Source organism: Pseudomonas sp. MS19 (assembly GCF_013277615.1).
In the GTDB taxonomy this organism is placed as follows: Bacteria; Pseudomonadota; Gammaproteobacteria; order Pseudomonadales; family Pseudomonadaceae; genus Aquipseudomonas; species Aquipseudomonas marincola.
Map to the genome: position 1 here is coordinate 1 of NZ_VBTO01000012.1, position 56,544 is coordinate 56,544.

The 56,544-nt window shown below is 57.7% G+C and carries 52 protein-coding genes and 1 pseudogene (1 of these 53 only partly in view); 27 read left to right on the plus strand and 26 right to left on the minus strand.

Annotated features, from left to right (window positions below):
• Positions 1 to 57 precede the first annotated feature (57 nt).
• The gene (locus FEZ62_RS12505; RefSeq protein ID WP_069899818.1) at positions 58 to 426 is read right to left on the minus strand and encodes a glutaredoxin domain-containing protein; all 369 of its coding nucleotides are present in this window, start codon (positions 424 to 426) and stop codon (positions 58 to 60) included.
• Positions 427 to 614: 188 nt separating this feature from the next.
• Between FEZ62_RS12505 and FEZ62_RS12510 the strand changes: the two genes are divergently transcribed.
• Positions 615 to 851 (plus strand): DUF3820 family protein, encoded by a 237-nt coding sequence (locus tag FEZ62_RS12510; protein WP_069899817.1) that lies wholly within the window; start codon positions 615 to 617, stop codon positions 849 to 851.
• A 22-nt stretch (positions 852 to 873) separates the two neighbouring features.
• On the opposite strand, the gene FEZ62_RS12515 is transcribed toward FEZ62_RS12510, so the two are convergent.
• Positions 874 to 1,173, minus strand: coding sequence for a PilZ domain-containing protein (locus FEZ62_RS12515; RefSeq protein ID WP_069899816.1), 300 nt, complete (start codon positions 1,171 to 1,173; stop codon positions 874 to 876).
• A 228-nt stretch (positions 1,174 to 1,401) separates the two neighbouring features.
• Between FEZ62_RS12515 and rssB the strand changes: the two genes are divergently transcribed.
• Both rssB and rssC read left to right on the plus strand, forming a co-directional pair.
• Positions 1,402 to 2,586 carry a two-component system response regulator RssB gene (gene rssB, locus FEZ62_RS12520; RefSeq protein WP_172927885.1) on the plus strand — a complete coding sequence of 395 codons (1,185 nt, stop codon included), beginning with the start codon at positions 1,402 to 1,404 and terminating at the stop codon, positions 2,584 to 2,586.
• An 8-nt stretch (positions 2,587 to 2,594) separates the two neighbouring features.
• On the plus strand, positions 2,595 to 3,077 hold the full coding sequence (gene rssC, locus FEZ62_RS12525; RefSeq protein WP_090511776.1) for an anti-sigma factor antagonist RssC: 483 nt from the start codon (positions 2,595 to 2,597) through the stop codon (positions 3,075 to 3,077).
• A gap of 47 nt (positions 3,078 to 3,124) precedes the next feature.
• Here the strand turns inward: rssC and tal are convergent, their stop codons facing one another.
• Positions 3,125 to 4,045 carry a transaldolase gene (gene tal / locus FEZ62_RS12530; RefSeq protein ID WP_172927886.1) on the minus strand — a complete coding sequence of 307 codons (921 nt, stop codon included), beginning with the start codon at positions 4,043 to 4,045 and terminating at the stop codon, positions 3,125 to 3,127.
• Between the two features lie 54 nt (positions 4,046 to 4,099).
• Positions 4,100 to 5,113: a tRNA dihydrouridine(20/20a) synthase DusA gene (gene dusA, locus FEZ62_RS12535; protein ID WP_172927888.1), complete on the minus strand. Its 1,014-nt coding sequence runs from the start codon at positions 5,111 to 5,113 to the stop codon at positions 4,100 to 4,102.
• Positions 5,114 to 5,770: 657 nt separating this feature from the next.
• Here dusA and FEZ62_RS12540 point away from each other — a divergent pair.
• From FEZ62_RS12540 to FEZ62_RS12565, 6 genes are all read left to right on the plus strand, one after another.
• Positions 5,771 to 6,583, plus strand: a complete 813-nt coding sequence (locus FEZ62_RS12540) for a formate/nitrite transporter family protein (protein ID WP_172927890.1) — start codon at positions 5,771 to 5,773, stop codon at positions 6,581 to 6,583.
• Positions 6,584 to 6,632: 49 nt separating this feature from the next.
• Positions 6,633 to 8,360 (plus strand): bifunctional protein-serine/threonine kinase/phosphatase, encoded by a 1,728-nt coding sequence (locus tag FEZ62_RS12545; RefSeq protein WP_172927892.1) that lies wholly within the window; start codon positions 6,633 to 6,635, stop codon positions 8,358 to 8,360.
• Positions 8,361 to 8,742: 382 nt separating this feature from the next.
• Positions 8,743 to 11,304, plus strand: a complete 2,562-nt coding sequence (gene nirB, locus FEZ62_RS12550) for a nitrite reductase large subunit NirB (RefSeq protein ID WP_172927894.1) — start codon at positions 8,743 to 8,745, stop codon at positions 11,302 to 11,304.
• Positions 11,304 to 11,696, plus strand: coding sequence for a nitrite reductase small subunit NirD (gene nirD / locus FEZ62_RS12555; RefSeq protein ID WP_172927896.1), 393 nt, complete (start codon positions 11,304 to 11,306; stop codon positions 11,694 to 11,696). Before nirB ends, nirD begins: the two co-directional genes overlap by 1 nt.
• A gap of 275 nt (positions 11,697 to 11,971) precedes the next feature.
• A complete protein-coding gene (gene zigA, locus FEZ62_RS12560; RefSeq protein WP_172927898.1) occupies positions 11,972 to 13,180 on the plus strand; it encodes a zinc metallochaperone GTPase ZigA in 1,209 nt (402 codons plus the stop codon).
• The gene (locus FEZ62_RS12565; RefSeq protein WP_172927900.1) at positions 13,180 to 13,824 is read left to right on the plus strand and encodes a DUF1826 domain-containing protein; all 645 of its coding nucleotides are present in this window, start codon (positions 13,180 to 13,182) and stop codon (positions 13,822 to 13,824) included. Before zigA ends, FEZ62_RS12565 begins: the two co-directional genes overlap by 1 nt.
• A 113-nt stretch (positions 13,825 to 13,937) precedes the next feature.
• On the opposite strand, the gene FEZ62_RS12570 is transcribed toward FEZ62_RS12565, so the two are convergent.
• Positions 13,938 to 14,486 carry a cysteine hydrolase family protein gene (locus FEZ62_RS12570; protein ID WP_172927902.1) on the minus strand — a complete coding sequence of 183 codons (549 nt, stop codon included), beginning with the start codon at positions 14,484 to 14,486 and terminating at the stop codon, positions 13,938 to 13,940.
• A 111-nt stretch (positions 14,487 to 14,597) separates the two neighbouring features.
• Here FEZ62_RS12570 and FEZ62_RS12575 point away from each other — a divergent pair, with 111 nt between their 5' ends.
• On the plus strand, positions 14,598 to 15,569 hold the full coding sequence (locus FEZ62_RS12575) for a helix-turn-helix domain-containing protein (RefSeq protein ID WP_345940445.1): 972 nt from the start codon (positions 14,598 to 14,600) through the stop codon (positions 15,567 to 15,569).
• 17 nt (positions 15,570 to 15,586) lie between these two features.
• On the opposite strand, the gene FEZ62_RS12580 is transcribed toward FEZ62_RS12575, so the two are convergent.
• Entirely contained in the window at positions 15,587 to 16,273 is a 687-nt protein-coding gene (locus FEZ62_RS12580) for a GntR family transcriptional regulator (RefSeq protein WP_090511494.1), read from the minus strand.
• A gap of 588 nt (positions 16,274 to 16,861) precedes the next feature.
• Here FEZ62_RS12580 and FEZ62_RS12585 point away from each other — a divergent pair.
• Together FEZ62_RS12585 and FEZ62_RS12590 are read left to right on the plus strand one after the other, a co-directional pair.
• On the plus strand, positions 16,862 to 18,244 hold the full coding sequence (locus FEZ62_RS12585) for an aspartate aminotransferase family protein (protein WP_172927905.1): 1,383 nt from the start codon (positions 16,862 to 16,864) through the stop codon (positions 18,242 to 18,244).
• A gap of 56 nt (positions 18,245 to 18,300) precedes the next feature.
• On the plus strand, positions 18,301 to 19,647 hold the full coding sequence (locus tag FEZ62_RS12590) for a glutamine synthetase family protein (protein WP_201970345.1): 1,347 nt from the start codon (positions 18,301 to 18,303) through the stop codon (positions 19,645 to 19,647).
• A 134-nt stretch (positions 19,648 to 19,781) separates the two neighbouring features.
• Here the strand turns inward: FEZ62_RS12590 and FEZ62_RS12595 are convergent, their stop codons facing one another.
• The gene (locus FEZ62_RS12595) at positions 19,782 to 20,483 is read right to left on the minus strand and encodes a GntR family transcriptional regulator (protein ID WP_172927909.1); all 702 of its coding nucleotides are present in this window, start codon (positions 20,481 to 20,483) and stop codon (positions 19,782 to 19,784) included.
• 210 nt (positions 20,484 to 20,693) lie between these two features.
• Between FEZ62_RS12595 and FEZ62_RS12600 the strand changes: the two genes are divergently transcribed.
• Positions 20,694 to 21,767, plus strand: coding sequence for an aromatic ring-hydroxylating dioxygenase subunit alpha (locus FEZ62_RS12600; RefSeq protein ID WP_172927912.1), 1,074 nt, complete (start codon positions 20,694 to 20,696; stop codon positions 21,765 to 21,767).
• Positions 21,755 to 22,705 (plus strand): PDR/VanB family oxidoreductase, encoded by a 951-nt coding sequence (locus tag FEZ62_RS12605; protein WP_172927914.1) that lies wholly within the window; start codon positions 21,755 to 21,757, stop codon positions 22,703 to 22,705. Before FEZ62_RS12600 ends, FEZ62_RS12605 begins: the two co-directional genes overlap by 13 nt.
• Positions 22,706 to 22,818: 113 nt before the next feature.
• On the opposite strand, the gene FEZ62_RS12610 is transcribed toward FEZ62_RS12605, so the two are convergent.
• From FEZ62_RS12610 to FEZ62_RS12645, 8 genes are all read right to left on the minus strand, one after another.
• Complete coding sequence (locus FEZ62_RS12610; RefSeq protein WP_172927916.1) at positions 22,819 to 23,628, minus strand: IclR family transcriptional regulator; 810 nt, start codon at positions 23,626 to 23,628, stop codon at positions 22,819 to 22,821.
• Positions 23,629 to 23,694: 66 nt separating this feature from the next.
• Positions 23,695 to 24,375: a sarcosine oxidase gene (locus FEZ62_RS12615; protein ID WP_172927919.1), complete on the minus strand. Its 681-nt coding sequence runs from the start codon at positions 24,373 to 24,375 to the stop codon at positions 23,695 to 23,697.
• Positions 24,376 to 24,377: 2 nt separating this feature from the next.
• Positions 24,378 to 27,284: a 2Fe-2S iron-sulfur cluster-binding protein gene (locus FEZ62_RS12620; protein WP_172927921.1), complete on the minus strand. Its 2,907-nt coding sequence runs from the start codon at positions 27,282 to 27,284 to the stop codon at positions 24,378 to 24,380.
• Positions 27,281 to 27,589: a sarcosine oxidase subunit delta gene (locus tag FEZ62_RS12625; protein WP_172927923.1), complete on the minus strand. Its 309-nt coding sequence runs from the start codon at positions 27,587 to 27,589 to the stop codon at positions 27,281 to 27,283. The genes FEZ62_RS12620 and FEZ62_RS12625 overlap by 4 nt, the downstream gene beginning before the upstream one ends.
• Positions 27,590 to 27,599: 10 nt before the next feature.
• Entirely contained in the window at positions 27,600 to 28,841 is a 1,242-nt protein-coding gene (locus FEZ62_RS12630; RefSeq protein WP_172927925.1) for an FAD-dependent oxidoreductase, read from the minus strand.
• Positions 28,823 to 29,746, minus strand: a complete 924-nt coding sequence (gene folD, locus FEZ62_RS12635; RefSeq protein ID WP_172927927.1) for a bifunctional methylenetetrahydrofolate dehydrogenase/methenyltetrahydrofolate cyclohydrolase FolD — start codon at positions 29,744 to 29,746, stop codon at positions 28,823 to 28,825. Before folD ends, FEZ62_RS12630 begins: the two co-directional genes overlap by 19 nt.
• Positions 29,743 to 30,609: a formyltetrahydrofolate deformylase gene (gene purU / locus FEZ62_RS12640; protein ID WP_090511783.1), complete on the minus strand. Its 867-nt coding sequence runs from the start codon at positions 30,607 to 30,609 to the stop codon at positions 29,743 to 29,745. The genes folD and purU overlap by 4 nt, the downstream gene beginning before the upstream one ends.
• Before the next feature lie 607 nt (positions 30,610 to 31,216).
• Positions 31,217 to 31,816 carry a cupin domain-containing protein gene (locus FEZ62_RS12645; protein WP_090511543.1) on the minus strand — a complete coding sequence of 200 codons (600 nt, stop codon included), beginning with the start codon at positions 31,814 to 31,816 and terminating at the stop codon, positions 31,217 to 31,219.
• Between the two features lie 240 nt (positions 31,817 to 32,056).
• On the opposite strand from FEZ62_RS12645, the gene glnT reads away from it, so the two are divergent.
• The 9 genes from glnT (at position 32,057) to FEZ62_RS12690 (ending at position 40,975) form a co-directional block, all read left to right on the plus strand.
• On the plus strand, positions 32,057 to 33,391 hold the full coding sequence (gene glnT, locus FEZ62_RS12650) for a type III glutamate--ammonia ligase (RefSeq protein ID WP_172927929.1): 1,335 nt from the start codon (positions 32,057 to 32,059) through the stop codon (positions 33,389 to 33,391).
• Between the two features lie 60 nt (positions 33,392 to 33,451).
• Positions 33,452 to 34,357, plus strand: a complete 906-nt coding sequence (locus FEZ62_RS12655) for a glutamine amidotransferase family protein (RefSeq protein ID WP_172927931.1) — start codon at positions 33,452 to 33,454, stop codon at positions 34,355 to 34,357.
• A gap of 14 nt (positions 34,358 to 34,371) precedes the next feature.
• Positions 34,372 to 35,055, plus strand: a complete 684-nt coding sequence (locus FEZ62_RS12660; RefSeq protein ID WP_172927933.1) for a protein glxC — start codon at positions 34,372 to 34,374, stop codon at positions 35,053 to 35,055.
• A gap of 10 nt (positions 35,056 to 35,065) precedes the next feature.
• Positions 35,066 to 36,388: an FMN-binding glutamate synthase family protein gene (locus FEZ62_RS12665; protein ID WP_172927935.1), complete on the plus strand. Its 1,323-nt coding sequence runs from the start codon at positions 35,066 to 35,068 to the stop codon at positions 36,386 to 36,388.
• A gap of 358 nt (positions 36,389 to 36,746) precedes the next feature.
• Positions 36,747 to 37,307 carry a dimethylamine monooxygenase subunit DmmA family protein gene (locus FEZ62_RS12670; protein ID WP_172927937.1) on the plus strand — a complete coding sequence of 187 codons (561 nt, stop codon included), beginning with the start codon at positions 36,747 to 36,749 and terminating at the stop codon, positions 37,305 to 37,307.
• Positions 37,304 to 38,248 carry a PDR/VanB family oxidoreductase gene (locus FEZ62_RS12675; protein WP_172927939.1) on the plus strand — a complete coding sequence of 315 codons (945 nt, stop codon included), beginning with the start codon at positions 37,304 to 37,306 and terminating at the stop codon, positions 38,246 to 38,248. Before FEZ62_RS12670 ends, FEZ62_RS12675 begins: the two co-directional genes overlap by 4 nt.
• Before the next feature lie 9 nt (positions 38,249 to 38,257).
• Positions 38,258 to 39,283: a DUF3445 domain-containing protein gene (locus tag FEZ62_RS12680; RefSeq protein ID WP_172927941.1), complete on the plus strand. Its 1,026-nt coding sequence runs from the start codon at positions 38,258 to 38,260 to the stop codon at positions 39,281 to 39,283.
• 57 nt (positions 39,284 to 39,340) lie between these two features.
• Positions 39,341 to 40,474 carry an aminomethyltransferase family protein gene (locus FEZ62_RS12685; RefSeq protein ID WP_172927944.1) on the plus strand — a complete coding sequence of 378 codons (1,134 nt, stop codon included), beginning with the start codon at positions 39,341 to 39,343 and terminating at the stop codon, positions 40,472 to 40,474.
• A 153-nt stretch (positions 40,475 to 40,627) separates the two neighbouring features.
• A complete protein-coding gene (locus FEZ62_RS12690; protein WP_090511565.1) occupies positions 40,628 to 40,975 on the plus strand; it encodes a multidrug efflux SMR transporter in 348 nt (115 codons plus the stop codon).
• 85 nt (positions 40,976 to 41,060) lie between these two features.
• Here the strand turns inward: FEZ62_RS12690 and FEZ62_RS12695 are convergent, their stop codons facing one another.
• From FEZ62_RS12695 to FEZ62_RS12720, 7 genes and pseudogenes are all read right to left on the minus strand, one after another.
• Positions 41,061 to 41,714, minus strand: a complete 654-nt coding sequence (locus FEZ62_RS12695; RefSeq protein WP_172927946.1) for a phenylalanine--tRNA ligase beta subunit-related protein — start codon at positions 41,712 to 41,714, stop codon at positions 41,061 to 41,063.
• 48 nt (positions 41,715 to 41,762) lie between these two features.
• Positions 41,763 to 41,936, minus strand: coding sequence for a hypothetical protein (locus tag FEZ62_RS12700; RefSeq protein ID WP_170860584.1), 174 nt, complete (start codon positions 41,934 to 41,936; stop codon positions 41,763 to 41,765).
• Between the two features lie 51 nt (positions 41,937 to 41,987).
• The gene (locus tag FEZ62_RS12705) at positions 41,988 to 43,361 is read right to left on the minus strand and encodes an ammonium transporter (protein ID WP_172927948.1); all 1,374 of its coding nucleotides are present in this window, start codon (positions 43,359 to 43,361) and stop codon (positions 41,988 to 41,990) included.
• Positions 43,362 to 43,607: 246 nt separating this feature from the next.
• Positions 43,608 to 43,886: a methyl-accepting chemotaxis protein gene (locus tag FEZ62_RS20870; RefSeq protein ID WP_345940446.1), complete on the minus strand. Its 279-nt coding sequence runs from the start codon at positions 43,884 to 43,886 to the stop codon at positions 43,608 to 43,610.
• Positions 43,869 to 44,597: pseudogene (locus FEZ62_RS12710) on the minus strand (PAS domain-containing protein); the annotation flags it as partial. The pseudogene FEZ62_RS12710 and the gene FEZ62_RS20870, both read right to left, overlap by 18 nt.
• Positions 44,598 to 44,642: 45 nt before the next feature.
• On the minus strand, positions 44,643 to 46,988 hold the full coding sequence (locus FEZ62_RS12715; protein WP_172927952.1) for an aminomethyltransferase family protein: 2,346 nt from the start codon (positions 46,986 to 46,988) through the stop codon (positions 44,643 to 44,645).
• A gap of 48 nt (positions 46,989 to 47,036) precedes the next feature.
• Positions 47,037 to 48,401 carry an NAD(P)/FAD-dependent oxidoreductase gene (locus FEZ62_RS12720; RefSeq protein WP_172927954.1) on the minus strand — a complete coding sequence of 455 codons (1,365 nt, stop codon included), beginning with the start codon at positions 48,399 to 48,401 and terminating at the stop codon, positions 47,037 to 47,039.
• A 334-nt stretch (positions 48,402 to 48,735) separates the two neighbouring features.
• Here FEZ62_RS12720 and FEZ62_RS12725 point away from each other — a divergent pair, with 334 nt between their 5' ends.
• From FEZ62_RS12725 to FEZ62_RS12735, 3 genes are read left to right on the plus strand one after another with little or no spacing between them, the layout of a single operon-like run.
• Positions 48,736 to 49,848, plus strand: a complete 1,113-nt coding sequence (locus FEZ62_RS12725; protein WP_172927956.1) for an ATP-binding protein — start codon at positions 48,736 to 48,738, stop codon at positions 49,846 to 49,848.
• A complete protein-coding gene (locus FEZ62_RS12730) occupies positions 49,845 to 50,513 on the plus strand; it encodes a response regulator (protein ID WP_090511581.1) in 669 nt (222 codons plus the stop codon). Before FEZ62_RS12725 ends, FEZ62_RS12730 begins: the two co-directional genes overlap by 4 nt.
• A complete protein-coding gene (locus tag FEZ62_RS12735) occupies positions 50,510 to 51,295 on the plus strand; it encodes a PAS domain-containing protein (RefSeq protein WP_172927963.1) in 786 nt (261 codons plus the stop codon). The genes FEZ62_RS12730 and FEZ62_RS12735 overlap by 4 nt, the downstream gene beginning before the upstream one ends.
• A gap of 153 nt (positions 51,296 to 51,448) precedes the next feature.
• Here the strand turns inward: FEZ62_RS12735 and FEZ62_RS12740 are convergent, their stop codons facing one another.
• The gene (locus FEZ62_RS12740; RefSeq protein WP_172927965.1) at positions 51,449 to 52,507 is read right to left on the minus strand and encodes a DUF2955 domain-containing protein; all 1,059 of its coding nucleotides are present in this window, start codon (positions 52,505 to 52,507) and stop codon (positions 51,449 to 51,451) included.
• A complete protein-coding gene (locus tag FEZ62_RS12745; RefSeq protein WP_172927967.1) occupies positions 52,497 to 53,558 on the minus strand; it encodes an HlyD family secretion protein in 1,062 nt (353 codons plus the stop codon). The genes FEZ62_RS12740 and FEZ62_RS12745 overlap by 11 nt, the downstream gene beginning before the upstream one ends.
• Positions 53,559 to 54,040: 482 nt before the next feature.
• Here FEZ62_RS12745 and FEZ62_RS12750 point away from each other — a divergent pair, with 482 nt between their 5' ends.
• On the plus strand, positions 54,041 to 54,970 hold the full coding sequence (locus FEZ62_RS12750) for a LysR family transcriptional regulator (RefSeq protein ID WP_172927969.1): 930 nt from the start codon (positions 54,041 to 54,043) through the stop codon (positions 54,968 to 54,970).
• Here the strand turns inward: FEZ62_RS12750 and FEZ62_RS12755 are convergent.
• Both FEZ62_RS12755 and FEZ62_RS12760 read right to left on the minus strand, forming a co-directional pair.
• Complete coding sequence (locus tag FEZ62_RS12755) at positions 54,961 to 55,404, minus strand: heme-binding protein (RefSeq protein WP_172928141.1); 444 nt, start codon at positions 55,402 to 55,404, stop codon at positions 54,961 to 54,963. The genes FEZ62_RS12750 and FEZ62_RS12755 overlap by 10 nt on opposite strands.
• 8 nt (positions 55,405 to 55,412) lie before the next feature.
• Positions 55,413 to 56,544 carry the 3' portion of an amidohydrolase family protein gene (locus FEZ62_RS12760; protein WP_172927971.1) on the minus strand. It continues 218 nt past the right edge of the window, so 1,132 of the gene's 1,350 nt are visible here — the last part of the coding sequence; its start codon lies off the right edge, out of view — the gene reads right to left on this strand; it ends in the stop codon at positions 55,413 to 55,415.

Here is a 56,544-nt window from a genome sequence, read left to right on the forward strand (position 1 = left end):
ACCTATTTCAGGACTAGACAGCGATCTGGCGACCTGAGTCGCCGTGAGGGTTATTGCTCAGGCAGCAAAGCGCTCTTCAAGGTAGGCATTGATGGCTTTGGATTCGTACAGCCATTTGCTCTCGCCATTCTCTTCAATGCGCAGGCACGGCACCTGAATCTTGCCGCCTTGTTCGAGCAGCGCCTGACGGTCTTGCTCGTTGTTTTTGGCATCGCGCAGCACAACAGGCACGTTGAGTTTGTGCAGGGTGCGGCGGGTTTTAACGCAGAAAGGGCAAGCCTTGAACTGATAAAGGGCAAGATTGGCGGCGCTTTGCTCGACTGCAGCCTGAGCTTGCGGGGTGCGTTTCATCTTGCGCGGACGGGTAATAAAGTCGAGAAAGATGATGATTTGGCCGAGGCCATTTCTGAGGGCTTTGATAAGCATTGCCGTTTAAAACCTGCGTTGAGTCTAACAAGGTGCGCAGCTTACCGGAGTTTTAATGGCTTGGCCTGCGCAACTTCACGAGCGGCAATCTCTGTATGCATCAGGTCAGCCATGCCAGCCTTTGGCTTGCGAGCGTGGCTGCGCGGGCTTAACCTTCGCCGCCAAGCCCAAATCTTCAAAGTGTGCCCATGAAACCTGAAGACCTGTTGTTACTGGTGACCCGCGAAATGCCTTATGGCAAGTACAAGGGCCGGTTATTCGCCGACTTGCCTGGCCATTACCTGAACTGGTTTGCCCGCGAAGGGTTTCCGAAGAACGAGACGGGGCGATTGCTTGAGCTGATGCAGGAGATTGATCACAACGGTTTGTCTGGCTTGCTCGATCCCTTGCGTAGCGGCCCGCGCAAGAACTATCGCCAAAGCTGATTTGTTACGCGTTGTATCGGACTCAGATCATCCGGATGACCGAGACACCGACCAGTCTGGTGCCGGCAGGCAGTTCGTTGACACGCACAACCTCGGCCTCTGCCTGTAGATCTTCGAAGCTGTCCAGCCCGGAGGCAATGTGCACCAACACGCGGTCGCCCAAGGCTAATGCGCATTCGGTTTCGAGTTGCATGCCGGAGCTTGAGAGGTCGCGGCAAACGGCCGGGAACTCGTTATCGTTGAACACAAGGGTGGCGTTCGAGTTGAGGCGCATACGCAGGAAATCGCGCTTTTCGGTAAAATTACGTTCATCCTGAGACATAGGGCTATCCTCAAAGATAAGCTCGACTTGTTTGCAGTTGTTATAGCCTCCAGCTATTTGAGGTGTAAAGTCATATTCAGTGGATCTTTTGCGGATCGTCACACCCTTGAATCAGGAATCGGATGGGAGTACCGTCTGCGCCTTAATACGAACTGATAGCTCGCCTGAAAGGGTTGGTGATCAGTGTTTACGCCAACCCATCTCCGGCGTAGTTTGCCTGGATATCCCATGCACAAAACCAGTGCCACGCTGCTGATTATTGATGACGACGAAGTAGTGCGCGCAAGCCTTGCGGCCTACTTGGAAGACAGCGGCTTTAACGTTTTGCAAGCCAGCAACGGTCTACAAGGTCTGGAAGTATTCCAGCGTGAGAACCCCGATCTGGTGATATGCGATCTACGTATGCCCCAAGTCGATGGACTTGAGCTGATCCGGCGCATCAATGCGCTTGAGGTCGAGGCTCCGGTCATCGTGGTTTCGGGTGCCGGTGTGATGGGCGATGTGGTCGAAGCGCTGCGCCTCGGTGCGGTGGATTACCTGATCAAGCCGTTGGAAGATCTGGCTGTTCTTGAACACTCGATTCGCCGTGCGCTGGATCGAGTTTATCTGCGCCTGGAAAACAAACGCTACGGCGAGCAACTCGAGGTTGCCAACCGTGAGCTGCAGGCCAGCTTGCACCTGTTGCAGGAAGACCAGAATGCCGGGCGCCAGGTGCAGATGAACATGCTGCCGGAAACACCCTGGCAGGTTGCAGATTTGCAGTTCTCACACAGAATCATCCCGTCGCTGTATCTGTCGGGTGATTTCGTCGACTACTTTCGTGTTGATGAGCACCGTGTGGCATTCTATCTGGCTGACGTGTCTGGCCATGGCGCATCTTCGGCGTTCATCACCGTATTGCTCAAGTTCATGACCACGCGCCTGCTCTTCGAGTCGAAGCGCAATGGCACGTTGCCGAAGTTCAAACCGTCTGAAGTGCTTGGGCACATCAATCGCGGGCTCATCAATTGCAGGCTGGGCAAGCATGTGACCATGCTTGGCGGCGTGATTGATGAACAAACCAATCGCCTGACGTACAGCATTGGCGGGCATTTGCCGCTGCCGGTGATGTACAGCAATGGTGATGCACAATATCTGCAGGGGCGTGGCTTGCCGGTCGGTCTGTTTGATGAGGCCGAATATTCGGATCACGAGATCGAGTTGCCGCAATCGTTCAGCCTGACGCTGTTGTCCGACGGCATTCTCGATTTGTTGCCGGGCGACACTCTGCAGGAAAAAGAAACCCAACTGCCTCAGCTAGTTAGCTCGGCAGGCGGCTCTTTAGAGGGGTTGAGCACAGCTTTGGGGCTGGCCAACCTCGCTGATATGCCGGATGATATCGCATTGATGGTGTTATGCAGGAACCTTGCATGAATCCTGGGATCGGTCCCGGAAGAATCCAATTCGCTGAACTTGACGGCACATTTGTTCTTAAGTTCGTGGGAGAAGTGCGCCTGACGCTCTGTTCCGCGCTGGACTCGACCATTGAAAAAATCTTCACGGCGCTCAATTTTTCCGCGATCGTCATTGATCTGACGGAAACGCGCAGCATCGACAGCACCACCTTGGGCTTGCTGGCGAAGCTGTCGATCTTGTCGCGGCAGAAGATCGGCCTGTTGCCCACGGTCGTCACCACGCACGCGGACATCACACGATTGCTGCAATCGATGGGTTTCGATCAGGTGTTCAACATCGTCGACCAGCCGGTGCCGTGTCCGCAGGCATTAGACGATTTGCCGTCACAGGATCAGTCGGAAGAAGTGGTGCGGGCTAAAGTGCTGGAAGCGCACCGGATTCTGATGGGCCTTAACGAGTCCAATCGTGAAGCCTTCCATGACCTGGTCAATGCGCTTGAGCATTCCTGAGTCTTGAAATTACAGCATGACGGGGCGCTTAAGCGCCCCGTTTGCGTTTAGCTGATCAGCAGTTTCTCGAGCTTTTCCTGATCGCGGGCGAACTGGCGAATGCCTTCGGCAAGCTTTTCAGTTGCCATCGGGTCTTCATTCATTGCCCAGCGGAATTGGCTCTGGTTGAGGCTCTGACGGGCTTCACCTTGTGCATTGACGTCGAGCTTGCGCTCAAGCTTGCCGTTGTCGTCAGCCAGCGATTGCAGCAGTTCAGGGCTGATGGTCAGGCGATCGCAACCGGCCAGTTGCTCGATCTGGCTGAGATTGCGGAAGCTCGCACCCATCACAACAGTCTTGTAGCCGTTGGCCTTGTAGTACTTGTAAATCCGGCTTACCGACTGCACGCCAGGATCTGCCGCGCCCACGTAATCGCAGCCTTCGGCTTTCTTGTACCAGTCGTAAATCCGCCCCACAAAAGGCGAGATCAAAAAGACCCCGGCATCCGCGCACGCTTGCGCCTGAGCAAAGGAGAACAGCAGCGTCAGGTTGGTCTGAATACCGTCTTTTTCAAGCTGCTCGGCAGCGCGAATCCCTTCCCACGTCGAAGCGATCTTGATCAGTACGCGCTCGCGACCAATACCGGCCTGCTGATACAGATCAATCAGGCGATGAGCTCGCTCAAGCGTGGCCTCGGTGTCGAAAGACAGGCGCGCATCGACTTCGGTCGAAATACGGCCCGGAATAACCTTGAGAATTTCTTGGCCAACCGCCACACCAAAGCGGTCGCAAGCCATGCCCAGATCACCGTTGCTGGCGGTTACGGCATGCTTGAGCAATTCGCTATAGCGCGGCATGGCGGCTGCTTTAAGCAGCAGGGAAGGGTTGGTGGTCGCGTCTACCGGCTTTAACCGGATAATCGCGTCGAGATCGCCGGTGTCGGCGACCACGGTAGTGAACTGCTTGAGTTGATCCAGCTTGGAAGTCATGACAGTGCCTTGTCGTTGCAGATGCCATGACATTACCCGAGGGCGATTGCCGGCTCAATGTCCTTCGAGCAAAAGAGCCGCCTGATCAAACAGTTCCATGGGATTAGGGGCCTTGTGAATGTCCACCGAAAGCAATTGGCGGAAGCGCCGCGCACCCTTGAAACCTTGCGCCAAACCGAGCATATGACGAGTCACGTGGTGCATGGCCGCGCGCTCTTCCTGCAAATGCTGCTCGATATAGCTGCGCATGCTCAGCATCGCTTCATAGCGGCTGAGCACCGGCTTGTCGCAACCAAACAACTGTTGATCGACCTGCGCCAGTAAATAAGGGTTGTGGTAAGCCTCGCGGCCGAGCATCACGCCATCGAAGGTTTCGAGGTGGGTCTTGCAGTCCTCAAGGGTCTTGATGCCGCCATTGAGAATGATCTCAAGGTCCGGGAAGTCCTGCTTGATTTGCGCCGCCACTTCATAACGCAGCGGCGGGACTTCGCGGTTCTCTTTCGGCGACAAACCCGAAAGAATCGCGATACGCGCATGCACAGTGAAACTCTCGCAACCCGCATCGCGTACCGTGCCAACAAAGTCGCTCAGCTCTGCATAGCTGTCACGCCCATCAATGCCGATGCGATGCTTGACCGTGACCGGAATGCTCACCGCATCGCGCATCGCCTTCACGCAATCAGCCACCAGTGCCGGATGCGCCATCAGGCAGGCGCCGATCATATTATTCTGCACCCGATCGCTCGGGCAGCCGACATTCAGATTCACCTCGTCATAACCCGCCGCCTCGGCCAGCTTGGCGCAAGCTGCCAAATCGGCAGGCGTGCTGCCGCCCAACTGCAACGCCAACGGATACTCCGCCTCGTCATGGCGCAAAAACCGCGCCGTATCGCCATGCAGCAACGCCCCGGTGGTGACCATTTCGGTATACAGCAGCGCATTGCGCGAAAGCTGGCGCAAGAAGAACCGGCAATGACGGTCTGTCCAGTCCATCATGGGTGCAACGCTAAAGCGACGGGACAGGGCAGGCGGCGTGGTTACTAGGGTTGAGGCTGGTTCTGCGGGCATTTGAGTCGTCTGATTCTGTGGGGTTTTGGTCTGTGTGTGATCGTTTTCTCGTTCCTTGTACGACTTTTTAGCACCGCAACAAGGGCGTGTAGCACGGGGCGGTTTAAGTAACGATCACATCAAGGCTGCGAAAAGGCGGCGATGTTAGGTGTACCGCGCAAGTCTGGATAAACAGCACCAGCCAGTATTCTATCAAGAAAGCCAAATCCATGACCGTAAAATCCCGGCACAACAATGGCTCAAGCAACATACGTCAGCGCTAGCCTCATCAGTCGCGGCTCAGGGTGGGGCGTCTCTCCGGTTGTGTGCGCTGTTTTGGTTCCGAATGTCGCGTAAGCCGCTGTGAACATTACTTAGCCGCTCTCTGCCAACAGCCCGCGAAGTCCCCGCTAGCGCGATGTCAGCGCAGATTCAGGGTGTTTGGCGCGCTACTTGCTAATCATCGGTGACACCATCGTAATCACGCGAGTGGCAGCCAATGATCAACGGCGATCAGGCAGCACAAAAAAACCACTGCTGATTGCGATAAGTTGGGGCCATTGCGCCTGGTGTAACGCACAACCAACTAGGCAAAGAATTAACAGGCAAAGGCGCCTGGAGCTGAAAGGCTTCAGGCGTTTTTTTTTGCGTTGCGATACTGACACTTGGGGAAAATACATGTCCTATCTAGCTCCTGCTGAGTTCGTCACCAAGATGGTGGATTCCGGCGAATCGAAAATTTTCATGTCCACTCGCGACACCTTGATCCGCGCCTTTATGGCGGGTGCGATCCTGGCGCTGGCTGCCGTGTTTGCGATTAGTATCACCGTGCAAACAGGTATGCCGCTGGTGGGCGCTATGTTGTTCCCGGTGGGTTTTGTGATGCTCTACCTGATGGGCTTTGATCTGCTCACCGGGGTGTTTGTACTGACGCCATTGGCACTGCTGGACCGGCGCCCAGGTGTGACGGTGAACGGTGTGTTGCGTAACTGGGGATTGGTATTTCTCGGTAATTTTGGCGGCGCATTGACGGTGGCGGTGATGATGGCTTTCGTCTTTACCTATGGCTTCGATGCGAGTCCGGGTGTTATCGGTGAGAAGATCTCGCACATCGGTGAAGCGCGTACGTTGGGCTATGCCGAGTACGGTCTGGCGGGCTGGATGACTATTTTCTTGCGCGGCATGCTGTGCAACTGGATGGTTTCGATGGGCGTGGTTGGCGCGATGATTTCGACCACCGTCAGCGGTAAGACCATCGCCATGTGGATGCCGATCATGCTGTTTTTCTACATGGGGTTTGAGCACTCCGTGGTGAACATGTTCCTGTTCCCTTCGGCGATGATCATGGGCGGTAATTTCTCGGTCATGGACTACATGCTCTGGAACGAGATCCCGACTGCATTGGGTAATCTGGTGGGCGGTTTAGCCTTCACCGGCCTGACGCTCTACACCACCCATGTGAAGACGGCGCCGAAGCGTACGTTCAGCTAAATGCAATCACGGTCCGGCAGCTAATCTGTCGGGCCGTGTCAGGAGCGACATGGCCAGCCAGCTCAAGGTGACCGTAGGGCAGCACTCCGACAAGGGGCGCAAGGCTGCCAATCAGGACTTTCATGGGGTTTATATCCCGCAGGAACCGCAGCTTACGGCCAAAGGTATCGCCATTGCCTTGGCTGATGGCATAAGCAGTAGCGCGGTGAGCCACATTGCCAGTGAATCGGCGGTGGGCAGTTTTCTTGGCGATTATTTCTGCACCTCTGATGCGTGGTCAGTGAAGAAGTCCGCGCAGCGGGTGTTGATGGCGACCAACTCGTGGTTGTACGCACAAACCCGTCAGAGCCAGTTCCGTTATGACCTCGACCGTGGCTACGTCTGCACGCTCAGCGCGATGGTTATCAAGTCGACGACCGCGCACATTTTCCATGCGGGCGACACGCGAATCTACCGATTACGCGATGGCCATTTGGAGCAATTGACCGAAGACCATCGGCTTTGGGTATCGCAAGAAAAAAGCTATCTGAGCCGTGCGATGGGTATCAATACTCACCTTGAGCTCGATTACCGTACGTTTCAGGTGGAGCAGGGCGACTGCTTTTTGTTTGCCACCGACGGCGTTTACGAGTTCGCCAGCGATTCGCGCATGGTTGAGTTGATTACGACGCAGAATACTGACCTTGATGGCGCCGCCCGGGCGATTGTCGAACATGCCTATGCACAAGGCAGTGATGACAATCTCACCGTGCAGATTGTTCGAGTCGACAGCTTGCCGCTGAACGAGGCGAGTGAGTTGCAGCAGCAAGTTGCTGAACTGGCATTCGCCCCGTTACTGCATCCCCGGATGGAGTTTGAAGGCTTTCGCATAATTCGCGAATTGCACGCCAGCAGCCGCAGTCATCTTTACCTGGCTGAGGATATCGACAGCGGCGCGCAGGTGGCGTTGAAAATTCCATCGGTAGACCTGCAGCATGATTTACAGCATCTGGAGCGTTTGCTGAGCGAGGAGTGGGTCGCGAGGCGTATCGACAGCCCGCATGTGCTCAAAGCGCCCGTGCCAACCCGTAAACGCAACTTTCTCTACAGCGTTAGTGAATACATTGAGGGGCAGACGTTGCGTCAGTGGATTATCGACCATCCGCAAGCGCCGCTGGAGAAAGTACGCAGTATGGCCGAGCAGATTGGCAAAGGCTTGCAAGCATTCCATCGCCTGGAAATGCTCCATCAGGACTTGCGCCCCGACAACATCATGATTGATGCCAGCGGTACGTTGAAACTGATCGATTTTGGTTCTGCGCAAGTCGCCGGCTTGGTTGAAATCACCGCGCCATTTGCGCGCAACCAACTGCTGGGCACCGCGCAATACACCGCACCTGAATATTTTCTGGGTGAGCCGGGCTCGCCACGCTCCGATCAATTCTCGCTGGCGGTCATCATTTACCAAATGCTCAGCGGGCGCTTGCCGTATGGCGCTGAAGTGGCCAAGTGCAAAAGCCGTACAGCGCAGAATCGTCTGGTCTATCAGCCGTTGCGTGACAACGACCGCGAGCTCCCCGTGTGGATTGATGATGTGCTGCGAAAGGCGCTGCAACCCGATCCGTTAAAGCGTTATGCCGCGCTCTCGGAGTTTATTTTCGAGCTGCGTCAGCCCAATCAGTCGCTGCTCAATAAGTACCGCCCACCGCTGCTTGAACGAAATCCCCTGATGTTCTGGAAGGGGCTTTCCGCGATTCTGGGCGCCGTGATTATCTGGCTGTTAAGCACTGGCTCTTAACACCCTGAACATTCGAGTGCAAAGCGCTGGGGTTTGGCATCAGCGCGGTGCAGTTTTCATTAAAGGCGCACCAATTGAGTTCCAAACCCGTTCTGCGGATGACTGCTGTGTTGGCCATATGCGCAGCGCAGACGCTCAAACCAGCCATTTGAACTATCTGGCATAGGCCTTGCTAATACTCAATAAGTGCTCTCTCTTTTGAGGGCAGCCCAATCGGTCAATGGCGATCGAGCGTTCTGTAAAGAACAAGGGCGCAGACGGTGAACTCGGCATGGCGGCCGCAGTAACACCGCAAACGAACAGGCAATGGCGCCTGGGACCGTGAGGTTCCAGGCGCCTTTTTTTTGCTTTTGAAAATGTGATCAGCTCGAACGGGTGCTCTATGAACTCCACTGTCGCAACCTCAAATAATCTGCCAGCGCTGATCGTTATCGGCAATGGCATGGTCGGTCACCACTGCGTAGAGCAGCTGATTGAGCGCGGCGCGTTGGCTCAGTACCAGATTCAGGTATTCAGCGAAGAGCCGCTGCGCGCATACGACCGGGTGCACCTCTCCGAGTACTTTGGCGGGCGTGACGCCGAGTCATTGGCACTCAGCGGCGCTGAACTGTATCAACAGCCGGGCGTTACGTTGCATCTGGGGATTCCCGTGCTGGAGATTGATCGCGAGCGCTGTGAGGTGATCACTGCCCAAGGCTGTTTTAGCTTCGACAAGTTGGTGCTTGCGACAGGCTCTTACCCGTTCGTGCCGCCTATTGAAGGTGCTGAAGGACATTCGCGCTTGGTGTATCGCACACTGGCGGATCTCGACACTATTCGCTTGGCGGCCAAGCAGGCGACTCGTGGGGTAGTGGTTGGTGGCGGATTGCTGGGTTTAGAGGCAGCCAATGCGCTGAAGTCGCTGGGCCTCGAAGCGCACGTTGTCGAGTTCGCGCCACGTTTGATGCCGGTGCAACTGGATGATCACGGCGGCTTAGCACTGAAAGCTCAAATAGAATCGCTGGGCGTCAGCGTGCATTTGTCGCGGGCTACCCAGTCAATCAGCGCCGGTCGTGAATTCCGCTATCGCATGAACTTCAGCGGTGATGATTTCCTCGAAACCGACCTGATTGTCTTCTCTGCTGGTATTCGTCCGCAGGATGCATTGGCCCGGCAATGCAATCTGGAGCTTGGGCCTCGCGGTGGGGTGGCGATCGACAGCCAGTGCCGCACTAACGATCCGGACATTTATGCCATTGGTGAGTGCGCCGCCTGGAACGGCGGAGTGTACGGCTTGGTCGCGCCCGGCTATCAAATGGCCCGTGCGGTTGCCGCACAATTATGCGGTGAAGACAGCGAGCCATTCATGGGCGCCGACATCTCGACCAAGCTTAAATTGCTTGGCGTCGACGTCGGTTCTATCGGCGATGCACACGGCGCCACTGCCGGTTCACGTAGCTATCGTTTCATCGACGAAGCCACTGCCAGCTATCGCCGCTTAGTGGTTTCGGCTGATGGCAAACACGCCATCGGCGCAGTGCTGGTGGGTGACAACAGCTATTACGACACCCTGTTGCAGTACGTACAAAACGACATCAAATTACCGGCAGATCCGTCTTGCCTGATCTTGCCGCAAGGTGAAGGCGCGCCGGCATTAGGGGCTGATGCATTACCCGCGACCGCTACCATTTGCTCGTGCCATAACGTCAGCAAAGCGGCTGTGTGTGCAGCGATCGATGGCGGTTGCAGCGACCTTGCCGGTCTTAAATCATGCACCAAGGCTGCAACGGGTTGTGGCGGTTGTTCGGCACTGCTCAAGCAGGTCTTTGAACATGAGCTGACTGCGCGCGGCGTAGTGGTCGACAAAAGCTTGTGTGAGCATTTCGCCTATACCCGCCAAGAGCTGTACGCGATTGTGCGGGTCGAGGGCATTGAAAGCTTTGAAGAGCTGCTGGCCAAGCATGGCAAGGGTCATCTCGGTTGCGACATCTGCAAACCCGCGGTGGGCTCAGTGCTGGCATCCTGCTGGAACCGCTCGATCACCGATCCGTCGCTGGTGCCGTTGCAAGACACTAATGACACCTTCATGGCCAACATGCAGAAGAACGGCACCTACTCGGTGGTGCCGCGCATTCCAGGGGGTGAAATTACCCCTGATGGGCTCATCGCCATTGGCGCTGTGGCGAAAAAATACGACCTCTACACCAAGATCACTGGCGGCCAGCGTATCGATCTGTTCGGTGCGCAGCTACACGAGCTGCCCGATATCTGGAGTGAGCTGATTGCTGCAGGCTTCGAGACAGGGCACGCCTACGGCAAATCGCTGCGTACGGTGAAGTCGTGTGTTGGCAGTAATTGGTGCCGCTACGGCGTGCAAGACAGTGTCGGCATGGCGCTGCGCCTTGAAGATCGCTACAAAGGTTTGCGCTCACCGCACAAGATCAAGCTTGCGGTTTCGGGTTGTACCCGCGAATGCGCGGAAGCGCAAAGCAAAGACGTCGGCGTGATTGCCACTGAGAACGGCTGGAACCTCTACGTCAGTGGTAATGGCGGTATGCGTCCACGGCATGCCGAGCTGTTTGCGACAGATCTGGATGACGCCACGCTCATCCGTTACATCGATCGCTTCTTGATGTTCTACGTGCAGACTGCCGACCGCCTGCAGCGCACCTCGGTGTGGCGCGAGTCGCTGGAGGGCGGGCTGGATTATCTCAAGGCCGTGATTATCGATGACAGCCTGGGGCTTGCTGCTGAACTGGAAGCGCAGATGCAATTAGTCGTCGACCGTTATGAGTGCGAGTGGAAAAACGCCCTCAACGACCCCGAGAAACTCAAACGCTTCCGGACTTTCGTCAACGACAAACGCAGCGATCCGGACATCCACTTCGTTAAAGAACGCCAGCAACGCCGGCCAGTACGCGACGCCGAACTTTCCCTGATCCCGTTATATGAGGAGGTGGTTTGATGAGCCCATCAAGTGCAACCCTGCTTGAGCCACAACAGACCCTGCAATGGCAATCGCTGTGCAGCCGTGCTGATCTGGTCGCCAACTCTGGTGTGGTGGCATGGGTTGATGGCGCCCAAATTGCGCTGATCTACCTGCCCAGCGAGGAGAGCGGTAAACAGCTTTACGCCATTGATAATCGCGACCCCAAGTCAGGCGCTAACGTAATAGGTCGCGGAATCGTCGGCAATTTGGCCGGTGATCTGGTGATCGCGGCGCCGCTCTACAAACAACATTTTCGCTTAGAAGATGGCACGTGCCTGGAATACCCAGAGCAACAACTGCGCACATGGCCGGTGCGGTTGCAGGGCGAGCGTGTAGAAATCGCGGTCAGTGAACAGGACGCGTTATGAGCTCGCATTGCCGGTCTGTGGGTGATTAGCGAAAGCAACTGATTGGGACTGCCGAGATCCCTTCCAAATAAAGGGCGATGGTGATGCGTTCATCCCCATCGCCCCAATATTTTCGTGTTGGGGATCTGCTATTTTATGGATTTGCGTATTGTTATGTTATAACGTGATTATGCATTTGGCGGCTGAATGTCACGCTCTCATACACCAAGCGCACCTGACCCGCTCGCACAACCACCCACCGATGCAGCAAACCGAATACTGATGGAGTTCAAAACATGAAAAACCGCCTTCCTGTCACCGTGTTGTCCGGCTTTCTCGGGGCAGGAAAAAGCACGTTGCTCAACGCCATTTTGAAGAATCGACAGAATTTGAAGGTGGCGGTAATCGTCAACGACATGAGCGAAATCAATATTGATGGCAGCGAGGTTCAGCGCGATGTCAGTCTCAATCGCTCTGAAGAAAAATTGGTTGAAATGAGCAACGGTTGTATCTGCTGCACCTTGCGTGAAGACCTGCTGGAAGAAGTAGGGCGGCTCGCCCGTGATGGCCGCTTTGACTACTTGCTGATTGAGTCCACCGGTATTTCTGAGCCGCTTCCAGTGGCGGAAACCTTTACTTTTCGCGGTGAAGATGGCCTGAGCCTGGCTGATCTAGCGCGTCTGGATACCATGGTCACGGTGGTCGACGGGGTTAACTTTCTGCGGGACTTTCATGAGGCTGAGAGCCTTGCCAGCCGCGGTGAAACCCTTGGCGACGAGGACGAGCGTTCGATCACCGATCTGCTGATCGAGCAGGTCGAGTTTGCCGATGTGCTGTTGGTGAGCAAGGCAGACTTGATCAGCAGTCATGAACGCGATGAGTTGATGGCTATTCTGCGGGGGCTCAATACCCATGCCGAAATCGTGCCGATGGTGATGGGTGCAGTGCCGCTGGAAAAAATCCTCAACACGGGGCGCTTTGACTTTGAACGTGCCGCACAGGCGCCGGGTTGGCTCAAGGAACTGCGCGGCGAGCATGTGCCGGAAACTCAGGAGTACGGCATCGCCTCTGTTGCGTATCGGGCGCGCCGCCCGCTGCATCCTCAGCGCTTTTTCAACTTCATTAACCGTGAATGGACCAATGGCCGCCTGCTTCGCTCCAAGGGTTTTTTCTGGTTGGCGAGCAAGTACCGCGAGGCCGGCAGTTGGTCGCAGGCGGGTGGGTTGATGCGCCATGGTTTTGCTGGGCGCTGGTGGCGCTTTGTGCCGCAAGATCAATGGCCGCAGGATGAGCAAGGCTTACAAATAATTAAGAAGCACTGGCAGGAAGAGGTCGGCGACTGTCGTCAGGAATTGGTCTTTATCGGCCAGAACATCGACTTCACGCGGCTGACCGCTGAACTGGATGCCTGCTTGCTGGATGATCAGGAAATGGCTCAGGGTGCGGCTGCCTGGCAAGCACTACCAGACCCATTCGGCCCATGGACCGAGCAGGAAGTTGCCTGATGCTGGCTCTGAATATCAAACACGCTGTGCAACAGGTTACTGGCGAACGTGCAGATGTTTTGGCGCAGGTGCTCAGAGAGCAAGTTAATCTGGCCGTTTGGGAGCGGCAGTTACCGGCTCACATCACCGATTTCGCAGCAAATGTCGTCGCCCATGACCGAACCTTAGCTGAATCGGTCACGCTCGATCTGAGTGGTGCAGACACGCAACCCGACCTAGCAGCTTTGCTCGCGCGATACAGTCATTTGCCCGGCCATGAGGCTTTGCTCGGTGATGTGCGCTGGCTGGTCAGTGCGTTTGTCTGCCTGGTCGACGCAAAGCGCATTGGCTTGCGCATGCGGGTATTGGACAAAGCCATGTGCCCGCGTTTTCACGTCGACCATGTGCCGCTCAGGCTGATTACTTGTTACGCGGGGCCGGGCAGTGAATGGTTGTCAGAGGATGCAATGGACCGCCGATTGCTCGGCCAGCCAGGTGCTGAGCCAACGGATGACGGGTTGATCAATCGCGCTCAAGCGGGCCATGTGTTACTGGCCAAGGGAGAGCGTTGGGTGGGCAATGAGGGGCAGGGGTTGATCCACCGCTCACCGCTGACTTCTAACGGTGTGCCCCGGCTGTTACTGACGCTGGACTGGCTGGCGTGAGTGAACATTCCGATTGCGCGAGGGGCATACGTCGATAATCAGGCAGTTGGTATGATCCGTTTGCAGGGGCATTCAGCGCCCCTGCAAACGGATCATGCAGCGAGTGTTAGGGTTCAGCCCTTGAGGTATTCAGCACTGTTAACCACGTTCGCATAGGCGAACGCCAGACCTGCCATGAACGCGGCGTGTACGTCTGGGGCCGGTACTTTACGGCCTGCAAATTCCAGATCGAGGGTGGTGCAGGCATCTTCTACAACTGTCACCGGGTAACCAAAGTCAGCTGCCGCACGCACGGTGGCGTCGATGCACATGTGGCTCATTGCGCCGACCACTGTGAGCATATCGATGGCGTGCGCCTGCAGGATCGACTTGAGTTCGGTTTCGCGAAATGAGTTGGGGAAATTTTTGACAATCACCGGCTCATCATCCTGCGCCGCCATTGCTTCGATGAACTGAACCGCTGGCGTGTTTTTAGTGAACAGCGGGGCATCAGGCTCAGCCGATTCATGCCTGATGTTAATGATCAGATCACCGGCTTTACGCGCCTTGGTTACGACCGCAAGTGCAGTGCTGATGGTTTGCTCGATGCGGTGCAAAGGCAGGTTGCCGGTTGGCAGGTATTCGTTTTGCAGGTCGACGACAATAACTGCGTGCTTGCTCATGCTTCACTCCAGCGATATTGAATGGATGACGGTTCCATTCTCACGGGGATGCGCTAGAGTATCGAGTGGCCATATCGACATAATTCGGGTAAAAAACGACACATGACAACCATGCAGTCAATCGAAATCGGCGTAGCTTTATACCCGTCAGCGCAGCAGGCGGCCGTGCTTGGCGTGACTGATTTACTGCTGATGGCAGGAGGAATTGCGGCTGAACATGCAGGCCTCGGGCACAATCCCGTACGTGTAACGCACTGGCAGGCAAGCTCTGAGAAAACGCCACCCGTGCGGGTGTTCGACAGCTCGCCAGACTTGCCCTGCGAGCTGGCCCTGGTGATTGTGCCGCCAAAGCTCGGTGATCCGATTGATCCACACCGCGTTGCCTCGACCGTTACATGGCTGCAAGGCGTGCATGCCAATGGCGGCATCCTGGCCTCTGTTTGTGCAGGCACTTTTGTGCTGGCCGAAACCGGGCTGCTTAACCAACGCACGGTTACCGCGCACTGGGCACTAGCCGAGTCGTTCGAGGCGCGTTTTCCGGATATTGGCGTAGACACCGATCAACTATTGATCGATGACGTAGACATCATTACCAGCAGCGGCCTGATGAGCTGGACAGATTTGGGCCTGCGGTTGGTCGAACGTTTTCTCGGGCCGAATGTGATGCTGCAGACCGCGCAAGTGTTGCTGATTGATGTGCCGGGAAGGGAGCAGCGCTACTACAGCATGTTTGCGCCGCGACTGGCGCATGGCGACAGTGCCATTCTTAAAGTCCAGCACTGGCTGCAAACGGTAGAAGGCAAGGATGTGTCGCTTGCCCAGCTGGCAGCATTGGCCAACCTCGAAGAGCGCACGTTCCTGCGGCGTTTTCAAAAAGCCACCGGCATGACTTCATCAGAATATTGCCAGCAACTCAGGGTCAGCAAGGCGCGATCAGCGCTGCAACTGGGCCATCTGTCGGTGGAGCGCGTGGCCTGGGCCGTTGGCTACTCCGACCCCAGTGCCTTTCGTAAGGTTTTCACGCGTATTGTCGGGCTGTCACCCAGTGAATACCGGAGCCGCTTCAAACCGCAACCGGCTTAGTTCAACCGGTCTCACCGTCACTGAAACTCGCCATGCTCCAACAGGAAAGCCATGCCGTCGGCTATGTCTTTGCGCAGAGCCTCGGCGGCTGCATCACCATCACCACGGCCGAGTGCTTCAACGATTTCCTCGTGGTAATCGATGTCGAGAATGGCCTCCAGATTGCCTGCGTAACTGCTGCCAAACTGGCGCAGAAACGGACCGACTTGTAGCCATAGCGTCTCGATCAGAAAGATCAACGACTCTGAATGGCAGGCGCGATAGATCATGAATTTGAATTCGTAATTGCGCAGCAGGTAATCGTCGATGTCCTTGTTCTTGGCGGCTTGCGTCAGGGCAGAGGAGGCGTTTTGAATGGCTTTCAGCTCAGCCTTTTTGAACGCATCGGCTGCCGCCCGCGCCGCTGCAACTTCACACACCAATCGCGTGCTCATCAGATCGGCAAAGCGCTGACGGGTCATGACTGGCAACGTAAGCGAGCCATTGGGTAATTGGTCCAGCGCTTTGAGCGATTGCAGCTTCATCAGCGCGGCGCGAACCGGCATGTCGCTGGTGCCCAACTCATGGGCAATCTTGCGTGAGGTGAGTTTTTGACCAGGCTTGATCTGGCCCGACATCAGCGCATGCGTCAGCCGTTGATAGACGACTTCATGGAGCGGGGCCACTTCAATGGTTTCAAGGCCTATCGGGCTTTTATCTTTCACGTGTTCTCCATGTGAGGACTCTGCGATGGTGCTCGCCAAACAGCTCTACAAGCTTGTGCGCCAGCGGAATCTTATTCTGCAGTGGCGCGTCGGGCCAGAAAAAATTGGCTCATTGATGACGCCAAACCCGGCGGTATCACGTCAGAAGGGCGCCTGAACGCCGATTTTTACCGCAAAAGTCAGCCACAGCAGGGCACAAAAATATATCTATTCGATGGGCTTGCGAAATCTCTCGCTAAGCCTATATCGTGTGATCTGCGATCGCAAAAATTATGAAATTTATTGCTGTATGCATCCGGCGCAGATGTCAGGCGTTACCCAGCGCGATATCGATCAGGCCGTGCAGCTTTACGCCAAGCCGCTGCAGGTGGCGATGCCGGAACTGGATGGGTTGTCGTCGGGCTCACAGGCCTGAATTGGCTGCGATCTACGCCGCATAAATGATCAAGAAAACCGCTGGCCGGGTAGGCCTGGCAGCGGTGAACACTCAATTACAAAGCCGCGACTTAATTTTTCCCGGTTGACCGACCGCAGCGTCGCAACCCAATAACAGCAGGGCCTTCGTGCCCAAGCAATAGAGAGGAAATCATGAGCTTGTCGAAACAGACCCTGGCATTGCAGCACACCGATGCGCAGCATCACCTGCACCCGTTTACCAATTCCCGCGAATTGAATGACCGTGGCGTGCGCGTGATCAGCTCGGCCAAAGGGGTGTATCTCACCGACACCGAAGGCAACCAGTTGCTTGATGGCATGAGCGGGTTGTGGTGTGTGTCCGTTGGGCATGGTCGTCAGGAGATTATTGACGCGGTGTCCCGTCAGCTCAGCGAACTGACGTTCTACAACACCTTCTTCAACACCTCGCACCCGCCGGTTATCGAGTTGTCGCGCAAGTTGGCAGCGATCACGCCAGCGCAGTTCAACCACTTTTTCTATACCGGTTCCGGGTCTGAATCCAACGACACGATTTTCCGCCTGGCCCGCTACTTTTGGGAGCTGCAAGGCAAGCCCGAGAAACGCATCATGGTGGGTCGCATCAATGGCTATCACGGCTCTACAGTCGCGGCGGCCTCATTGGGCGGCTTTGGCGGTATGCACGCACAGGGCGGCATGCTGATTCCCGATGTGGTGCACGCGCCGCAACCGTTCTGGTGGGCGAATGGCGGCGACATGACCCCGGAAGCCTTCGGCCTGCACGTGGCACAACAAACCCTCGACATGATCGACGAAATCGGTGCCGACAAAGTCGCAGCGATGATTGCCGAGCCGATTCAAGGCGCTGGTGGGGTCATCATTCCACCTTCTTCCTACTGGCCGGCGCTTTCGGCGGGCCTAAAGGCGCGTGACATTCTGCTGATTTCCGATGAGGTTATCTGCGGCTTCGGGCGCACAGGTGAGTGGTTTGGCTGCGAGTTGATGGGCACCGAGCCCGATTTCATGACCATGGCCAAGGGCATCACCTCGGGCTATGTGCCCATGGGCGCTGTCGCCGTGTCCGATCGTATCGCCCAAGTGTTGCTTGAGCGCGGTGATGAGTTTGCCCACGGCTTTACTTATTCCGGCCACCCGGCTGCGTGTGCGGCGGCGATTGCCAACCTTGAGATTCTTGAGTCCGAGCAAATGGTCACGCGCGTGCGCGATGATATTGGCCCTTATCTGCAGCAGAAATGGCAGGCACTGGCTGAACATCCGATGGTGGGTGAAGCGGTTATGGCCGGCCTGATTGGCGCCTTTCAGTTCACCTCGAACAAGGCCAAACGCAGCAGCTTCCCGGCCGAGGCCAGGATCGGCATGATCGCCCGTGAGCACTCGTTCAACAATGGCCTGGTCATGCGCGCAGTCGGCGATCGGATGGTCATCGCGCCGCCGTTCAGCCTGACGCACGCCGAAGCCGATGAGCTGATCGCCAAGACGCAAAAAGTCATTGAGCTGACCTATGCTCACGCCCGTAATCTGGGTTTGATTGACTAACTCCCTGCCCACTATTGGTCGCCGATATGAATGCTAAATCGCCCTCAGGGGCCACGATGGAAGAGCTGAATCAGTTTCTGGCCAAGTATCCGGACGTTAAAGGCGTCGACATTGTCATGACCGACTGCCACGGCATCGGGCGTGGCAAGACCATTCGCCGGCATGAACTGGAGTCGCTGTATGAGTCGGGACGCGCCATGCCGACCTCGCTGTTTGGACAGGATGTTGCGGGCGATGACGTCGACTGTTCACTGGTATTGCACGATGGCGGCGGCGACAAGCGCTGCTGGCCAGTGCCGGGAACGCTCGGGCTGCAGCCCCATTCAGGCAGGGGCGTGGTGCTGGTGAGCATGTACAACGCCGATGGCTCGCCCTTCAATGCCGATCCGCGTGCAGTTTTGGTCCGGCAGGTCGAGGCCGCCAATAAGGCTGGCTACGCACCCATGGGCGCGTTTGAGCTTGAGTTTTACCTGATCGACAAAGAACGAGATGCCAACGGACGGTATCAGCCGGCGCGCTATTTGCTGTCGGGCCGCCGCTCGCTCAATCGCAACACAATGGCGGTTGATGAGCTGGATGAAATGTCGCCCTTGTTCGAGATGATCTACGCCGGTGCCGAGCATCTGGGCATTCCCATGGAGTCGGTTATTTCGGAATACGCGGTAGGTCAATACGAGCTGACCATCCGCTACCGGGACCTGCTGCGCGCCGCGGATGATGTGATATTGGCCAAGCGCCTGATTCGCTCGGTGGCCCGTCGCTTCGGCGTGGAGGCCTGCTTCATGGCCAAACCATTCGGACAGGAAGCGGGTTCGGGTATGCATCTGCATCTGTCATTGAACGATGAGGGCGGCAGCAACTTGTACGCTGATCAGCCTTGCGGTGAACTGAGCCAGCTGATGCTGCAGTCCATCGGTGGCATCCGCAAAACCGTAGGCGACACGGCGCTGATTCTGGCGCCGTTCCTCAACTCGTGGCGGCGGTTTGCCTCGGCGGTCTACTCGCCAGCATCGGATACCTGGGGCTTTGAAAACCGCACAGTCGCCTTGCGCGTACCTGATGGTTCAGCCAAGACCCGTCACTTCGAGCACCGCGTAGCCGGCGTTGATGCCAACGCGTATCTGGTGGCCGCAGTGACATTAGCCGGGGCCATGCAAGGTATTCGCGAAGAAAGCGGTCCGGGCCCTGCGGTAGAGGGCAACGGCTACAGCAAGGAGCATGTGGCGGATTTGCCGACCAGCTGGAAAGGGGCGATTGATCGCTTTGAGCAATCCGCTTTCATGCAAGAGGTGTTCGGGCAGTGTTTGCACGAGTCGTTTGTAGCGATTAAACGGGCCGAGTTGCAACGCCTGGAGCTGGACATATCTGAAGCCGAGTGGGACCTTTACGGGTTTGTGGTGTAAGCCCTAATTGCTGCCCCTCGCCAAACAGCAAGGTTGCTTTGGCGAGGGGCAGGCCGCTGCGTTTGCTTAGATCTGCCAAGTTTCGAACACAGTTTATTGCTCTTGCGGATTCTCGTGCAGTCTTGATTCAGACATCACTGAATGATTTTGAGCCCGTCCCTCGGCGCGGAGCCGAAGAGGTGTGCGTAGCGCAATGTGGCATTGGCGTGCTCACGCATGATCATCTCGGCACGTGCGCCCTGACCGCTTAACAGCGCATCTACCACGGTGTGATGTTGCATATGGGCAAAGTTGAAGCGGCGGTACTCCAGAGCCAGGTCGTTGCGGTCGACGGCTAATGAGCTGACAGACGCGAAGGGCAGGTGCTCATTGCGGGCAAGCGCCTCGGCGATGGCCATGTTATTGCTGGCGTCGATAATTGCCTGATGAAAGCGCTTATTGATGTCGTGATATTCAGCCAGATCCTCCTCGCTGACGTAGCCCTTGGCGAACAACTGATCGCCTTGTTCAAGGCAGGACAGCAACACCTCGCGAATCCCGGTTGGTATCCCGCGTTCTGCTGCCTGGCGCGCTGCCAGCCCTTCGAGAACGCCACGGACTTCAACCGCTCCGGCAAGATCATCGGCGGTCATCTGTTTAACCGTGAAGCCACGGGCGCCGAGCCGAATCAGCAGGCCTTCCTGTTCCAAAGCGCGAAAAGCCATGCGCACAGGCATCCGCGACACGCCCAGCCGGTCGGCTGTGGGAATCTCTGCGAGCCGCTCACCGGCAGGGAACTCGCCGTCGATGATCATCTTGCGTAACAGATTGAGTACGCGCTGGCCTGAACCGCTCATTAAAGCCTCTATTGGATCCAATTAGATTTATAGGTTGCCAATGTACTCTTGAACCAGTCCCTGATTCCAGTGTTGGATTCGGCGAGTTATCGGAGCTTATTGTGTTCGTTAATCGCACGATCACTGGATCCAGTGGCTAGATTAAGCTCAGTTTTATGAGTAGATTTTGCTCAAGATGGATCCATTGATAACAATAAGCGAGATCTGAGCATGTTCCCGAAAAACGCCTGGTACGTTGCCTGCACCCCGGATGAAATTGCGGATAAGCCTTTGGGGCGCAAAGTCTGTAACGAGAGCATTGTGTTCTACCGTGGCCACGAAGGCCGGGTCGCGGCCGTTGAGGATTTCTGCCCGCATCGCGGAGCGCCGTTGTCCCTTGGTTATGTGCAGAACGGTCAACTGGTGTGCGGCTACCACGGGCTGGTGATGGAATGTAATGGCAAGGTGGCCGGCATGCCGAATCAGCGTGTGCAGGGTTTTCCGGCAATTCGCAGTTTCCCGGTAGAGGAGCGTTATGGCTTTATCTGGGTGTGGCCGGGTGATCCCAAGAAAGCCAGTGCCGACCTGATTCCTCATCTTGAATGGGCTCAGAATCCTGAGTGGGCGTACGGCGGTGGCTTGTTCCACATCAATTGCGATTATCGGCTGATGGTCGACAACCTCATGGATCTGACCCATGAAACCTATGTGCATGCTTCCAGCATTGGTCAGAAAGAGATCGATGAAGCGCCGGTGACCACTAAAGTTGACGGCCAGAACGTGATCACCAGTCGTTTCATGGAAGGTGTCATGCCGCCACCGTTCTGGCGTGCGGCATTGCGCGGTAATGGTTTGGCCGATGATGTGCCGGTGGACCGCTGGCAGATCTGCCGCTTCTCACCACCAAGCCATGTAATGATTGAAGTGGGTGTAGCGCATGCGGGCAACGGCGGTTATGACGCCGCGCCAGAGCACAAGGCCGGCAGTATTGTGGTGGATTTCATTACCCCGGAGACCGACACATCCATCTGGTATTTCTGGGGCATGGCGCGCAACTTCAAGGCGCAAGATGCTGAGTTGACCGAGACCATTCGCGCGGGCCAAGGCAAGATCTTCTCGGAGGATCTGGAAATGCTCGAACGTCAGCAACGCAACTTGTTGGCGCATCCCGAACGTAATCTGCTCAAACTCAATATCGATGCTGGCGGAGTGCAGTCGCGCCGAATTATCGAGCGCATCATTGCAGCAGAAAAACAGGCGGGTGATGCAGTTATCGCCCGGAGTGCATCGTCATGGATGTATTGATCTCGGCCATGCGCCTGGTCGCCAGAGACATTGTTAGCGTTGAGCTGGTTAATCCAGATGGCAGTGACTTGCCAGCATTTGCGGCCGGTTCGCACATCGATGTGCACCTACCCAACGGGCTGGTCCGTCAGTACTCGCTGTTCAATAACCCGCAAGAGCGCAATCGTTATTGTATTGCTGTCCTCAAAGATCCAGCTTCGCGAGGTGGCTCGACCGCTGTGCACGAAGCGCTGCGAGTCGGCCAGAGAATAGGGATCAGCGAGCCACGCAATCTGTTTGCGCTGGATGAAAGCGCACCGCGAAGTGTGTTGTTCGCCGGGGGTATTGGTATCACGCCGGTATACAGCATGGCGCAACGCCTGGCTTCGAATGGGGCTGCGTTCGAACTGCACTATTCGAGTCGCTCTGCGCAGCAAGCGGCGTTTGTCAGACGCCTGCAGCAGCTCGAATTTGCCGCCAATGTTCATGTTCACCTTGATGATGGTGATGAGCAGCAACGGCTCGACATTACAGCTGTTCTGGCCAGGCAATGCACGCAAACCCACTTGTACGTCTGCGGGCCAACGGGCTACATGGACTTTGTACTTGAGAATGCGCGAGCATTGGGCTGGTCGGAAAATCGCCTGCACCGCGAATACTTCAGCGCTGCGCCTACAGTCACGGCTGATGACACTAGTTTTGAAGTCCGGTTGAACAGCAGCGGTCTGGTGTTGCAAATTCCGGCAGACAAAACGGTGGTACAAGTTCTTGATGAAGCTGGCGTGATCATTCCTGTGTCGTGCGAGCAGGGCATATGCGGTACTTGCCTGACTCGCGTGATCGACGGCCAGCCCGACCACCGCGATGCCTTTATGACACCCGCCGAACACGCCCTGAACGATCAGTTCACACCCTGCTGCTCACGGGCTAAAAGTGCTTGTCTGGTGTTGGATATTTAGGCAAATGTCGGAAAACGTCTGAGAAGTAGAGCGCGGCGTAAATATACGATCAAGTACGTTTGCGTTGCGTTTGGAGGTTTCTGCGTCAGTCGATGCAAGCCACCAGTAAGCCGCTACCGATAATTTGAGGTGCCGCCATGCCGTGCGCTGGCGCCCAGTTCGCGGGAGATTTCGCGGGCGCATTGCTGGAGGGCTTCGAGGTAGCTCTGCAGTGCGCTGTCGTTATCCATCACCGCTTCCGGGCCAGACAGATTGATGGCGGCGACTACGGCGCCAAGGTGGTTGTATACCGCGCAGGCAATGGCCGTGGAGTAGTCTGAGCGATGCAGGACCCAGCCACGCTCACGGTCGCCTTCGACCAGTTGGCGCAATTCGGGCAGGGTTTTCGGGGCGGGAGGTGGATAGTCGTCCAGCCGTGCATGTTGATACAGGTTGTTCAGTTCGCTGGCATCCAATCCGGTCAGCAACATGCGGCCCATGGCCGTGCAGTGGCAGGGAATGCGTGTGCCAATCGGGATGTTGACTGATAGCCGTTGAGCCGCAAATGCGCGGTACAGATACAGGCTGTCGGTCTGTTCGCGAATCGACAAGTGACACGATAGCGAGGTGCGATCACGCAGGGCATTTAAGTACGGCAAGCTGACATCGACCAGATCGCGACTGGTCAGGTAACTGAAACCGTCGCTGACGACTTGCGGGCCCAGTTCGTAGCTGTTTTTGCCGAGCTTGCGCAGATAATCCATCTCACACAGTGTGTGCACGATCCGGTAGACAGCGGAGACGCTGACTCCCAGATTTTCGGCGATGTCGTTCATGCTCAGCGTGCGCTGCGCCGCGCCAAACATTTGCAAAATGCTCAAGCCGCGTTGTAGCGCCGGGACCCTGTAATCGGTGTCGCGCTCGAGTTGTTCGCCGGTGGTCATTGCAGGCTCCCTTGCCGAGAGATAGAGGAGTCAATGCGCCCTGAGTAAGCAGGGCGCATCCGGGGGTTACAGCAGTTCGTCGATGCCGGCTGGCGCGCCGGCGAACTCGGCCATTGCATCCAGCAGCGCGTCCCAGAAATAGTCAGCCGAGGCGCGGTCGCAGAGAATCTGCAAGGCTGGCAAGTCGCCCTCGGCCAGATTGATCACGATCACGTTGATCCGCGCTGCCGAGGTTTGTGCCACAGAGCCTGGCGGGAAGGCTTGCGCGCTGAGGTCGACGCCACACAGCTTGGCCATGACCTCGCTGATGTGCTCGCCCGTCAGCAGCAACCAGGCGTGGCTGTCCTGTCGCGGTAGCAGGTAGTTCGGCGTGTCGTCGTATTGCCATTGCACCTCCTCAAGTGCGATGCGGCTGCCGCCATCGAACAGGCTGCCGAGCAGCAGGTATTCATTCTGCGAGAGCCGCGCCACACGGCTGCCATCCGCCTGCACCACGGCCTGATTGGGCTGGGCAGGCAGTTGGTAGCCACGTTGGCGCAGGTATTCAGCCGTGTTTGCGCCGCGAAAACCCACGCGCGGCAGATTGCTCAGGTCGAGCAGGGCACAGCGCTGCAACTGGGCTTTTTCGTCGTGTTGCCCGTAACGGGCAACGATTACGCTGTCGCCCATCGGGCCGAGTGTTGCGCCGACATGGCGATGCGCCAACGGGCTGCGCTGATTGAAGTTACGGGCTTGTAGTGAGGCCATGTTCAAAGCTCCTGCCGCAAGGTTTCTGGATCGTAGAACGGCAATTTGACCACCGTGGCGTGAACCATTTCTGCGCCTTCCACGCGGATAGGAATTTGCGCGCCCGGCGTGGCCTGATCGGCTGCACAGTAAGCCAGGCCAATGATCTGCCCAAGTGTTTGCGAGTACTCGCACGAGGTGACGTTACCGCTGATATCAGCGCCCTTGAGAACAAGATGGCCTTCCAAAGGTTTGCTGGAAGTGGCGGGCAGGGTGAAGCCCACCAACTTGCGCTTGAGCGGTTGCGCCGCGAGGATTTCGACCGATCGCTTGCCGACGAAAAACGGCTTGCTGCGAGCTACTGCCCAGCTCATGTCGATTTCACCCGGATGGGTCATGCCGTCAGTGTCCTGGCTGATAATTACGTGGCCTTTTTCAAGGCGCAGCAGGCGCTGGGTTTCGACGCCAAACGGGCGAATGTCGAATGCTTTGCCGGCCTCCATCAACGCGTCCCACAAGGCTTCGCCGTAGCGCGCGGGTACGTGTATTTCATAGCCCAGTTCGCCAACGAAACCGACTCGCAGCAAGCGCGCCGGAATACCTGCCACAGTGCCCAGGCGTACGCCCAGATACGGGAAGCCTTCTGCGCAAAGATCAACGTCGTTGCAGAGTTGTTCCAGGACTTTGCGCGAATCCGGGCCTGCCAGATTGACGGCGGCCAGCGCTGCGGTCACGTTGGTGATGTCCACGTTGAGGCGCCATTGGGCGTTCCACTTGAGCATTTGCTGGTAGATACGGTCGACGCCGCTGGTGGTGGCCGAAACGTAAAAATGGTTTTCGCTGAAGCGCGCGCAAACCCCGTCGTCAATCACCACACCATCTTCTGCCGTCATCAGGGCGTAGCGCGAACGCCCCACGGGCTGCTTGAGAAAGGCGAAGGTGTAGATGCGGTTGAGTAGTTCGGCGGCATCCGGGCCGCGCACATCAAGACCGCCGAGGGTGGAGACGTCGATCAGGCCGACTTTCTCACGTACATGACGGGCCTCGGCTTGCATGCAGGCGTCGCGCTCGGAGCTGCTGCCGTAATACGCCGGACGTTGCCAGATACCTGCGGGCATCATCTTCGCGCCTGCTTCCAGGTGGCGTTGATGCATGGGTGTTTGTCTGGCGGGATCAAAGCCACGTCCGGCAACATGCGCCAGCTTTTCGGCCACAAACGGCGGGCGTGCGGTGGTAACGCCGGTTTCGCTGACGCTGCGACCGGTTGCCTGCGCCACCAAACGCGCCGTTGGCAGGGCAGAATGGCGGCCCTGCGATGGCCCCATTCCCACGGTCGAGAAGCGTTTGACCAGTTGCACGTCGCGGTAGCCGTAGCGGGTCGCGTTGATGATGTCGCGCACTTGCAGGTCTTCGTCAAAATCGACGAACTCCTTGCCTTTCGGGTGGGCAAAAATCGGCCACTCAAAGTTAACGCGCGGCTCTTCGAGCAATGCTGTACCGGCCAGCTCGGCTCGCAAGCCAAGACGGCTCAGTGCGGCAGCGGCGGCTTTACGTGCGTCGGCAAAAACGTTCTCAAGGCGGTGATGGCCATTAACCGAACCGGCCACGCCAAGGTTGTCGGGCAAGCCGGTGAGGGCAAATGCAGCGTCCTTGTCGCTGTAGCTGAGCTTGCCGCCAGCCTGGCAGAGCAGTTGATACACAGGCATGTAGCCGGCGGACATGCACAACAAGTCACAGTCGATGTGCTGCGCCTCCTTACCCACCAGGCCCTGGCCGGTTATGCGGCGCACATCGACGCCGCTGATATGGCGCATGCCTTTCCCATGCAGGGCTTCATATACCGTGCTCGCCAGCTGGCAGTTGATGCCGCGACTTTGCAAGGCGGTGACCAGCGCGCCGTTGTCTGGTTGTGGGCGCATGTCGACCAGCGCTGCGACAGTCACGCCTTGCTCATGCAGGTCGAGTGCGGCGAGGTAGCCGTCGTCATTGCCGGTTAATACAACTGCACGATTGCCTGGCTTGACCGCATAGAGTTTCATCAGCCGCTGGGCGGCGCTGGTGAGCATGATGCCGGGCAGGTCGTTGTTGCGAAATACCACCGGCTGATCGAACGCACCGGCTGCGACGATGCACTCCTTGGTGCGCACCTTGTACAGGCGATTGCCCTGAATCACGGGCAGGAAGTTATCGGTGAACCACGCATTGCAGGTCGCCTGGGTGAGAATACGAATATTGGCGTGCTGCTCAACCGCCTTGATCAATTCCGTACCAGCTTGCTGGGTCTGATTGCCTTCTACATCGAAGCGTGCCCATGTCAGTGAGCCGCCGAGCAAGGGTTGCTGTTCAACCAGCAGAACCTTGGCGCCGGCGTTGGCTGCGCTAAGCGCTGCCTGCAGGCCAGCGGGGCCCGCGCCGACCACGGTTATATCGGTGAACAGAAAGGCCTTGTCGTGGTATTGCGGCTGGAAATTCAGGTCGAGCACACCAAGGCCGGCTTTTTTGCGAATCAGCGGCTCCCAGACCTTCCACATGCCTTTTGGTTTGTAGAACGAACGGTAGTAAAAACCCACCGGCATAAATTTCGAGAAGTGGCCAAGCATCGCGTCGCGGTCTTTATCCAGCGAGCCGGAATAATTCTGACCCGTAACATTAAGGCCATGGCTGAGCGGGTGCATGTCAGCCAGCACATTTGGCTCGTCCGGTAATTGCACCAGGCTGTTGGCGTCTTGGCCTGCCATGGTCAACGGGCCGCGCGGGCGATGGTATTTGAACGAGCGCGAGAGCAACCAACGGCCATTGGCGACGAGAGCGCTGGCGATGCTGTCGCCCATAAAACCTTGGTAAGACTTACCGTCGAACTCGAAATCAAGCGGTTGATTGCGGTTGATCAGTAAACCCATTGGCGCGGGCAGGCGGTTGAAAGACGTCATACGGTGGCCTCCTCAACCTTGGCCGGTGCAGCAAAGTCGACACGCTGCTTGAACAGTTCTTGCGGATCAAAGGTGCGGATAATTTCGTCGCTGACCGTATGGCGCTCGGCCAGAAACCAGTAGCTTGAGGCGTTATGCATCCACCACTCGGTAACGACTCCGGCGAGGTTGTCGCTGTTGAACACATAAGCGGCCCATTCGGCATCGCTGCAGTGGCTGGGATCGGGCATGGCTTTAAGTTCGCCGCCGTAGGTGAATTCGCTGATATTGCGCGGGCCGTTCAACGGGCAGGGCATGATTTTCATCGGATGTTCCTTAGTGGCTGGCCGCTGTCGCGCCCATCTCGTTGACCTGCTGGAAGGTCGAGAAGCGGTCCAGTGCAAACGGTTTGATCAGCTCGGGAGTCTTGCCGCCACTCGCCACCAGCTCAGCCATGGTCTTGCCGCAGATCGGCGTGGCCTTGAAGCCCCAGGTCCCCCAGCCAGCGTCGAGGTAATAGTTTTCGACCGGGGATAAACCCATGATCGGGCTGTAGTCGGGCGTCATGTCGGTAATGCCGGCCCATTGGCGCATCAACCGGGCGTTGGCCAGGAAAGGGAACATCTCGATGGCATGCGCCAACAGGCTCTCTTTCAGCTCCAGGGTCGAGCGGGTGTTGTACAGCGGGTAGGGATCAGAGCCGCCGCCAAAGACCATTTCGCCACGGCTGGTCTGCTGAACGTAGCAGTGCAGGGCGCTGGAACTCACCAGCGGGTCGAGGAATGGCTTGAAAGGCTGAGTCACCATCGCTTGCAACGGGTAGCTGTGAATGGGTGCCTTGATTCCGGCCTTGGCCATCATCAGTGAGCTGTGACCGGCTACGGCTTGTACCGCGCAACCACATTTGACGGTGCCGCGATTAGTCTTCACCGCGACAATTTTGCCGTGCTCGACTTGCAGATCCTCAACCTCGGTGAGCTGGTGAATCTCGACACCCAGCTTGGCCGCCTGCTTGGCATATCCCCAGGCCACTGCGTCGTGGCGAGCGGTGGCACCGTCGATATGCCAGAGCCCGGCAATAACCGGCAAATGGCCGGGGTCAAGGTTGAGGCTTGGGACCAGCTCGCGGATCTGCTGGCGGTCGATCATTTCGGTACGGCCACCGAAATGCTTGTTCACTTCGGCGCGCTGGCGGAACGCGCGCACGGTTGCATCCGTGTGAGCCAGGGTTAACTGACCGCGCTCGGAATACATGATGTTGAAGTCGAATTCGTTGGACAGATTCTGGAACAACTTTACCGACTCGGCATAGAAGCGAACGCCTTCCGACGTCAGGTAGTTGGAGCGGATCACTGCGGTGTTACGCGCCGTATTGCCACTGCCCAGGTAGGACTTTTCAAGCACAGCAACATTGGTCACACCGTGGTACTTGGCCAGGTAATAGGCGGTTGCCAGACCGTGGCCGCCACCGCCAATAATGACCACGTCGTAACTGGCCTTGAGTTCACGGGGAGGCGGCAGGTCGGCTTCTATCGGATAGTCCGAGGAAAGCCCGTATTTCAGGAGGTTGTAAGGCATGCTTGCTCCGTAGCGGACACCGCTTGCGTATGGCTGTTGTGTTGCTGACGTGCAGCGCTGACGGTATTGCTCATCAGCATGGCAATCGTCATGGGGCCAACACCGCCGGGCACTGGGGTGATGGCTGAAACCAGGGGTAATGCACTGGCGAAATCGACATCGCCGACCAATCGTGACTTGCCGTCTTCCTCAATGCGGTTGATGCCGACATCGATCACCACAGCGCCAGGTTTGAGCCAGCTGGCATTGATCATCCGTGGGCGACCGACAGCGGCAATCACGATGTCGGCTTGGCGGCACAGTGCAGCCGCATCGATGCTTCGCGAATGCACCACAGTCACCGTGCAGTCGGCTTGCAGCAGCAGCGCGGCCATGGGTTTGCCGACGATGTTCGAGCGACCAATCACCACCGCGTGCTTACCGGCGAGCGTGCCGCAGGTTTGCTCAAGCAGGCGCATGCAACCTGCCGGTGTGCATGGTGTGAGTACTGCGCGGCCCTGGCTCAGACCACCGACGTTGCTGCTGTGAAAGCCGTCGACATCCTTGGCCGGATTGATGGCTTCGAGCACGCGGGTCTCATCGATATGTGCCGGCAACGGCAACTGCACCAAAATGCCGTTGATAGCCGGGTCGGCGTTCAGTTGGCCGATTAAATCGAGCAACACACTTTGTGCGGTTTCGGCTGGCAGTCGGTGCTCGATCGAGCGGATACCGGTTTCCTCGGCACGCAGCACTTTGTTGCGCACATAAACGTGGCTGGCCGGATCGTCGCCGACCAGCACTACTGCGAGTGCGGGGTGTACACCTTGCTCGCGTAACGCCGAAACAGCCGCACCCACTTCACTGAGCACCAGTGCTGAAATGGCTTTGCCGTCTATCAGGTCGCCGTGAACTGGGTTGTTCATCTGAAAATCACCGTTTTGTCGTGGTTGAGGAACACACGGTGTTCGATGTGGTACTTGACCGCTTTCGACAGCGCCACAGTTTCGGTGTCGCGGCCGGTCGCCACCAGATCATCCGGCAGGTAACTGTGATCAACGCGCTGAATTTCCTGCTCGATAATCGGGCCTTCGTCGAGATCACCGGTAACGTAGTGAGCCGTTGCACCGATCAGCTTCACGCCGCGGTCATAGGCCTGGTGATAGGGTTTTGCGCCTTTGAAGCCAGGCAGAAACGAGTGGTGGATGTTGATGGCGCGACCGGAGAGTTTCTGGCACAGCTCATCCGAGAGAATTTGCATATAACGGGCAAGCACCACCAGCTCGGTGCCAGTTTCCTCGATGATGCGCAGCAACTCGGCCTCTTGTTGTGCTTTGGTGTCTTTGCTCACCGGCAAGTAAATAAAGCGAATGCCCATGCGCTCGGCCATCGGGCGCAGATCCAGATGGTTGGAAACCACAGCGGTGATATGCATGTGCATCTCACCTTTCTGGAAGCGATACAGCAGGTCGGACAGGCAATGGTCGTACTTGCTCACCATCAGCAATACTCGCATGGGGGTTACGCTGCTGTGCAGTTCCCAGTCCATGTCAAAGCCCGCTGCCACCTGCAGAAAACCTTGCTCGACTTCCTTGATGTCACCTTGCACGCCCGCGTTGAAGCGAAACACCGCGCGCATGAAGAAGCGCCCGCTGAACTCGTCGTCAAATTGCGCCATCTCGCTGATGTAGCACTGTTGATCGGCCAGAAAGGTACTGACCGCAGAAACAATGCCCGAGGTAGCCGGGCAACTGACTTTGATGATGTATTGATTCGGGGCTTGGTGCATGGAGTCCTCGCTAAGAGCCTGGGCGGTTTTCTCGCTGGCAAAAGAGAAATTCATCCGCGAATAAAATTAACCGAAAGGAATATATAATTCTTGTGGGGATTTTTATAAGCGAATGAAACTTGCCTGTCTATACCTATTAGGAAATATTGTGTCCTGTCAGGAATATTTGTTGAGACGGCCAGACGTGATGCTTCGCAGGTTCACAAGCGCATAAAGCGTCAGCGGGTCAGGCCTTTACTCAGCAGTCAGGCAAGGTGTTGCAGAAGCGATGCCAAACGCGTGCCCGAAATAATCAGTCGCGCGAAATGCCCCTCGGCGGTGGCTTGGCAGGAACAATATTGGGCATGGCGGGACGATGCCGCCGGTGAGGATCGCGACGTCGCTGAGTGCGGGCGGATATGACTCGATGCTGATCTGATCGCGCGAATCTTGCGGGTATCAAGCGTCTGGGTGTTGCCAGCGTATTAAATGTCTGCAGGCTGGCCAGAGGCGGTTATAAACGAGACGGGAGGGCAGGCGCATGGCGCGCTGAGTAGGCCCCGTAAGCTCGGGGCCGGCGCAGTAGATTGGCAGCAATCAGGCAGCAGGGTGCGAACACCCCGGCGGATTATTCCTTGCCGTAGTTCATGATCGACAGCAGGCGAATGGGCACAGTCACCAGTTTTTCCGGGCCATGCGGAACTTCGCCATCAAAGGTCAGGCTATCGCCTGGCGTCATGGTGTAGAGCTGATCACCGTGGCGGTAAACCAGTTCACCTTCAAGCAAGTGCAAAAATTCTGTGCCCGGGTGCGAGAACGTCGGGAATTCTTCGCTGGCATCATCCATGGTCACCATATACGCCTCGAAGGTCTTCTTCGGGCCGCGGGTGTGGTTGAGCAGGTGATAAGTGTGGCCTTTCTCGGTACCGCGGCGCACCACCTCAAGACCCTCATCGCCTTTGACCAGCAGCGCACCGCTGCCTTGCTGGTCATATTGGCTGAACAGTTTCGACATGGGCATGCCGAGTACATCGCACAGGCGGCTGAGGGTTTCCAGGCTGGTAGATACTTGGGCGTTCTCTATCTTGCTCAACATGCCCTGACTGATGTTGGCGATGCGTGCCACGTCGGCAATCTTGAGTTCCTGAGCCTGGCGCTGCCGGCGGATCTGCATGCCCAGATATTGTTCAAGCTTCAAACGCGGATGGGATTCGTCAGTGTTGCGCATGTTCTCTTGCACCTTTTAAGTACAGGAATAAAAAATTCGCACTAGTAATGTGCGGTTTGTTTCTTTGGAATACTAAGATATTCCGCATATGAAAACATTTTTCTTATCTGAATAGTAGCAATCGCCGGTTTTACTGGTCTTGCGCTATTTACTTCACAGGTTGGCAAGCTGTTTGCATTTCTTTTGGGGAAAGTTAAATTCCTAAGCGGAATATATCAAAGACCCCACAGGAGGCAGAGCATGTTGCCTAGCGAAACCCAGCGAGTCATCGACCAGCACGGTATCAAATATGTGCTGGCACAGTTTGTAGACATCCACGGTGCAGCCAAAACCAAATCAGTGCCGGTAAGCGGTCTGCAAGCCGTGGCCGAAGAAGGCGCCGGGTTTGCCGGGTTCGCCATCTGGGGCATGGGCATGGAGCCACACGGTCCGGACTTCATGGCCCGTGGTGATCTCTCGACTCTGATTCCTGTGCCGTGGCAGCCGGGTTATGGCCGTGTCGTGTGCGTGGGGCATGTTAACGGTCAACCGCATCCTTATGACAGTCGCTATGTGCTGCAGCAGCAAGTTCAGCGCCTGAGTGATCGTGGCTGGTCGCTGAACACCGGTCTGGAACCAGAGTTCAGCCTGTTCCGCCGCGATGCAGACGGCAAGCTCAAGGCGGTGGACGCCAGCGATAAACTCGAGAAGCCTTGCTACGACTATAAAGGCCTCTCGCGCTCACGCGAGTTTCTTGAGCGTTTGACCGAGTCGCTGCAGCCGGTAGGTTTTGATATTTATCAGATCGACCATGAAGACGCCTGCGGCCAGTTCGAAATCAACTACACCTACAGCGATGCGCTGGAGTCGGCTGACCGTTTCACATTCTTCCGCATGGCCGCCGGTGAAATCGCCAACGACCTGGGCATGATCTGCTCGTTCATGCCCAAGCCAGACCCGAAGCGTGCCGGCAATGGCATGCACTTTCACCTGTCGCTGGCCAGCGCCACCAACAAGAACCTGTTCCATGACGCCAGTGACTCCAGCGGCATGGGCTTGTCGAAACTGGCTTATCACTTCCTCGCGGGCTTGCTGGCGCATGGCCCGGCGTTGTGCGCGTTCGCAGCGCCAACCGTTAACTCCTACAAGCGTCTGGTTGTCGGCCGTTCGCTGTCAGGGGCGACCTGGGCGCCGGCGTTCATCGCTTATGGCGACAACAACCGCTCAGCCATGTTGCGCATCCCGTACGGGCGCATCGAGTTCCGCCTGCCGGACGCCGGCTGCAATCCCTATTTGGTCAGCGCCGCGATTATCGCCGCCGGCCTCGATGGCATCGACCGTCAGCTCGACGCGGGCAAGGCCTGCAACGAAAACCTCTACAGCCTGAGCCTTGAAGAGATTGCCGCACGCGGTATCGAAACCTTGCCGCAGAGCCTGAATGAGGCGTGCGATGCACTCGAAGCCGACCCGCTGTTCCGTGAAGTGCTTGGCCCCGAGATCGTGGATGAGTTCATCAAGCTCAAGCGCATGGAATGGATCGAATACAGCCGCCACGTGAGCGACTGGGAAATCGAGCGTTACACCGAATTTTTCTGATTTTGTTGCCTGCCCGTAAGCAGGCAACACCAACACCCTTAGGTTTCAGGAGTTATCAATATGTGTGGAATCGTAGGCTTGTACTTGAAGAACCCGGCGCTGGAATCCCAGCTCGGTAAGCTCTTCGAACCCATGTTGCAGGCCATGACTGATCGTGGCCCGGACAGCGCTGGTTTCGCCATTTACGGTGATGAAGTGGACGCTGGCTGGATAAAGCTGACGCTGCAAAGCACGGCGAGCGATTTTAACTGGACAGCCTTGATGGGTGCGCTGGAAGGCGCGCTGGGTTGCTCGCTCGACTGGTTTCAGAACGCCAATGCTGCCGTGCTCAAGGTTAATGCCGCAGAAGCTGCCGTGCGCGCTGCACTCGCCGAGTTGGCGCCGGGCCTGCGCATCATGAGCGTGGGCCAGAGCATCGAAATTCTTAAAGGTATGGGCTTGCCTGAAGAAATTTCATCACGCTTTTCACTGGCCAAAATGAAGGGCAGCCACATCATCGGCCACACCCGCATGGCCACTGAAAGCGCAGTGACCATGGAAGGCAGCCATCCGTTTTCGACCGGCATGGACCTGTGTCTGGTGCATAACGGTTCGTTGTCGAATCACTTCCGCCTGCGTCAGGAACTGCGCCGTCACGGCATTGAATTCGAAACCGAGAACGACACCGAAGTCGCTGCCGGTTATCTGACATGGCGCTTGCGTCAAGGCGACAACCTCAAGCAAGCCCTGGATCATGCGCTGGAAGATCTGGATGGTTTCTACACATTCGCCATTGGCACACGTGACGGCTTTGCGGTGATCCGTGACCCGGTGGCCTGCAAGCCGGCCATTCTCGCCGAAACCGACGACTACGTGGCCATGGCTTCCGAGTATCAGGCGCTGGCCAGTCTGCCAGGTATCGAAAACGCCAAAGTCTGGGAGCCGGAGCCGGCAACCATGTACATCTGGGAACGCAAATCCGCCTGAGGAGCGCACACACAATGAAAACATTCGATCTATCCAGCGCCAGCGTGCGCGAATTCAATCAGGCATTGCACGACCAGGCCAAGCAACTCGAAGAACGCGAGTGGCGTGTGAGCAACAGTGGCGGCAAGCACAATCTGGCGGTTGGCGTGAATCAGCCGCTCGACATCGTGATTGACGGCCATGCAGGCTACTACTGCGCGGGCATGAACCAGCAGGCCAACATCACGGTGCACGGCAACGTGGGCGTTGGCGTGGCAGAAAACATGATGTCCGGCAGCGTTCGGGTCAAAGGCAGCGCTTCGCAGGCAGCGGGTGCAACCGCCCACGGCGGCTTACTGGTTATTGAAGGCGATGCTGGTGCCCGTTGCGGTATTTCCATGAAAGGTGTCGACATTGTGGTCGGCGGCAACATCGGTCACATGAGTTGCTTCATGGGCCAGGCCGGTCGTCTGGTGGTTTGTGGCGATGCGGGCGATGCGTTGGGCGACTCACTGTACGAGACGGTCATATACGTGAAGGGCTCGGTCAAGTCACTTGGCGCCGATTGCATCGAGAAAGAGATGCGCGCCGAGCACATTGAAGAACTCCGTGTGCTGCTCGACAAGGCAGGCTTCGATGTCGATCCGGCGAGCTTTAAACGCTACGGCTCGGCCCGCCAGTTGTACAACTTCAAAGTCGATAACGCGTCCGCGTACTAAGGAGCAGACCATGAGCGAGAAACAAACCCCTGTCCTGCGCGAGTCCGCTACGTTCGATCGCCTGGCCATTCAGGAAATTCAGCGCGCTGCCGAAACCGGCATTTATGACATTCGCGGCGGTGGCACCAAGCGTAAGGTGCCGCACTTCGATGACCTGCTGCTGCTCGGCGCATCGATGTCGCGTTACCCGCTGGAAGGCTACCGCGAGAAATGCGGCACCGATGTGACTCTCGGCAACCGCTTCGCCAAAAAACCGATTCACCTGAAGATTCCGGTCACCATCGCCGGTATGAGTTTCGGTGCGTTGTCGGCCAACGCCAAGGAAGCCCTGGGCCGGGGTGCGACTATCGCCGGCACCAGCACCACCACCGGTGACGGCGGCATGACGCCGGAAGAGCGCGGGCAATCGCAACATCTGGTGTATCAGTACCTGCCGTCGCGCTACGGCATGAACCCGGATGACCTGCGCAAAGCCGATGCTATTGAAATCGTTCTGGGGCAGGGCGCCAAGCCGGGCGGTGGCGGCATGTTGCTGGGGATGAAAATTACTGAGCGTGTCGCGGGCATGCGCACCCTGCCAATTGGTGTGGATCAGCGCAGCGCCTGTCGCCATCCGGACTGGACTGGCCCGGACGATCTGGCGATTAAAATCGCCGAGATCCGTGAAATTACCGATTGGGAAAAGCCGATCTACGTAAAAATCGGCGCCAGCCGTCCGTATTACGACGTCAAATTGGCAGTTAAAGCCGGCGCCGATGTGATCGTGCTCGACGGCATGCAAGGCGGTACCGCGGCAACACAGGAAGTGTTCATTGAACACGTTGGTATCCCGATTCTCTGCGCCATTCCGCAAGCCGTGCAGGCGCTGCAGGAAATGGACATGCACCGCAAGGTGCAGTTGATCGTCTCTGGCGGTATCCGCACCGGCGCCGATGTGGCCAAGGCGATGGCGATGGGGGCCGATGCCGTGGCTATCGGTACGGCAGCCCTGATCGCGCTGGGCGATAACCATCCGAGCCTGGATGACGAACTGAAGAAGATCGGTTCGGCGGCGGGTTTCTATGACGATTGGCAAAATGGCAAGGACCCGGCCGGTATCACCACTCAGGACCCGGAGCTGGCCAAGCGCCTGGACCCGATTGAAGGCGGGCGTCGTCTGGCCAACTACCTGCGTGTGTTGGTGCTGGAGGCGCAAACCATGGCGCGTGCGTGCGGCAAGTCGCATCTGCTCAATCTTGATCCCGAGGATCTGGTGGCCCTGACCATGGAATCCGCCGCTATGGCGCGGGTGCCACTGGCAGGCACTAACTGGGTGCCTGGCCAGGGTTTCTAACAGACAGTTATTTCCCCACATTCTGAGGCCAAAACGCCGGGCATATGCTCGGCGTTTTGCGTTTTGCGGCTGGCAAAAAATCAGCAGATTTTAAGCTTCTGTAACGGCCAATTTTGCGCCTTAAAGGCGCGGTCTGGCGAAGGATGAACGACTTTTGTGCAGGGTTCCTGGGTCGCTGGCGGCGCTGGGTGAACGGAATTATCTGGTCTGAAAATCTATTCGTTATGAATCAATAAGTTGAAAAACAATGGCACATTCCATGCTTTCTTAATAAGAACAATATGTTCCTACTGAGAATTAAATAGCCGTCCAATTCTCATCCTGAAAATGCGTTGGTGCGATGCAAAGGAGGCGTTTCATGACTACGCACGCGGTACAGCCGCTGTTCAGTACACCGGTCTACCAGAACCAGCCTGATTCGAAGGTTGCGACGCGTCGACTGGTGGTTGCGCAAGCACTCGATCAGTCGCCGGTAGAAGCGCTTATCAGCGAACTGCAGGCGCACGCTCAACCGCTACAGGTGGTGGCTATTGGCGGCACGGGAACTGCCAGTGATGCACTGCAAGTGGCCGCCAGTCAGGCTGAACTTGTACAGATGCTACACGCCGCGCTGCGCAGTGCGCCGGTCGGCACACGTTTGTATCTGTGCGGCGACGAGGCGTTTATCTGGCAGTGCCGCGAGATTGCCCGCCACGCCGGCATGCTCAATGAGGAAATCGAACTGTTCTGTGCAGGCTCCCGGCGCCAGTTGTATTGCGTGCATTGCAGTGCGCTGCAGGACATTGCTGATCAGACCGAGGTGGCCTGCGCCAATTGCGGCGTCAACCTGCTGGTTCGCGCACATTTCTCCCAGCGCCTCGGCGCGTACATGGGCGTTTGCCTGGACCCAAACAACGTGCGCGGGGAGGTGCGGTCATGAACTCACCGATTGAAGTGCGAGTCGCCGCGGTGACGCAAATTACTCCGGTGATTCGCGAGTTCACCTTTGAGCCGGTGCGCGGCGCATTGCCCGGTTTTTCGTCTGGCAGCCACGTCGTGGTGCACATGCCAGTGGGCGAGCGCAGCGTGCGTAATGCCTACTCATTATTGAGCAACCCTGCACAGACGCAGCACTACCGAATTGCTGTGCGCTTGCAGGATGAGTCACGAGGCGGCTCGCGTTATATGCACGAACAGGTGAAGGCGGGTGACCTGCTTCAGGTATCGCCACCGGCAAATCTGTTTGCGCCCAACTCGCAAGCCCGCCATCACCTGTTGATCGCCGGTGGCATCGGTATTACGCCGTTTCTCTCCTACTTGCCGGAGCTGCAAGCGCGGGCTGCCAGTTACAGCTTGCATTACGCCTTCCGTGGCGGCTTTACCGATGCCTACCTCGACAGCCTGCGCGAGAGTCTCGGCACGCGGCTGCAGACCTACGACTCAATACAAGGCCAGGCACTTGATCTGGCCACGCTACTCGCCAGCCAGGCGCTTGGCACACACGTTTATGTGTGCGGGCCGCAGCGCCTGATCGATGGCGTTCGCGCCCACGCTGAGCAACTGGGCTGGCCTGAAAGCCGGGTGCATTGGGAGGTGTTTGCCGCCCCCGAGCCTGGGCATCCGTTTGTGGCCAATCTGGCACGCAGCGGCCTGACGGTCGAGGTCGCCAGTGACTCAAGCCTGCTCGAAGCGCTGGAGCAGGCTGGCGTGGAGATTCCCAACCTGTGTCGCGGCGGTGTCTGCGGGCAGTGCGCCGTTGCCTACCTGGACGGTGCGGTTGAACACCGAGATGCCTATTTGTCTGCAACTGAGCGCAGCAACACCGTCATGCCGTGTGTCTCGCGTGGCCTTTGCGGCAGCGCGTTACTGCTTGATCTTTAGGAGCCTGTTATGTCCGTTATGTTCAAACCGCTCGAAAGCTACCGCGACGATTTCACTTATCACAACAGCGCTCAGGCCATCAGCCGCTTTCCGTTTCCATTCCCGGAAGACAACTACATGTACTCGGTGAATATCGAGCCGGCCACGCCCCGGGAGCCGGGCTCGGTATTCAGCCACTGGTTTGATATAGACGAGCACTATTTGTCTGAAATGGCTGAGCGCAGCATCGTTCTTGAACGCGACCCTGAGCGCTGTCTGGTCATGCCGCACATGGCAACCGCAGCCTGGGACACGCTGGAAATGCTGATGACGCACATGGCTGCAGACTACCCGGAGCATTTCAGCCTCAGCCGCGAAGGTGACCGCTGGACCTGGATCAACCGGCCGCTGGGGATTGAGCAAGCGTTCACCTTTGACGACGCCGATACATTGCCCTGCGAGCCGCTGGAGTACATCACACGCCAGACCCAGGGTGATTTCGCACTGTTGGATCAGCGCGACGGCAACCTGTTCATGGATGCCGGCATGGTCACTTGTCCGGCGGACTGGTCGATCAAGTTTGATGCCGGCATGAGCTTCACCCAATGGCACGCCCCGGTACCGATGGCCCATCAGATGGGGGTATTCGAGCGGGCATTGAAGTACTTGCTGAACATTCAGGTGGACCGCCCGGTGCGCCGACTGAACTGGACGCTGACGGTCAATCCGCGCATGGACACCTCATCCGAGACGTATCACGAGTGGGGGCATGAGCGCGCGCTGGTCAACGCCGAGAACGTCGCGAGCATGGTGCACCTGCGGGTTGAGTTGCAGTTCATGCCCCGTTTGCCGCGCAGTAACGCGTTGTTGTTTGGCATCCGTACCTACCTGATCAGCCTCGAAGAATTGGCCACTAATCCGGCCTGGGCGTGCCGCCTGCATCGGGTATTGCGGGATCTGCCGGATGCCATCGCCGACTACAAAGGCATGACCCTGTACCGGCAGTTCGTGGTCGACTGGTTGAGCCAGTACGACCCCGAAGTCGTTGTCGCCTGATTCATCTGCGTCGCAGTCATTGGGCTGCGGCTCTTTACACTGTCAAAGGAGAACAAGATGGCCAATTCCTGGCGTATTTCCGCCCTTGCCGAGCGGCACCGGGCACTGGGTTCCAAACTTGAAGACTGGAATGGTATGGGCACCGCGTGGACTTACGAGGCGGTCGATCTGGCAGACGCACATGAGGCGATCCGCACACGCGCAGGCCTGATGGATGTATCCGGCCTGCGCAAGGTGCATTACGTCGGGCCGCATGCAGAATCACTGCTCGAATACGCCACCAGCCGTGATATTTCCAAGATCTATCCGGGTAAGTCGGTATACGCCACGCTGCTCAGTGAAGGCGGCAAATTTGTTGATGACTGCGTGATCTATCGCACCGGCCCGAATGCATTCATGGTGGTGCATGGCGCCGGTAATGGTTACGAGATGCTGGTGCGCTGGGCGCAAGGGCGTCAGGTCTCGGTGCTGTTTGACGATGACCTGCACGACTTGTCGTTGCAAGGCCCGCTGGCTGTCGACTTCCTCGCCGAGCACGTACCCGGGATTCGCGATCTGGCTTATTTTCACCATGTGCAGACCAAGCTTTTCGGTTGCCCGGTGATGATCTCGCGCACGGGGTATACCGGTGAGCGCGGCTACGAAATCTTCTGCAAGGCGGCCGACGCGCCACTGATCTGGGACACGATTCTCGAACAAGGTAAGTCACTGGGAATTATCCCGTGCGCATTCACCACGCTCGACTGGTTGCGTGTAGAAAGCTCGCTGCTGTTCTTCCCTTACGACAACTCGGAGAAATACCCGTTTGCCGATCAACCGGCGGGCGACACTTTGTGGGAATTGGGCTTGGATTTCACCGTGTCGCCAACCAAGGGCGAGTTCCGCGGCGGGCTTGAGCACGCACGCCTGAAAGGCAAGGAACGGCTGAAGATTTTTGGCGTGCTGCTTGAGGGTGATCAAGCGGCAGCGGAGGGCGATACGTTGTGGGCAGACGGCAAACAGGTGGGCTTGATTACCTGTGCGATGTATTCACGCCTCACCGGCAAATCGATGGCTATTGCGCGACTGGACGTGCCTTATGCCGAGCAAGGCTGCGCACTCAAGGTCAAAGGTAGCGTGCAGGTCGATGCGATTGCCCACACGCTGCCGTTTGATGACCCGGAGAAAACCAAGCGTACCGCCAAGGGCTGAAACGCAAGCCACTAATCGATAAGTCAACAAGGCGTGCTCGGTGAGTGCGCCTTGTGTTTTTCAGGCCCAGACCGCGATCGCAGCACACTCTGCACGGTGAAAATCCGGGCCTTGAGTGCGCGTGATCTGCATCAATATCCGCAGGGAGTCGATATGTTCAGCAGTATCAGCAGTGGTTGGTTTTTTTTGTTGTGCGCCGGGCTAAGTGAAATCTGTTATGCCGCCATCATTCCGCGCACAGAGGGCTTCACGCGCTTGTGGCCCAGTGTTTATTGCGCAGTGTTCATCATTATCAGCTTGTATCTGTTGTCGCTGGCCACCCGTACGCTGCCAATCGGCACCGCCTACGCGGTATGGGTCGGGATTGGTGCAGTCGGTACGGCGATCTATGGCATTGCAGTTCTTAACGAGCCGGCACATCTGGCGCGTATTGGCTGTCTGGCGTTGATTGTTGGCGGGGTGATTGGACTCAAGCTGGTGAGCAGCAGCACCGCGGTGTAGAACGCTCTGCTCGATTAAGGCTCAACCTCAAAGGCGCTCATGCAGCGCCTTTTGTTTGCCCGCACATGGTGCGCTAGACCGCAGTTCAGGCTACCTGGCTGACATTGCCCTGGCAGCAGAGGGCGAGATCGGCCTTCAGAGCGCTGGCCATTTGCTCGAGGTAATCCGGGCAGGTGTCTGGATTACCCTGCACGATAAACAGCACATCGGTGCTGTCTGTGCTCAACGCGGTGTTGGCGCACTGGCGATAGTCCATGCGGCACAGCACCTGATTGTTAGCGTCGATATACGCGTATTCGCCAGCCGGTAACCTTTGCTGCGTATCGCTGCCAAGCCCCTGAAAAAGCTCGGTGCCATGACTCAGGGTGAGGCTGACGGGTAACTGCACATGCCTGAGGTCATGGGCGCCGATCGACAAGCCGCTGTTGAGGGACCATTGATTGTACAGGTCAACAACCGGTGAGACGCCGCGCAGCGAACCTTTGCGCAGATACTGGTCGAGCAGGGCCAGCGGTGAGGCGGGGTAGCGTTTCGGCGAGCGCCCCATGCGCAGGCGCAGGCCATTGAAACCTTGGGTCTGACGCAGGCAGTGCTGCATATCGAAATGCTTGCACAGGCGAGCCAAGCGCTGCTTCAACATGGCGCTGTATTGCTGATTATTCAACGCATGCAGGCTGAAAGCGATGGCCTTGAGGCCGAGATCAAGAGGTGTTTCGAGGCGAAAAACAGGGTTGAACATAGCGCTGTCCGAGTGAGCCGGCACAGATGTGTGCCGGCCTGGAGGGAGTTACTTCTTGGTCATGGGGCTGTTGTAGCTGTGCTTCTCGTGACGCACGGTGATCCAGATGGCTGCCACCGTGACGGCAACGGCGACCACCAGAATTAGAGCCATTACGCCGGGCTTGTCGGCGAAGGTGAAGACGCTGCTCGCACCTTCCCAACTGGTGATAGGACTGCTCATGGGCGTTCTCCTCAGTGTGTCGCGCGGTGCTGGCACCGCGCGTTAAGTGGTTTAAACAGGTTTGGCTTCTGCGCTGATGACGCTTGGAGCGGCTGTTTCGGTGCTGATGTAAGTGGTGCTGGCGCCGGTAAGTGCCCACTCCGGATACGCTTCGGCCGGTACTTCGGTGAGGTCCAGACCGCGCTCTTCAGCATGTGCAGGCACACGCAGGACGCCGGCCTTTTTCATCGCCAGGGAAATCAGGTAGCCCGGTACGAAACCGAGTACGGCGAGTACCAATGCGCCGCCGACCTGGCCAAGGAAGTTCACCGGCGGTACGCCTTCACCCATATTCGGGTAGCCCGAGAGGAAGATGCCGCTGATGACGATGCCCGCGAAACCGCCGAAACCGTGTACGGCGAAAGCGCCCACTGCATCGTCGATCTGACGTTTTACCAGGTACTTGTGAACCAGCGGAGCCGCTGCTGCCACGCCCATACCGATTACATAAGCCAACGGCGGGTAGTAAACGTCGAGGCCAGGTGCCACCGAGACAATGCCGATGAGGCCGCCCGACATCATCCAGAACGGTTCACGCGTGGTCAGGTAAGCACCGATCAAACCACCGGCAAAGCCCATCAGTGTGTTGAAGGCGAACGCCGACAGGGTGGTTGGCTGGCCGTAGATGTTGGTCCACTGGCCGCCGATGTTGTAGATGATGCAGCCGCCGAGGAAACCGAAGAAACCGACGATTACCAACATCAGGCCAATCACGCTCATCGGCATACTGTGGCCGGCAATGGCGTTGGCGCTGCCGTCTGCATTGAAGCGGCCGATGCGTGCGCCAACGTTGATCACTACACCCAGAGTAAAGAAACCGGCAATGGTGTGAACGCAACCCGCTGCACCCACGTCATGGAAGCCCCACTGAGTGGTCAGCCAACCTGTTGGATGCCAGCTCCACGCGGCGCCGAGAATCCAAACGCCCGAGCCCAGAATAATCGCCAGCACAATGAACGCGCTCATACGTGTGCGCTCGATCAGTGCCCCAGACATGATCGAGGCAGTAGTGGCAGCAAACAATGCGAACGCGCCCCAGAAAATCCCCGTCGCGTTATCGCTGATGTTCGGCCCCATCGAACCACTCCACGGCAGGGCAGCTGCGGCAGCTTCCATGTCGAGGGTGAAACCGTTGGCGAAACCGTTGTAGATGAACCAGCCGAAAAAATAGAAGGTGGGAACGATGAAGGCGAACGCCAGGATGTTTTTGACCCCGGCGGTCAGCACGTTTTTCAGGCGCGATGCACCAATCTCATACGAAAGAAAGCCGGCGTGAATGATCACCATCAAGGCAATACACCACCAATAAAAAATCTCCATATTGATGGTGCCGGACATCTGTATGAGCGTGTTCAGCTCTTCCAGTGTGGGGGTTGCTCGTTCCATTGCTGAGTCCTCGATGCAATTTTTAGGATTAGGTTTGTTCGGCAGATCGAGAGTTGTAAGCGTGCCCTTAGGCTTTTACCGTGAGTTATAAAAAGTTCTCACTGGGAATTAGCAAAGCTTGTGCCATTTTTATGATTGTCTATTTATCAATGATTTATGATTCTTTCTTGAAGCTGGTTCTTGATACTGCTGCCCTGTTTGTGATCGTTGTTGTACGCGCGCGCCTGATCTTGGTTCGCTGTGCATTCACTGCTGTTCTTGCAGCATGTTCTGGATCTGACCGACCGACTCCTGGGTGCGCCGGGCAAGATTGCGCACCTCGTCTGCCACCACGGCAAAACCGCGACCCTGCTCCCCAGCGCGGGCGGCCTCAATTGCAGCGTTGAGTGCCAGCAGATTGGTTTGATCTGCTACGCCCTTGATCGCGCCAGCCACCTTGGCGATCTGGCCGTAAGTGTTCTGAATGCTCGCCTGTTCACGTTGGCGCAAGGCGTCGGCGGCTTTCTCATCGCTGATATCGCGCACCGCGCCGATCACCCGAAGTAACACGCCGTTAGCGTCGTGCAGGCAACTGCCGCGCTCGCGGTACCAGGTTTCACCTCGGGTTTTGTGCTGCATGCGGTACTCGACTACATAAGCGCGCTGGCCTTTGGGGTCACGGATGAAGTCGGCAAACACCTGCATCACGTGTTTCAGGTCGTCGGGGTTTACCACGGCAAAGAAACTGTCCCAGCCATCGGCGAACTCCGCCTTGCTGTAACTGATCAGGCTGCGAAACTGCTCGGACCAACTAATCAGGTTGTCCGGATGATCAGCGTCTCCGTTGACCACCCGCAGATCCCAGCATCCCTCGGTGAGGGTCTGTTTGGTCAGCGACCAGGCCTGTTCGTCCTGCTGCCACTGGCGCTGATACGCTGCGTTCTGCGCAAGCTCACGGTTGCACTCGGCTAATTGCTGCTCAAGTTCGCTGGTTTTCTGCTGCTGGCAAGCCAACTGCTCAAGCAATTGCTGATACTCAGCTGCATTGCACGGAGGAGCAGGCTGGTCTGCGCTGGCCTTTAGCAGTTGTTGACGCTGCTGCCAGCGTTGGCTCAACTGGCCCAACGCCGTCAGCAGTGCAGGGTGGCGCTGCAACGTGGCTTGTGTCTTTAGCGTGCCCGGTTCATCGCGCTGCAATTGAGCGATGAACAGACAAAGCTCATTGGCGAGTGCTTTGGATTGATCCCTGAACCCCATTTACCGCTACTCCCTGAGCAATATGAAGATGGCTGCGCCGCCAACTCAGCTGCGCACGCGGGTTTTCTCCGGGTCGTAGGCGATTGTGCTGGCGGCCACCGTGGCGTTGATGCGCTTTTGCTGGCCGTCGAGCTTGCCGATCTGCACTGTGCAGCCAGGTTCGCAGTACCCGACGTCCAGCTTGCACAGTGCAATATTCTTGCCCAACAGCGGTGAGCGGGTGGCACTGGTAATCACCCCGACCTGCGCGCGGCCAACGTGCACGCAATCGCCGTGATGGGCCTGTTCGTTGCCTTCGAGAATCAAACCCACCAACTTGCGTTGCGGGTGAGCGCTGCGCCGAAGCAGTGCGTCGCGGCCGATAAAGTCATCCTGTTTGGATTTCAGCGGGACACAGAAGCCGATGCCGGCTTCAAAGGGGTCGGTCTGGTCACAGAATTCGTAGCCTGCAAAGATCAGCCCGGCCTCGATGCGCAGGCTGTCCAGTGCGTCGAGCCCAAGTGGCACCAGACCGAGAGGCTCACCCAGCTCCCAAAGCCGGCTCCAGACCTGCTGCGCATCGTTCGGATGGCACCACACCTCATAGCCAAGTTCGCCGGTATAACCTGTTCTGGAGACCATCAGCGGCACGCCGTTGTAGCCATCAAGGCGACCCGTGAGAAAGCGGAACCAGCCAAGGTCACCGAGGGATGGCTGGGTTGCAGGTGTCCAGATCATCTGGCTGAGCAGTTCGCGGCTTTTCGGCCCTTGCACGGCAACGTTATGGATTTGCTCGCTGGCCGATTTGACCCAGACCTTCATGCCCAGCTTCTGTGCCTGTTCGCGCAGCCAGACGCCGGCGTAGTCTTCGCCACAGATCCAGCGGAACGCATCCGCTCCCAGACGCAGCAGCGTGCCGTCGTCGAGCATGCCGCCGTGCTCGTAACACATGGCTGAATAGACCACCTGGCCTACTGCCAGTTTTCGCACATCACGGGTCAGGCAATAGTTGAGCAGCGCTTCGGCATCCGGCCCGATCACCTCAAACTTGCGCAGCGCCGAGAGATCCATCACCGCCACTCGCTCGCGGCAGCCGTGGTATTCCTCAATGGCGCCAAAGCCGTGGTAATGCGTCGGTGTCCACCAGCCCCGGTAGTCGATGAAGTTGCTGGTCAGCGCCGAGGTGGCGGCATGGAATCCGCTCTCGCGGGTGAGAACTGGTTCGGAGTCTGGAGTTTTTCGAGTGGCCATGGCGATACTAAAACGCTCCTTTGCGCTGTAAACGCGGATGTGAATGTCCGTTGGCTGCCAGCCATTTGCCGGGTCGATGTCGTCTGGGCAGGAACTGCTCGCGCACACCAGATCATTCATGGCGCGCAGCAAGACGTAATCGCCAGGACGCGACCACGGCTCGTCGAAGGTCAACTGCTGGTGGGCATCGACTGCGGTGTTGTAGAAGAAGTTGATGGCGGCCCAGCCCGCGCGAGGCTGTGAGCCATATGCGGCGAGGGCGCGGCTGATGTTGTCGCTGCAATTGTCGTGACCAAAGTAGCCCATGTTTTCGTAGTGGCGCGCGGTGCAGGCGAGGCCGAAGGTGTCGTGGCGACCCACCGTGTCACGAACCACTTCAAGCATGGGCTGCATATCACGATCGAAAAACTTGCTGAACAGCCCCGGGCCTGGATAGGCGTTGCCATTCAGCGTGCGGGTCACGGTGGGGTCGAGTTCAATTTCGCGGCCCCGGTCGAGGCCCCGGCGATCCAGCGCGACAAAGTCGGAGCACTGCCGGCCTGCCACATCGAGTACCTGAATATACTGCCCGGCAGTCACGGTATATGCATTGGCAGTGCCGGGCCTCAGGGTGAACTCGTCAACCACCTCAGCCAACGGGGTAGGCAACGGTGGCGTCAGGATACTGCGTGGATTGTTGCGGTGAATCAGCAACTGCAGTTCGCTTGGGCGCTGCTGGCTGTCGACCGCTGTGAGGCCGCCCGGCGCCGCGATAAGCACCACCAATGTATCGCTGGCGGTAAACAGGCGGCTGTAACCGGCGGGCGATTGTGCTGGCCAAAGCGTTGCGGCTGCTGGCAGTTGGTTGCAATCAATCGCGTAGCGCGCCAGCCCCAGGCGCATCTGGACCGAATCGCCGCTGCCGTTTGCCAGCAACGTGGAGATGTAGTTCGCCGCCGGGTCACTGCCAAGCCCCAGCGCACTGAGCGCCACGCGACCCTGAGTGTCGAAGGCGAGCAGATGCGCCTCTTGATCGCCCTCAACATCAATCACCTGCAAGCGATCACCCGCTTGCAGTGCGATCACCGTGAGTCCGTCCGGTGCAACGCGATGACGTTCGCGCGCAGGCTCACGGGCAAACAGCGCCGGTTCGAACGGGCGTGAAATGGCGGGCATGTTCATAGGGCCGTCCTGTGCTTGCTGGCTTGGCGGTTGGGTGATGAGCATGGGTCAGCCGACGTTTTTCATGACGGCGGGCTCAGCCAGATAACTGGCGAGTGAGTCGTCCAGTGCTTCCAGCCATGGCGTGTGGTGCGGAGCGGCTTCGGTGCCGGTCATCAATGAGCGATAGCACTTGTTGCGGTAGCCCATGATGTCTTCGTACTTGTCGTGCTTCCATTCCAGAAAGGTCTGGTTAACCGCCGAGATATCAAAGCTCGGGTAGTCAGTTGCATCGATCAGTTGCTCGATATACGCCCCCTGAAACTCGAACATTTCCTGTGCGGTTTGCAATTGGTCTTCACGGGCGCGCCAAGCCTGATCGTCGGCTAAACGAGTGGCTGCATCGGGCAAGGCAATGCGCCCCAGAATCACATCGCGGGCATACCAGGCCTGGGCATCGAACATGTTGAAGCTGTACCACTGGTCTTGCATGCCGAGGTACAGCAGCTTCGGATTGGGCTCCCAGAAGATGCCTTTGTACAGATTCAGCGGCCAAAGACGGTTGTTGGTGCGCAGGCGCAGCGACTCAGGCAAGAAGGCAAAGTGATGCTGATAACCGGTGCAGAGAATGATCGCGTCGATGTGTTTGTGGCTGCCGTCGGCGAAGTACGCCGTGTTGCCTTGTACGCGTTGCAGCAACGGCTTCTCTTCCCAGTTTGCCGGCCATTTGTAGCCCATTGGCGCACTGCGATAACAACTGGTGATGGAGCGGGCGCCATACTTGTAACACTGTGAGCCGATGTCTTCGGCGGAATAGCTGCTGCCAACGATCAATACGTCTTTGTTCTTGAACTCCAGCGCATCGCGAAAATCGTGGGCATGCAGAACACGTCCGCCGAAATGCTCGAAACCTTCGAAGTGGGGAACGTTGGGCGTCGAGAAATGGCCATTGGCGCAGATCACGTAATCAAAGTTTTCGCTGTAGGTAAGGTCCTTGCTGTGATCGTGCACAGTGACGTTGAACAAGCCGCTGGCTTCGTCGAATTCAACCATGCGCGCAGCGGTATTGAAGCGGATGTACTGACGCACGCCGGCTTTGACTACCCGGCCCTGAATGTAATCCCAGAGCACTTCCCGCGGCGGATAGGAGCCAATAGGGCGGCCGAAATGCTCATCAAATGTGTAGTCGGCAAACTCAAGGCATTCTTTGGGTCCGTTGGACCACAGATAGCGATACATGCTGCCGTGCACCGGCTCGCCATGCTCATCCAGCCCAGTGCGCCAGGTGTAATTCCACAGTCCGCCCCAGTCCGCCTGTTTCTCGAAACACACCAACTCCGGAATCTCGGCACCCTTGGCTGCAGCAGATTGAAAAGCACGCAGTTGAGCGAGGCCGCATGGGCCAGCTCCGATGATCGCAATACGTGTTGGCATAGTGACTCTCCTGAAGAGTGTGTAAACGATTTAGGAGAAACAAAATTTCTCTGTGGGAAATAAATTAGTGGAATCAGCCTGCAAGGAAACTCTCCTTTTGGGGATACCCAGTTGTGGGTAGTCCGGCATTGGAGCAATGACAGCGGTGCAACAAAAACAAGCAAAGGCGCTTGCTGTTGGTGCGTTTACTGCGCATCGGCCGGGCGGGAAAAGACAAGAATCAATGTTCTTGCAAGGAATTATTCTTTCCTGTTCGTGCGGAGGCGAGGGTGTCGGATGCAGGGCATGGAACTTGCTCTGCGAAGCGTGATGGGCATTACGCGTAGGAGTGCGAATGTTGTTATCAAGTCCCAGGCGCGGCTTTTTCTGGAGCGACTGGCGCGGCCGGGCCAGAACCCGTTGGCTCGAGTGGCAAAGTACGATGCACCTGCTGCCGCTGCGACTCATGCAGCAGGCGGGCAGTGATGCGCCCCTGCAAGAGTTGCTTGGGTTGCTGCCTGCGGTGCTGGGCGGCCGCGATGCATTGCTGTTGTTACCGCAGCAGAGCGGTTGGCGGGCGTTGGGCAGCGTTGGCGCCCTGGCAGACTGTCCGCTGCATGGCGCCACCGGCGGCAACGCAGGGCCAAATGCAGCGCTGTGCCAGATTTGCTTGCAGGAAAAGCGGTTTCATCTGGTTTGTCGACTGGATCTGGCAGACGAGCGCGAGGCTTTGCTGGTGCTGGCTTACCCGAGCGCGCCGGGGCGTTCGGCCTTTCAGCAATTAACCGCGGTGGCTGAGCAGTTGGCGCAGGTGCTCCGGGCGTTTTATCAGGATCGCCAGTTACGTCGCCGCGAACTGGCAGCTGAGCGTGGCGTGCTGGCCCGCGAGCTGCACGACAACGTTGCCCAGCAATTGAGTTACCTGCAAATCCGCGCGTGCCGCTTGCAGGCGATTATTGCTCAGGCACCCACCAACGGGCAGGCCGAAGCCATGCTGGTCGATCTGCGCCAGACCCTGCAGGTGATGCATCGACAAGTACGTGAACTGATCAGCACGGCGCGCCTGACCATGGACGGACGAACCCTTCGCCAGGCGCTTGAGGCCACCGTCGAAGAATTCTCCCGCCGCAGCAGTTGTGTGTTCACTCTCGACAACCGGCTGAGCAACGATGTGCTTGGCAGCGAAGCCGAACTCCAGGTGCTGCAGATTATCCGAGAGGCGCTGGCCAACGTGGTGCGCCACTCTCATGCTCGTAACGTTCAGCTCAGCCTGCACCTGCTCAACGGCGCGGATATAGACGTTAGGGTGTGCGATGACGGTGTCGGCATTCCAGCGAATATTGTCGCTGATGGCCATTTCGGCCTGCGCATCATGCGTGAGCGCGCCGCCGCAATCGGCGCGCATTTGCAAATACTCACGCAACAGCCGCAAGGCACCTGCATTCAACTGTACTGGAGGCGAGGATGAATAAACCCTGGCGTGTACTGCTGATTGATGACCATCCATTAATGCGTCGCGGGCTAGCCGAATTATTGGCTGCTAACGGTGATTATCAGGTGATTGGCATGGCCAGCGAAGGGCAAACAGGCCTGCAACTGGCCCGTGAACTGCAGCCAGACATGATTCTTCTGGATTGGCATATGCCCGGTCTGGGTGGATTGGCTACGCTTGGCGCGTTGAAAACCGAGCTGCCAGATACCACCGTGCTGGTGCTCACCGCATCGGATGCGCGAGATGACTTACTCGCGGCGCTGCATGCCGGTGCGGATGGTTATTTGCTCAAAGACCGCGAGCCGGAAGTATTGCTCGACACCCTGCAGGCATGTCGCACTGGCCGCGCGCCGTTGGACCCAATGCTGCTGGGGTTGCTCGCCAGTGGCTTGCGCGACGCCGAACCGCTACCCGCAGCAACCGCGGTGGGGCTGACCGACCGTGAGCTGCAAACATTGGTATTGATCGCCGAGGGCATGAGCAACAAATTGATCGCCCGCCAACTGGGCATCAGCGACGGCACTGTGAAGATTCACGTCAAGCATCTGCTGGGTAAACTGGGCTTGCACTCTCGGTTGGAAATGGCCGCCTGGGTCTACCGTCATGGCTTGCCGGGTGTTGTACGCGGAGAGCCGGCATGAATCTCGCTAAGGTCTGGCAGCAAGCCTGGCAGCAAGGATTGGCCAGGTGGTCCGCGCAAGTGGCCGACGCGCAATGGGATGAGTGCGTTGATGCTCTACCACTGGCGCTGGTGATCCTTGATCGTCACGGGCACATGCTCCGGCTCAATCGCGGCTGGCAGGAGCTAAGCGGGTATCCCGCAGCAGAGTGCGTGCAGCGCAGCCATGCCGAGTTCTTGCATATTGAAGATCAACCACGTTGGCAGCAGGCATTGGACAGCGCCAGCCGTGAAGCACAGGTGTTGCTGCTGCGTTATTTGCGCCGCTCGGGCGAGTTGTGCTGGGCGGAAGTCAGGCTGCGCCGCCATGGTTCAGGCTTTGTTGCCAGCGTTGGCGATATGAGTGCGCAAATGCCCCAGCGCCAGGCATTGCAAGCCCGGCACAGAAGCTTGAGCAATCTGCTGGATGGCCTGCCGTTGATGGTTTATCGCTGCCGCAATAATCGTCACTGGAGCATGGAATATGTCAGCGCCGGTTGCCTGCAACTCACCGGTTTCGCGCCACAGCAATTGGTCGACAGCAACAGCCTGACCTTCAACAGCCTGATCCACAGCGAAGACCGCGAGCGCGTGTGGCACGAAGTCCAGCAGGGAATTGGCGAAGGCCGCGCATTTGTTATGCGCTACAGATTAATGTGCGCCGATGGCAGCGAACGTCAGGTGCTCGAACGCGGCTGCGGCATTTATTCCGATGCGGGTGAGGTGCTGGGTTTGGAAGGGGTGGTGCTGGAGGGTGTGGGGTAGCGAGGTATGCGGTTGAGCAAGGCAGGTAGTTAGTTTGGCCGGTGGTCCGCACGCACATCTTGAGCAGCATGGAAAACGCAGCCCTGCATTCCTGCTTATTTGGCAATAACTACGGCTTGTTCATGACCAGCAGACTGACTGCAGGTCAGTTATTCAATGGCTGAAATGGCGGGTCGCCTCAAATCTGTTGAGCAAGCGATGAACAATAAACACGGCGAACAGTGTCAGCAGTACCGACAGGCTCACTGAAGTCAGGCGGTAGAGCGTGGCGTACATGATGTCGTGTTCAGGGGTTAGCGATTGGCCAAAGAGAATGGCCAGGGTGGTCAGGGCGCCAAAGCCTACGCCGGGCACGCCATTTTCGAGCATGTGCCAGCGTGCGCAAACCATGGCGGCTATCCATACCATGATGATCAGCAGCGGCAGCACGTCGTAGTGGTTGTAGAGCAGCAGCATGATCAGCAGCGCCATTGCGCAGCCCAGTAATGTGCCTTTGGCGCGGACTCTGCCTGCAAAGTGCGAGCCTTTCCAGTGCATGGGAAACAGCAGCAGAATGCTCGCGACCTGCGCGGACAGCGAGTCATGCAGGTTCAGGCACTGAAATACAACAAACGACAGCGTGGCGACCGTGGCGCCAAGCAAGGCTTCGTGTCGGCGGCGGGGCAGGTCTTTGTTCGGTGGCGTCCGTGCATGTCTGGGCTCGGCGTCGGGGAATACATAAAACATCAGTACGGCAATTGCAGTGGCCTGCAAGATTGCCCAACTGTTGTAGCCGAGCATGTCTATGACATCGGTCTGCGGGTAACTGGCGAAATTCAGCTGGATCGACAGAAACACCGCGCCAAGTGCGCCAAACATGAAGTGATTGCCTTTGGCCATGAGCGCAAAGCGGTAGCAGAACGACAGGAATATCAACGGCGTGATGACCAGCGGACGACCGCCGAACAGTCCGTAGAGCAGGGCGATCTCAACACTGACGAGCATGCCTTGAGCAAAAAACTGGCGGATCAGGTGGGCATTGATTCTGGGTGCCAAGCCAAGCAACAACATCGGATATACGCAGAAGAACGCGCCGTACTCCAGGTTGAGCAGCTTGCAGGACAACAGTGCCAGGCAGCCGCCTGTGGCGATCCGCAAGCATTGGCGCAGGTCATTTTCGTTGAGTGTTTTAGCCGGCGTAATGCCGCCGTTAGCGGCTTGCTCAGTAGACATAGTGCAGCCAGCTGATCAGGCGAATCTGCATAGCGGCAGCTGCGCTGGCGAGTGGGTTGTCGAAGGGTTTGAGTTGTACTGTGGCCTTGGCGCCGGTCGGCAATGTGAAGTCGAGCGTCTGCTTGAGTTGCAGGTGCAGACGCTGGCGTTGCGCATCGCGAACCCAACGCTCCGATTGCACTGGCGCTGCCAGTTGGCCGTTGGCTTCTATTTGCCCTTCGCGAACTCCCGCATCAAAGTGGCTGACCGTAGCGCTGAAACGCTCGCCCGGACGCGCATCGAAGACCACAACGGCAGGGGTGTTGGCGCTGACATAACGCAGCGTTTTCTCGCGAAAGTCGGCGATGATGTCCACGCTGTCTTCCACCAAGGCGGCAACTGGTGCGCCAGCGGCCACAAAGGTGCCCGCTGTGAGTTGCAAGTTGCTGACTACGCCGCTGCGCTCAGCGCGTACTTCACTGTATTGCAGGTTCAATTTAGCGCGACGTAGTGCATTGCGGGCCTGACGCAGGTGCAAGTTGTCGTTATCGCTGCTGCCTCGGCGGGCTTTTAGTTCACCAATTCTGGCGCGTGCGGCGCTGAGTTCGGCCACTGCCATCAAGCGTTGCGCGTCGAGGGTTTCGTAGTTTTGTTTCGAGATCAGTTGGCGGGCGATCAGCCGCTGCATACGTTTGGCCTGCGCCGCCAGATCCGCAGACTGAGCTTGCGCTGCCTTTTCCTGCGCTTTGGCGGCCTCCAGTTGCGCGTCCAGTTCAGCGTTGTCTTGTTCGGCCTGCTCAAGTTGCAGTTGGGCCTGCTGCACTTCAATTTCAAAGGGCTGCGGGTCTAGCCGAAACAGCAGTTGCCCCGGGTGAACGTGTTGGTTGTTGGTCACGGCCACTTCTATGACCTGGCCGGCAATGCGCGGCGCGAGCTTGAGCACCGAGCGATTGAGCTGAGCTTGCGGCGTCAGAGGCATGAACAAGTCAGCGGTGAGAAAGTAGATAAAGCAGCAAGCCAGGGCTGCAATAGCGATTTGCACCCAGCGTGCAAAACGTTGGTCTGGCGTCATCAAAAACCTCAGGTAAACAACCGGTATGAGCGACTTTTTCGGGCTGTACTATGTCGATCACGCCCAACAGTTCCACCGGTATATCTGTGCTCGCAGCGGTGAATCCTGGGCGCAAGGGCTGAAATACCCTTACTTTGCAGGTAATAATCTGCAAGTGATTTCAGCCCATAAAAAAGGCCACCCCGAAAGAGTGGCCGATAAAGACGTCAGTGCAGTCACGCCTAAACGTCGGGGCTGTCTGTACAGCGGGCGGCATCATGGGCGGGCAGCGTCCTGCTTTAAATAGCGCTTTATGTAAATCACTGTTAACTGTGGCGTAACAATCCGCCGTTTTGTTTGTGCTAGGCGCAATGGTCTGCGTGCTGCAACAGTCGTTTCGCAACGAGCCTGCAAAAGCCCGCCATCTATGGTTGCAACCACTTCCCGATCAGCTAATCATAGCGACCGCACTGTGCAACCACTGCTACTGGAACCGAGCCCGCATGCGTTATCGCCACCTTGACCTTAACTTATTGGTCGCCCTTGATGTGCTGCTCAGCGAGTGCAATGTCAGCCGTGCGGCTGAGCGTTTGCATCTCGGGCAATCGGCTACCAGTTCTGCGTTGCGCCGCTTACGTGAGCACTTCAATGACCCGTTGCTGGTGCAAGTCGGACGACGGCTTGAGCCGACAGCGCTGGCGCTGCAACTGCAGCCCAAAGTGCGCGAAGCATTGACCTTGGCGCGTGAGATTGTCGATGCGCCAATGACCTTTGATCCGGCCATGTGCAATCGGCAATTCACCCTGGTGGCGTCGGATTATGTGGCGGCGGTGCTGCTGCCGGCGGTCAGTCGTGAACTTGCCCGCGTGGCGCCGGGCGTGAGTTTGAAGTTGCGTGACTTGCCGATGCCACGCGATGGCGATGTGGTCAGTGAAGCCCTGGATTATCGTCGCAGCGATCTGGTAATTGTGCCGCAGCAACGCTTGAATCCCGGCTATCCGCAAACACCACTACTCAGCGATCAGCTCTGTTGTATTGTCTGCTGTGAGCAACAACAGTTTGCTGGCGGCATGACGTTGGCCGCTTATTGCGCTGCCGAACACGTGGTACGTGAGTTTGCCGAAGGGCGCAATCTGGCACTCGATGCGGCGCACCTGAGTGAAATAGGCATTGAACGCAAGGTTGGCGTAGCGCTTGAGAGCTTTGCGTTAATGCCGGAGTTTGTGGTGGGCACCGCCCGGGTGGCGACCTTGTTCCGCCGCCAGGCTGAGCAGTTTGCGCAGCGCTATGCGCTGAGGATCTTGCCAGCGCCGCTGGCTTTTCCAGAGGCGGTGCAGGTGATGCAGTGGCATCCGTATCAAGATAACGATCCGGCGTTGGCCTGGTTTCGCGACCTGCTGGTTGAGCAGGCCGCGCAACTGGATCAGGCCTGAGCGTCACCGGTATCGGCAACCAAACCGACTGCACTAATGCCTTGCAGGGCGCAGCGTTCATCGTTGTGCGAGGTATCGCCGCTAATGCCAACAGCGCCGAGCAGGGCACCCTGGCTATTGCGGATCAGCACGCCACCGGCCACGGGAATCACTTCCCCGTCGGTGAGGCTGTTGATGGCATCGAAGAAGGCCGGCATCGCCTGGGCGCGACGTGCCAGTTCACGCCCGCCGAAGCCCATGCCCAGACACCCACGCGCCTTACCGGTGGCAATTTTCGGACGCAGGAAACTCGCCTGCTCATCGCGCAGCACTGCCAGCGGATGCCCGGCGGCATCGAGCACGGCAACGGCCAATGGTTTCACATCCAGCTCGTGCGATGCTGCAATGGCGGCGCTGGCTAACTGGGTGGCGGTTTTCAGGTCTAGCGTGGTGATGGTCATGCTTACAGACTCCACTTGCCAAGTTCAGCGACGCGGTCGCGGGTGTATAGATCGGTCCATTTAAGCGAGTTGAAATCGCTGACTTGCTTGGGGTTATACGGGGTGCGCTGCTGCTTCATCAGTTGGCCGCCTTTGTACACGGCCTTGAGGCGTGAGCGGTCTTGCAGAATGCGGATGTCTTGCAGCGGCGAGCCGTCGATGAGCAGAAAATCTGCCTGCTTGCCGACTTCAATAGTGCCGAGGGTTTCACCGCGCGGCATGCAGCGCGAGCCGACAGCTGTGGCGGCATAAAGCGCTTCTGCTGGGGTGAAATTGAGGCGCTTCACCAGCAGCTCCAATTCGCGGGCGTGCCACTCGCCGTAAGGCGTTACTGCAAAGCCACTGTCGCTGCCACAGGCGAACGGGATACCCGCAGCTTTTGCACGCTTCAGTACTTCACTGCCAACCTCAAGCGTGCGGGCGCAGTAGCCCGCGTAACCGGTGGTAATCGCCGGGTCGTGTGGCTGGCAGAAATCCACGGTGTTCTGCGGGAAGGTCATGGTCGGGGCAAGGATGCTGCCGGATTCGAGCAGTGCCTCGATGCAGGCATCGTCCATATAGAACGCGTGGAATACCAGATCCACACCGGCTTTGGCGGCGTACATCACCGCTTCGCGGCCGTAGGCGTGAGTTGCCACCTTGCACCCGAGGCGATGCGCTTCCTCAACCATTTCATAGGTTTCTTCTGCGGTGAACGCCGCGATGATCTCGCCGTTAGGCCGACGATGGGTGCCGTCCATGGCGATTTTGATCAGGTCTACGCCGTCTTTGGCTTGGCGACGAATTTCTGCCAGCGCCTCACTGCGGCTCGTCACCAGCCGTGCGGTGAAGTATTCTGGCGCGCCGACGCGGCTCGGGAACCAGTCGTTAAGGCTTTGGCGGTTGGTGATTACCCGGCTGCTTGCTGCAATGCGCGGACCTTCGAACATGCCAGCGGCGATGGCATTGCGCACGGCAATACTCAGCTGGCCGCTGTCGCCGGGGCAGACCATGCTGGTCACGCCGGCGGCGACAACGTGCTGCGCGAAGAACATGCCGCGCAGGGCGCGAAATTCGTCAGTGGTCCAGATGTCGATGTCTTCTTCGCTCTGGGCG

Excerpts from the sequence above, each read along its gene's own strand:
- FEZ62_RS12505 (WP_069899818.1), bottom strand. The coding sequence starts at position 426 with ATGCTTATCAAAGCCCTCAGAAATGGCCTCGGCCAAATCATCATCTTT.
- FEZ62_RS12510 (WP_069899817.1), top strand. The coding sequence starts at position 615 with ATGAAACCTGAAGACCTGTTGTTACTGGTGACCCGCGAAATGCCTTAT.
- FEZ62_RS12515 (WP_069899816.1), bottom strand. The coding sequence starts at position 1,173 with ATGTCTCAGGATGAACGTAATTTTACCGAAAAGCGCGATTTCCTGCGT.
- rssB (WP_172927885.1), top strand. The coding sequence starts at position 1,402 with ATGCACAAAACCAGTGCCACGCTGCTGATTATTGATGACGACGAAGTA.
- tal (WP_172927886.1), bottom strand. The coding sequence starts at position 4,045 with ATGACTTCCAAGCTGGATCAACTCAAGCAGTTCACTACCGTGGTCGCC.
- dusA (WP_172927888.1), bottom strand. The coding sequence starts at position 5,113 with ATGCCCGCAGAACCAGCCTCAACCCTAGTAACCACGCCGCCTGCCCTG.
- FEZ62_RS12540 (WP_172927890.1), top strand. The coding sequence starts at position 5,771 with ATGTCCTATCTAGCTCCTGCTGAGTTCGTCACCAAGATGGTGGATTCC.
- FEZ62_RS12545 (WP_172927892.1), top strand. The coding sequence starts at position 6,633 with ATGGCCAGCCAGCTCAAGGTGACCGTAGGGCAGCACTCCGACAAGGGG.
- nirB (WP_172927894.1), top strand. The coding sequence starts at position 8,743 with ATGAACTCCACTGTCGCAACCTCAAATAATCTGCCAGCGCTGATCGTT.
- nirD (WP_172927896.1), top strand. The coding sequence starts at position 11,304 with ATGAGCCCATCAAGTGCAACCCTGCTTGAGCCACAACAGACCCTGCAA.
- zigA (WP_172927898.1), top strand. The coding sequence starts at position 11,972 with ATGAAAAACCGCCTTCCTGTCACCGTGTTGTCCGGCTTTCTCGGGGCA.
- FEZ62_RS12565 (WP_172927900.1), top strand. The coding sequence starts at position 13,180 with ATGCTGGCTCTGAATATCAAACACGCTGTGCAACAGGTTACTGGCGAA.
- FEZ62_RS12570 (WP_172927902.1), bottom strand. The coding sequence starts at position 14,486 with ATGAGCAAGCACGCAGTTATTGTCGTCGACCTGCAAAACGAATACCTG.
- FEZ62_RS12575 (WP_345940445.1), top strand. The coding sequence starts at position 14,598 with ATGCAGTCAATCGAAATCGGCGTAGCTTTATACCCGTCAGCGCAGCAG.
- FEZ62_RS12585 (WP_172927905.1), top strand. The coding sequence starts at position 16,862 with ATGAGCTTGTCGAAACAGACCCTGGCATTGCAGCACACCGATGCGCAG.
- FEZ62_RS12590 (WP_201970345.1), top strand. The coding sequence starts at position 18,301 with ATGGAAGAGCTGAATCAGTTTCTGGCCAAGTATCCGGACGTTAAAGGC.
- FEZ62_RS12595 (WP_172927909.1), bottom strand. The coding sequence starts at position 20,483 with ATGAGCGGTTCAGGCCAGCGCGTACTCAATCTGTTACGCAAGATGATC.
- FEZ62_RS12600 (WP_172927912.1), top strand. The coding sequence starts at position 20,694 with ATGTTCCCGAAAAACGCCTGGTACGTTGCCTGCACCCCGGATGAAATT.
- FEZ62_RS12605 (WP_172927914.1), top strand. The coding sequence starts at position 21,755 with ATGGATGTATTGATCTCGGCCATGCGCCTGGTCGCCAGAGACATTGTT.
- FEZ62_RS12610 (WP_172927916.1), bottom strand. The coding sequence starts at position 23,628 with ATGACCACCGGCGAACAACTCGAGCGCGACACCGATTACAGGGTCCCG.
- FEZ62_RS12615 (WP_172927919.1), bottom strand. The coding sequence starts at position 24,375 with ATGGCCTCACTACAAGCCCGTAACTTCAATCAGCGCAGCCCGTTGGCG.
- FEZ62_RS12620 (WP_172927921.1), bottom strand. The coding sequence starts at position 27,284 with ATGACGTCTTTCAACCGCCTGCCCGCGCCAATGGGTTTACTGATCAAC.
- FEZ62_RS12625 (WP_172927923.1), bottom strand. The coding sequence starts at position 27,589 with ATGAAAATCATGCCCTGCCCGTTGAACGGCCCGCGCAATATCAGCGAA.
- FEZ62_RS12630 (WP_172927925.1), bottom strand. The coding sequence starts at position 28,841 with ATGCCTTACAACCTCCTGAAATACGGGCTTTCCTCGGACTATCCGATA.
- folD (WP_172927927.1), bottom strand. The coding sequence starts at position 29,746 with ATGAACAACCCAGTTCACGGCGACCTGATAGACGGCAAAGCCATTTCA.
- purU (WP_090511783.1), bottom strand. The coding sequence starts at position 30,609 with ATGCACCAAGCCCCGAATCAATACATCATCAAAGTCAGTTGCCCGGCT.
- FEZ62_RS12645 (WP_090511543.1), bottom strand. The coding sequence starts at position 31,816 with ATGCGCAACACTGACGAATCCCATCCGCGTTTGAAGCTTGAACAATAT.
- glnT (WP_172927929.1), top strand. The coding sequence starts at position 32,057 with ATGTTGCCTAGCGAAACCCAGCGAGTCATCGACCAGCACGGTATCAAA.
- FEZ62_RS12655 (WP_172927931.1), top strand. The coding sequence starts at position 33,452 with ATGTGTGGAATCGTAGGCTTGTACTTGAAGAACCCGGCGCTGGAATCC.
- FEZ62_RS12660 (WP_172927933.1), top strand. The coding sequence starts at position 34,372 with ATGAAAACATTCGATCTATCCAGCGCCAGCGTGCGCGAATTCAATCAG.
- FEZ62_RS12665 (WP_172927935.1), top strand. The coding sequence starts at position 35,066 with ATGAGCGAGAAACAAACCCCTGTCCTGCGCGAGTCCGCTACGTTCGAT.
- FEZ62_RS12670 (WP_172927937.1), top strand. The coding sequence starts at position 36,747 with ATGACTACGCACGCGGTACAGCCGCTGTTCAGTACACCGGTCTACCAG.
- FEZ62_RS12675 (WP_172927939.1), top strand. The coding sequence starts at position 37,304 with ATGAACTCACCGATTGAAGTGCGAGTCGCCGCGGTGACGCAAATTACT.
- FEZ62_RS12680 (WP_172927941.1), top strand. The coding sequence starts at position 38,258 with ATGTCCGTTATGTTCAAACCGCTCGAAAGCTACCGCGACGATTTCACT.
- FEZ62_RS12685 (WP_172927944.1), top strand. The coding sequence starts at position 39,341 with ATGGCCAATTCCTGGCGTATTTCCGCCCTTGCCGAGCGGCACCGGGCA.
- FEZ62_RS12690 (WP_090511565.1), top strand. The coding sequence starts at position 40,628 with ATGTTCAGCAGTATCAGCAGTGGTTGGTTTTTTTTGTTGTGCGCCGGG.
- FEZ62_RS12695 (WP_172927946.1), bottom strand. The coding sequence starts at position 41,714 with ATGTTCAACCCTGTTTTTCGCCTCGAAACACCTCTTGATCTCGGCCTC.
- FEZ62_RS12700 (WP_170860584.1), bottom strand. The coding sequence starts at position 41,936 with ATGAGCAGTCCTATCACCAGTTGGGAAGGTGCGAGCAGCGTCTTCACC.
- FEZ62_RS12705 (WP_172927948.1), bottom strand. The coding sequence starts at position 43,361 with ATGGAACGAGCAACCCCCACACTGGAAGAGCTGAACACGCTCATACAG.
- FEZ62_RS12715 (WP_172927952.1), bottom strand. The coding sequence starts at position 46,988 with ATGAACATGCCCGCCATTTCACGCCCGTTCGAACCGGCGCTGTTTGCC.
- FEZ62_RS12720 (WP_172927954.1), bottom strand. The coding sequence starts at position 48,401 with ATGCCAACACGTATTGCGATCATCGGAGCTGGCCCATGCGGCCTCGCT.
- FEZ62_RS12725 (WP_172927956.1), top strand. The coding sequence starts at position 48,736 with ATGTTGTTATCAAGTCCCAGGCGCGGCTTTTTCTGGAGCGACTGGCGC.
- FEZ62_RS12730 (WP_090511581.1), top strand. The coding sequence starts at position 49,845 with ATGAATAAACCCTGGCGTGTACTGCTGATTGATGACCATCCATTAATG.
- FEZ62_RS12735 (WP_172927963.1), top strand. The coding sequence starts at position 50,510 with ATGAATCTCGCTAAGGTCTGGCAGCAAGCCTGGCAGCAAGGATTGGCC.
- FEZ62_RS12740 (WP_172927965.1), bottom strand. The coding sequence starts at position 52,507 with ATGTCTACTGAGCAAGCCGCTAACGGCGGCATTACGCCGGCTAAAACA.
- FEZ62_RS12745 (WP_172927967.1), bottom strand. The coding sequence starts at position 53,558 with ATGACGCCAGACCAACGTTTTGCACGCTGGGTGCAAATCGCTATTGCA.
- FEZ62_RS12750 (WP_172927969.1), top strand. The coding sequence starts at position 54,041 with ATGCGTTATCGCCACCTTGACCTTAACTTATTGGTCGCCCTTGATGTG.